55 protein-coding genes and 1 other annotated feature (2 of these 56 only partly in view) are annotated in these 56673 nt (G+C 55.3%); of the genes, 18 read left to right on the forward strand and 37 right to left on the reverse strand.

The genetic code is table 11. The annotated features are described in order from the left end of the window. Positions 1 to 241, reverse strand: partial view of a small heat shock chaperone IbpB gene (ibpB, locus tag IMQ56_RS01000; RefSeq protein WP_017383692.1) — the 5' portion only. It extends 188 nt beyond the left edge of the window; the window shows 241 of its 429 coding nt (coding positions 1-241); it begins with the start codon at positions 239 to 241; its stop codon lies off the left edge, out of view. 136 nt (positions 242 to 377) lie between these two features. Beyond that, positions 378 to 788, reverse strand: a complete 411-nt coding sequence (ibpA, locus tag IMQ56_RS01005) for a small heat shock chaperone IbpA (RefSeq protein ID WP_006177605.1) — start codon at positions 786 to 788, stop codon at positions 378 to 380. Continuing rightward, positions 782 to 856, reverse strand: a sequence feature (ROSE (Repression Of Heat Shock gene Expression) occurs in the 5'-region of heat shock genes and acts as an RNA thermometer to modulate expression.). Its footprint overlaps the gene before it by 7 nt. A gap of 247 nt (positions 857 to 1103) precedes the next feature. Between ibpA and IMQ56_RS01010 the strand changes: the two genes are divergently transcribed. Continuing rightward, positions 1104 to 1436 (forward strand): YceK/YidQ family lipoprotein, encoded by a 333-nt coding sequence (locus IMQ56_RS01010; protein WP_049134774.1) that lies wholly within the window; start codon positions 1104 to 1106, stop codon positions 1434 to 1436. On the opposite strand, the gene IMQ56_RS01015 is transcribed toward IMQ56_RS01010, so the two are convergent. From IMQ56_RS01015 to IMQ56_RS01050, 8 genes are all read right to left on the reverse strand, one after another. Continuing rightward, entirely contained in the window at positions 1433 to 2662 is a 1230-nt protein-coding gene (locus tag IMQ56_RS01015; protein ID WP_072206619.1) for a DUF3748 domain-containing protein, read from the reverse strand. The genes IMQ56_RS01010 and IMQ56_RS01015 overlap by 4 nt on opposite strands. A 51-nt stretch (positions 2663 to 2713) precedes the next feature. Next, positions 2714 to 4051, reverse strand: a complete 1338-nt coding sequence (locus IMQ56_RS01020) for an MFS transporter (RefSeq protein WP_015570129.1) — start codon at positions 4049 to 4051, stop codon at positions 2714 to 2716. Positions 4052 to 4168: 117 nt separating this feature from the next. After that, on the reverse strand, positions 4169 to 5317 hold the full coding sequence (gene dgoD, locus IMQ56_RS01025; RefSeq protein ID WP_003861103.1) for a galactonate dehydratase: 1149 nt from the start codon (positions 5315 to 5317) through the stop codon (positions 4169 to 4171). Beyond that, positions 5314 to 5931 (reverse strand): 2-dehydro-3-deoxy-6-phosphogalactonate aldolase, encoded by a 618-nt coding sequence (locus IMQ56_RS01030; protein ID WP_023295663.1) that lies wholly within the window; start codon positions 5929 to 5931, stop codon positions 5314 to 5316. Before IMQ56_RS01030 ends, dgoD begins: the two co-directional genes overlap by 4 nt. Then, positions 5915 to 6793, reverse strand: coding sequence for a 2-dehydro-3-deoxygalactonokinase (locus tag IMQ56_RS01035; RefSeq protein ID WP_003861107.1), 879 nt, complete (start codon positions 6791 to 6793; stop codon positions 5915 to 5917). The genes IMQ56_RS01030 and IMQ56_RS01035 overlap by 17 nt, the downstream gene beginning before the upstream one ends. After that, positions 6790 to 7479, reverse strand: a complete 690-nt coding sequence (gene dgoR / locus IMQ56_RS01040; protein WP_003861109.1) for a D-galactonate utilization transcriptional regulator DgoR — start codon at positions 7477 to 7479, stop codon at positions 6790 to 6792. Before dgoR ends, IMQ56_RS01035 begins: the two co-directional genes overlap by 4 nt. A gap of 226 nt (positions 7480 to 7705) precedes the next feature. After that, a complete protein-coding gene (gene yidA, locus IMQ56_RS01045; protein WP_023295661.1) occupies positions 7706 to 8518 on the reverse strand; it encodes a sugar-phosphatase in 813 nt (270 codons plus the stop codon). Between the two features lie 113 nt (positions 8519 to 8631). Beyond that, complete coding sequence (locus IMQ56_RS01050; protein WP_196063560.1) at positions 8632 to 9657, reverse strand: NAD(P)-dependent alcohol dehydrogenase; 1026 nt, start codon at positions 9655 to 9657, stop codon at positions 8632 to 8634. 113 nt (positions 9658 to 9770) lie between these two features. On the opposite strand from IMQ56_RS01050, the gene IMQ56_RS01055 reads away from it, so the two are divergent. Then, positions 9771 to 10706 carry a LysR family transcriptional regulator gene (locus IMQ56_RS01055; RefSeq protein WP_017383699.1) on the forward strand — a complete coding sequence of 312 codons (936 nt, stop codon included), beginning with the start codon at positions 9771 to 9773 and terminating at the stop codon, positions 10704 to 10706. Between the two features lie 33 nt (positions 10707 to 10739). On the opposite strand, the gene gyrB is transcribed toward IMQ56_RS01055, so the two are convergent. The 4 genes from gyrB to dnaA are packed head-to-tail and all read right to left on the reverse strand — an operon-like array spanning position 10740 to position 16752. Then, positions 10740 to 13151: a DNA topoisomerase (ATP-hydrolyzing) subunit B gene (gene gyrB / locus IMQ56_RS01060; RefSeq protein WP_003861119.1), complete on the reverse strand. Its 2412-nt coding sequence runs from the start codon at positions 13149 to 13151 to the stop codon at positions 10740 to 10742. A gap of 28 nt (positions 13152 to 13179) precedes the next feature. Then, entirely contained in the window at positions 13180 to 14253 is a 1074-nt protein-coding gene (recF, locus tag IMQ56_RS01065; RefSeq protein ID WP_000060091.1) for a DNA replication/repair protein RecF, read from the reverse strand. After that, positions 14253 to 15353, reverse strand: a complete 1101-nt coding sequence (gene dnaN / locus IMQ56_RS01070) for a DNA polymerase III subunit beta (protein WP_015570134.1) — start codon at positions 15351 to 15353, stop codon at positions 14253 to 14255. Before dnaN ends, recF begins: the two co-directional genes overlap by 1 nt. A 4-nt stretch (positions 15354 to 15357) precedes the next feature. Then, positions 15358 to 16752, reverse strand: a complete 1395-nt coding sequence (gene dnaA, locus IMQ56_RS01075) for a chromosomal replication initiator protein DnaA (RefSeq protein ID WP_017383700.1) — start codon at positions 16750 to 16752, stop codon at positions 15358 to 15360. A 638-nt stretch (positions 16753 to 17390) separates the two neighbouring features. Here dnaA and rpmH point away from each other — a divergent pair. The 9 genes from rpmH to IMQ56_RS01120 all read left to right on the forward strand — a co-directional run bounded on the left by rpmH (position 17391) and on the right by IMQ56_RS01120 (position 24910). After that, a complete protein-coding gene (rpmH, locus tag IMQ56_RS01080) occupies positions 17391 to 17531 on the forward strand; it encodes a 50S ribosomal protein L34 (RefSeq protein ID WP_000831330.1) in 141 nt (46 codons plus the stop codon). Positions 17532 to 17547: 16 nt separating this feature from the next. Continuing rightward, positions 17548 to 17907, forward strand: a complete 360-nt coding sequence (gene rnpA, locus IMQ56_RS01085; RefSeq protein ID WP_006808764.1) for a ribonuclease P protein component — start codon at positions 17548 to 17550, stop codon at positions 17905 to 17907. Continuing rightward, on the forward strand, positions 17871 to 18128 hold the full coding sequence (yidD, locus tag IMQ56_RS01090; RefSeq protein ID WP_001307474.1) for a membrane protein insertion efficiency factor YidD: 258 nt from the start codon (positions 17871 to 17873) through the stop codon (positions 18126 to 18128). The genes rnpA and yidD overlap by 37 nt, the downstream gene beginning before the upstream one ends. 2 nt (positions 18129 to 18130) lie before the next feature. After that, positions 18131 to 19774 carry a membrane protein insertase YidC gene (gene yidC / locus IMQ56_RS01095; RefSeq protein ID WP_003861138.1) on the forward strand — a complete coding sequence of 548 codons (1644 nt, stop codon included), beginning with the start codon at positions 18131 to 18133 and terminating at the stop codon, positions 19772 to 19774. Positions 19775 to 19846: 72 nt separating this feature from the next. Beyond that, entirely contained in the window at positions 19847 to 21211 is a 1365-nt protein-coding gene (gene mnmE / locus IMQ56_RS01100; protein ID WP_015570136.1) for a tRNA uridine-5-carboxymethylaminomethyl(34) synthesis GTPase MnmE, read from the forward strand. A gap of 111 nt (positions 21212 to 21322) precedes the next feature. Next, the gene (locus IMQ56_RS01105; RefSeq protein WP_023302811.1) at positions 21323 to 22498 is read left to right on the forward strand and encodes an MFS transporter; all 1176 of its coding nucleotides are present in this window, start codon (positions 21323 to 21325) and stop codon (positions 22496 to 22498) included. Continuing rightward, positions 22467 to 23438, forward strand: a complete 972-nt coding sequence (yidZ, locus tag IMQ56_RS01110) for an HTH-type transcriptional regulator YidZ (protein WP_048246633.1) — start codon at positions 22467 to 22469, stop codon at positions 23436 to 23438. The genes IMQ56_RS01105 and yidZ overlap by 32 nt, the downstream gene beginning before the upstream one ends. 122 nt (positions 23439 to 23560) lie before the next feature. Beyond that, positions 23561 to 24307, forward strand: coding sequence for a 4'-phosphopantetheinyl transferase (locus IMQ56_RS01115; RefSeq protein ID WP_017694032.1), 747 nt, complete (start codon positions 23561 to 23563; stop codon positions 24305 to 24307). A gap of 36 nt (positions 24308 to 24343) precedes the next feature. Continuing rightward, on the forward strand, positions 24344 to 24910 hold the full coding sequence (locus IMQ56_RS01120; RefSeq protein WP_003861147.1) for an NADPH-dependent FMN reductase: 567 nt from the start codon (positions 24344 to 24346) through the stop codon (positions 24908 to 24910). Between the two features lie 88 nt (positions 24911 to 24998). Here the strand turns inward: IMQ56_RS01120 and adeP are convergent, their stop codons facing one another. After that, the gene (adeP, locus tag IMQ56_RS01125; protein ID WP_017383704.1) at positions 24999 to 26336 is read right to left on the reverse strand and encodes an adenine permease AdeP; all 1338 of its coding nucleotides are present in this window, start codon (positions 26334 to 26336) and stop codon (positions 24999 to 25001) included. Positions 26337 to 26501: 165 nt separating this feature from the next. On the opposite strand from adeP, the gene yieH reads away from it, so the two are divergent. Next, positions 26502 to 27167, forward strand: a complete 666-nt coding sequence (yieH, locus tag IMQ56_RS01130) for a 6-phosphogluconate phosphatase (RefSeq protein ID WP_017383705.1) — start codon at positions 26502 to 26504, stop codon at positions 27165 to 27167. Between the two features lie 44 nt (positions 27168 to 27211). Here yieH and phoU read toward each other — a convergent pair whose 3' ends face one another. The 20 genes from phoU to asnC form a co-directional block, all read right to left on the reverse strand. Further along, positions 27212 to 27937, reverse strand: coding sequence for a phosphate signaling complex protein PhoU (gene phoU, locus IMQ56_RS01135; protein ID WP_003861153.1), 726 nt, complete (start codon positions 27935 to 27937; stop codon positions 27212 to 27214). Between the two features lie 26 nt (positions 27938 to 27963). Beyond that, a complete protein-coding gene (pstB, locus tag IMQ56_RS01140) occupies positions 27964 to 28737 on the reverse strand; it encodes a phosphate ABC transporter ATP-binding protein PstB (protein ID WP_003861154.1) in 774 nt (257 codons plus the stop codon). A 47-nt stretch (positions 28738 to 28784) separates the two neighbouring features. Further along, positions 28785 to 29675 carry a phosphate ABC transporter permease PstA gene (gene pstA, locus IMQ56_RS01145; RefSeq protein ID WP_003861156.1) on the reverse strand — a complete coding sequence of 297 codons (891 nt, stop codon included), beginning with the start codon at positions 29673 to 29675 and terminating at the stop codon, positions 28785 to 28787. Then, on the reverse strand, positions 29675 to 30634 hold the full coding sequence (pstC, locus tag IMQ56_RS01150; protein WP_015570141.1) for a phosphate ABC transporter permease PstC: 960 nt from the start codon (positions 30632 to 30634) through the stop codon (positions 29675 to 29677). Before pstC ends, pstA begins: the two co-directional genes overlap by 1 nt. 128 nt (positions 30635 to 30762) lie before the next feature. After that, positions 30763 to 31803: a phosphate ABC transporter substrate-binding protein PstS gene (gene pstS / locus IMQ56_RS01155; RefSeq protein ID WP_017383706.1), complete on the reverse strand. Its 1041-nt coding sequence runs from the start codon at positions 31801 to 31803 to the stop codon at positions 30763 to 30765. Between the two features lie 277 nt (positions 31804 to 32080). After that, positions 32081 to 33910, reverse strand: a complete 1830-nt coding sequence (glmS, locus tag IMQ56_RS01160) for a glutamine--fructose-6-phosphate transaminase (isomerizing) (RefSeq protein ID WP_196063561.1) — start codon at positions 33908 to 33910, stop codon at positions 32081 to 32083. Between the two features lie 225 nt (positions 33911 to 34135). After that, positions 34136 to 35506, reverse strand: coding sequence for a bifunctional UDP-N-acetylglucosamine diphosphorylase/glucosamine-1-phosphate N-acetyltransferase GlmU (gene glmU / locus IMQ56_RS01165; protein WP_045349583.1), 1371 nt, complete (start codon positions 35504 to 35506; stop codon positions 34136 to 34138). A 138-nt stretch (positions 35507 to 35644) separates the two neighbouring features. After that, positions 35645 to 36064 carry a F0F1 ATP synthase subunit epsilon gene (locus IMQ56_RS01170; protein WP_003862360.1) on the reverse strand — a complete coding sequence of 140 codons (420 nt, stop codon included), beginning with the start codon at positions 36062 to 36064 and terminating at the stop codon, positions 35645 to 35647. A 20-nt stretch (positions 36065 to 36084) separates the two neighbouring features. After that, the gene (gene atpD, locus IMQ56_RS01175) at positions 36085 to 37467 is read right to left on the reverse strand and encodes a F0F1 ATP synthase subunit beta (protein ID WP_015570150.1); all 1383 of its coding nucleotides are present in this window, start codon (positions 37465 to 37467) and stop codon (positions 36085 to 36087) included. A gap of 31 nt (positions 37468 to 37498) precedes the next feature. Further along, the gene (gene atpG, locus IMQ56_RS01180; protein WP_003862364.1) at positions 37499 to 38362 is read right to left on the reverse strand and encodes a F0F1 ATP synthase subunit gamma; all 864 of its coding nucleotides are present in this window, start codon (positions 38360 to 38362) and stop codon (positions 37499 to 37501) included. A 51-nt stretch (positions 38363 to 38413) separates the two neighbouring features. Further along, the gene (gene atpA / locus IMQ56_RS01185; RefSeq protein ID WP_003862367.1) at positions 38414 to 39955 is read right to left on the reverse strand and encodes a F0F1 ATP synthase subunit alpha; all 1542 of its coding nucleotides are present in this window, start codon (positions 39953 to 39955) and stop codon (positions 38414 to 38416) included. A gap of 12 nt (positions 39956 to 39967) precedes the next feature. Next, the gene (gene atpH / locus IMQ56_RS01190) at positions 39968 to 40501 is read right to left on the reverse strand and encodes a F0F1 ATP synthase subunit delta (protein WP_015570151.1); all 534 of its coding nucleotides are present in this window, start codon (positions 40499 to 40501) and stop codon (positions 39968 to 39970) included. 14 nt (positions 40502 to 40515) lie between these two features. Further along, positions 40516 to 40986, reverse strand: a complete 471-nt coding sequence (atpF, locus tag IMQ56_RS01195; protein WP_003862370.1) for a F0F1 ATP synthase subunit B — start codon at positions 40984 to 40986, stop codon at positions 40516 to 40518. 48 nt (positions 40987 to 41034) lie between these two features. Further along, entirely contained in the window at positions 41035 to 41274 is a 240-nt protein-coding gene (atpE, locus tag IMQ56_RS01200; RefSeq protein ID WP_000429386.1) for a F0F1 ATP synthase subunit C, read from the reverse strand. A 49-nt stretch (positions 41275 to 41323) separates the two neighbouring features. Continuing rightward, positions 41324 to 42139 (reverse strand): F0F1 ATP synthase subunit A, encoded by an 816-nt coding sequence (atpB, locus tag IMQ56_RS01205; protein ID WP_003862373.1) that lies wholly within the window; start codon positions 42137 to 42139, stop codon positions 41324 to 41326. Positions 42140 to 42147: 8 nt separating this feature from the next. Beyond that, complete coding sequence (gene atpI / locus IMQ56_RS01210) at positions 42148 to 42528, reverse strand: F0F1 ATP synthase subunit I (RefSeq protein ID WP_003862375.1); 381 nt, start codon at positions 42526 to 42528, stop codon at positions 42148 to 42150. A gap of 615 nt (positions 42529 to 43143) precedes the next feature. Further along, positions 43144 to 43767: a 16S rRNA (guanine(527)-N(7))-methyltransferase RsmG gene (rsmG, locus tag IMQ56_RS01215; RefSeq protein WP_017694037.1), complete on the reverse strand. Its 624-nt coding sequence runs from the start codon at positions 43765 to 43767 to the stop codon at positions 43144 to 43146. A gap of 107 nt (positions 43768 to 43874) precedes the next feature. Then, the gene (mnmG, locus tag IMQ56_RS01220; RefSeq protein WP_017383709.1) at positions 43875 to 45764 is read right to left on the reverse strand and encodes a tRNA uridine-5-carboxymethylaminomethyl(34) synthesis enzyme MnmG; all 1890 of its coding nucleotides are present in this window, start codon (positions 45762 to 45764) and stop codon (positions 43875 to 43877) included. A 374-nt stretch (positions 45765 to 46138) separates the two neighbouring features. Next, a complete protein-coding gene (gene mioC / locus IMQ56_RS01225; protein WP_003862381.1) occupies positions 46139 to 46588 on the reverse strand; it encodes an FMN-binding protein MioC in 450 nt (149 codons plus the stop codon). Between the two features lie 90 nt (positions 46589 to 46678). Next, complete coding sequence (gene asnC, locus IMQ56_RS01230; protein WP_003862383.1) at positions 46679 to 47137, reverse strand: transcriptional regulator AsnC; 459 nt, start codon at positions 47135 to 47137, stop codon at positions 46679 to 46681. Positions 47138 to 47288: 151 nt separating this feature from the next. On the opposite strand from asnC, the gene asnA reads away from it, so the two are divergent. Further along, entirely contained in the window at positions 47289 to 48281 is a 993-nt protein-coding gene (asnA, locus tag IMQ56_RS01235; protein WP_196063562.1) for an aspartate--ammonia ligase, read from the forward strand. Here asnA and viaA read toward each other — a convergent pair whose 3' ends face one another. Then, a complete protein-coding gene (viaA, locus tag IMQ56_RS01240) occupies positions 48282 to 49733 on the reverse strand; it encodes an ATPase RavA stimulator ViaA (protein WP_015570153.1) in 1452 nt (483 codons plus the stop codon). Beyond that, positions 49727 to 51223: an ATPase RavA gene (gene ravA / locus IMQ56_RS01245; protein WP_032646645.1), complete on the reverse strand. Its 1497-nt coding sequence runs from the start codon at positions 51221 to 51223 to the stop codon at positions 49727 to 49729. The genes viaA and ravA overlap by 7 nt, the downstream gene beginning before the upstream one ends. A 222-nt stretch (positions 51224 to 51445) precedes the next feature. On the opposite strand from ravA, the gene kup reads away from it, so the two are divergent. The 5 genes from kup to rbsB form a co-directional block, all read left to right on the forward strand. Further along, a complete protein-coding gene (kup, locus tag IMQ56_RS01250; protein WP_006808744.1) occupies positions 51446 to 53314 on the forward strand; it encodes a low affinity potassium transporter Kup in 1869 nt (622 codons plus the stop codon). 214 nt (positions 53315 to 53528) lie between these two features. Continuing rightward, positions 53529 to 53948 carry a D-ribose pyranase gene (gene rbsD, locus IMQ56_RS01255; RefSeq protein ID WP_003862392.1) on the forward strand — a complete coding sequence of 140 codons (420 nt, stop codon included), beginning with the start codon at positions 53529 to 53531 and terminating at the stop codon, positions 53946 to 53948. 7 nt (positions 53949 to 53955) lie between these two features. Then, on the forward strand, positions 53956 to 55461 hold the full coding sequence (gene rbsA, locus IMQ56_RS01260) for a ribose ABC transporter ATP-binding protein RbsA (protein WP_017383711.1): 1506 nt from the start codon (positions 53956 to 53958) through the stop codon (positions 55459 to 55461). A 4-nt stretch (positions 55462 to 55465) separates the two neighbouring features. Next, the gene (gene rbsC, locus IMQ56_RS01265; protein ID WP_003862395.1) at positions 55466 to 56431 is read left to right on the forward strand and encodes a ribose ABC transporter permease; all 966 of its coding nucleotides are present in this window, start codon (positions 55466 to 55468) and stop codon (positions 56429 to 56431) included. A gap of 27 nt (positions 56432 to 56458) precedes the next feature. Then, a protein-coding gene (gene rbsB / locus IMQ56_RS01270) for a ribose ABC transporter substrate-binding protein RbsB (RefSeq protein ID WP_003862397.1) crosses the window boundary here: on the forward strand, positions 56459 to 56673 show its 5' end (the start). Its footprint extends 676 nt past the window's final position; the window shows 215 of its 891 coding nt (coding positions 1-215); the start codon lies at positions 56459 to 56461; its stop codon lies beyond the right edge, outside the window.

The following is a 56673-nucleotide window of genomic DNA, read 5'->3' on the forward strand; positions in this document are numbered from 1 at the left end:
TCTCGGTGTCTGGTTTTTCCGGTGACCCTTTCACGGTCAGGCGCGTACCCTCAAGCTGGATGTCGAGATCTTCCTGGCGGAACCCGGCCAGCGCAAGCGTGATGCGGTAGTGGTTATCATCGCTTTTTTCGATGTTGTACGGCGGAAAGGTCTGCTGTTCGGTTGCGCTTTGCAGCGCGTTAGCCAGTTTGTCAAAACCTATCCACTGACGCAGCAGGGGGGATAAATCGTAGTTACGCATACTAAATCTCCTTCTGAGAAGCGAGTTCGGCACAGTTTAATTTTGTGCACAGTTGTACCTGCAAACCCTTGCGGATTCGCATATGCTCCCGTTACGGCAAGCAAGTTCGGGTGGGCCGCTCACGCGACCCGCGTAATTAGTTGATTTCGATACGACGCGGTTTTTTCTCTTCCGGAATCACACGTTCCAGTTCGATAAACAGCAGGCCGTTCACCAGGTTCGCGCCCTTGACGTGGATGTTCTCAGCCAGCTGGAACTTGCGCTCAAAGTTGCGCTCTGCGATGCCCTGGTAGAGGTAGGTTCGTTCTTTCTGCTCGGCCGTATGGGAGCCTTTCACCACCAGCAGATTGTCCTGCGCGGTGATCTCCAGTTCGCTCTCTGCGAAACCGGCAACAGCAATCGCAATGCGATAGTGGTTTTCGTCAACCAGTTCAACGTTGTAAGGAGGATAGCCGTTGCTCTGGCTCTGGTTGTTTTCTAAGTGGTTGAACAGACGATCGAAACCAATGGCAGAACGGTATAGCGGAGAGAGATCGAAATTACGCATGGATAAATGCTCCTGAAATCAGCGAGAAAATGTAGCCTTCCACCATGGACAGGCTTCTGCTTCCCCGAACACCCATCAGGCGTGTCCGTTATCGGGTTACATTCTTAAAATGGGTCTGGATACGGCCTTTTCAAGACTGTTGATGTGAGATTTTTTTGCACTTTGCTGGTTGTCGCATAGACTCAGGGGCACAGCACAAAGGGTTAAATTGCGATGACGACCACAGTGCGGGAGTTTTGAGCTATCCATTTTGGACGCGCCTCGCTATAACCCTGAGTTGCAGGTCAATGCCGTGCTACTAATGATGACTGAGTGATGATGAGAAATGTTCTGATTAAGCTGGCGACGTTCAGCGGGGTTGTTTTACTTTGCGGGTGTTCGAGCGTGATGTCGCACACCGGCGGTAAAGAAGGAACATATCCGGGGACGCGCGCCAGTGCCGCAATGATCTCTGATGATGAGACAAACTGGGGTACCAAATCTCTGGCGATTCTTGATATGCCGTTTACGGCGGTTGCCGATACGCTTCTGCTGCCGTGGGATATGTTCCGCACCGACAGCTCAGTGCGTTCGCGCGTTGAGAAAAGCGAGCAGGAAAAGCTGGCGACCAATTCCGTCATCCCGCCCGCAGAGATGCCTCCACGCTAATTCTGTGCGGTTTCCGTTAGCCACAGCTGGCGGAAACCGTCCTTCTCTTCCATCCATGCAATAAATCGTCCGTCCGGGGAAAACACCACAGCGTCAGCAGACGGCGGATTGCCGTGATCGGACGTCAAAAACGTCACCTCTCCGGTCTGCGCATCGCAGCAGGCAATACGGCCTGCAAGCACAAATCCCAGCCCGTTGCCGGAAGGATGCCAGTTAAAGGCCGACTGAATATCACGCTCAGTGTGGGTTAGCTGACGCGGCTCGCCGCCCTCAGGGGAGATAAGCCACAGCTGCACAACGCCGTTATCGTCCCGCATTAAAAACGCAATCTGCGTCCCCTGCGGATTGCTGCGCACCCAGTGGCGCGGTACGTTCACCAGCCCCGGATACGCCTTCTGATGGGTGAAGGTTAAGCGACGTTGCGTTACGCCCGCAGGCGGCGCGGGCATTGTTTCAGGCGTTCCCTGCAACGGCGCATCGCCCGCCCGTTTCCAGCCCTGCTCGTCTTTGGGGAGGTCCACAATAAACAGTTCGGGCACTTTCTCGCCTTTCGCAGACACCGTATCGCCGATAAACGCCAGCCTGTCGTTGCCCACCCAGCCCTCTTCATAGGCGCGGTTTACCTCATCGCTGCCCGGTTTCGGGTTCGGCGTTGTACGGCTTACCAGTACGCTCCAGAAGGTGCCGGCATATTCCCGCGGATGGTTCCCCTGTGGGTTTACTGGGCCAAAAGGCGCCGCCACCCCGACATTACGCAAATCCAGCTGCGGATCGCGCGCGTGCAGCACATGGTCGTTGTAGGTAAAGCTGACGAACTGCCCGTTCGGGCTAAAAACGTGGACGTGGCTGCCGCCACGCAGCGCGCCTGCGGTGTAAGGCGCGGTGATATCCATCGCATCAAGATTGCTCACCTGACCATTGTGCGCAATCACCCCCTGACGATGGTGAAAATCATACTGCCAGTCTGCATCCGGGTTTTTCGGGCCGTGGATAAAAACATATTTGTCCTGCGCCGGATGAACGGTTACCACGCCGACATGCGCGCCGTCAGTCGCACGGTAGATCGCCTCAACCTCGCCCGTACTAACATTGACCCGCTCAATGGTTTCACCGGTAAACGACGCGCCGGACGGGCGGACATCATAGACAAGCCACTGGCTGTCTGGCGTCCAGGTGTTGATGTTGGTGAGCTGGTGGTTGCGGGAAGCGAAGGTGATTTGTTTCATGAAAATACCCTGATGCGCGGTTATCGCATCAGGGTAAAACATCCGAAGGGATTAGCCTACTCGTTTAACGTCGCCGACCAGCAGGATGTAGGAGAGCGCCCCGATCAGCGCCACGGCAGAGATATACACCAGAGCCGGACCAAAGCCGTAGTCCTGCGCCAGGTAACCGATGACCAGCGGTACGGTGATCCCGCCCAGGCCGCCAACGAAGTTAAACACGCCACCAGTCAGGCCGATCAGACGCATCGGCGCCAGGGACGACACCAGCGACCAGGTGATGGAGGCAAAACCGTTTCCGAAGAACGCTACCGCCATCAGGGTCATGATCCACACCGGATCGTTGGTGTAGTTCGCTCCCATGATGCAGGTAGAGATCAGCAGTCCGCAGATAATTGGCGTTTTACGCGCAACGCCCAGTGAGAAGCCTTTTTTCACCAGTTTGTCCGCCAGCCAGCCCGAGAGCAGCACGCCGAAAAACGCCGCAAGGAACGGTACGGTGGTCATAAAGCCCGCCTTCAGCGCGGTAATGCCCTTCTCCTGCGTCAGATAGTTCGGGAACCAGGTGAGGAAGAACCACAGCGTGGAGGTCACTGCGAACTGGCCCAGATATACGCCCACCAGCTTACGGTGGAAGACCAGCTTCCAGTCCGCTCTGGTCAGCGGCTGGCGCGCCTCTTTTTTCACCGGCGCATCGCCGTCCACCAGGCCACCGCCGTCGCGGATGTAGTCCAGTTCGGCTTTGGTGATGCTTTTGGTCAGGCGCGGCGGCTGATAAACCTTAAACCAGATGAGCGACCAGATAATGCCGATCCCGCCGGTGACGATAAACACCCAGTGCCAGCTCAGCAGCTCCTGGATCCAGATTAACAGCGGCGTCAGAAACGCCAGACCAACAAACTGCCCGGAGGTGTAAAAACCAACAGCGGAAGCGCGTTCGTGTTCAGGGAACCAGCTGGTCACCATGCGGTTGTTGGTCGGAAACGCCGGCGCTTCAAACACCCCGGTGATGGCGCGCAGGCCAATCAGCGACATCAGCCCGGTCGCGAAGCCCTGGAACAGGGTCGCCACGGACCAGCCGAAAATAGCGATAAAGTAGGTCAGACGTGAACCCACGCGGTCAAGGAACCAGCCACCAGGGATCTGACAGAGCGTATACAGCCAGGCAAACGCCGAGAAGACGTAGCCCATTTCCGCTTTGGTGATGCCAAACTCTTCCTGAATATGAGCCGATGCCACGGCAAGGTTGGCGCGGTCGACATAACAGATGACCACGGTAATAAAGATCATGATCAGCGTCAGGTAACGACGACGCCCGGTTTTTGCAGCAGTAACTGGAATATCCATCGCAATCTGTCTCCAGATTTTGGGCATAGCGAAGCCGCTCACCATGCCCTGTAATTTACAGAGGGTTATATTTTTTCTATGTACGTTTTTTTTGCCCGGTGGCGCTTCGCTTACCGGGCCTACGAGAGAGTAGGCCGGATAAGCGTAGCGCCATCCGGCGATTTACCACTCGGCTACGGAACCGTCTTCATGACGCCACAGTGGGTTACGCCAGTCCGGCGCACTTTTACTCAGCTCAATGACTTTGGCTTCGTCGATCTCCACGCCAAGGCCCGGCTTCGTTAACGGTTTAAAGAAACCACCTTCCATGCTGAAGTCTTCTTTGTTTTTCACAAAGTCGAGCAGCTCCGCGCCCTTGTTATAGTGAATGCCCATGCTTTGTTCCTGGAACACCGCATTGCGGGAGACGAAGTCGACGTGCAGGCAGGCCGCCAGCGCAATCGGCCCAAGCGGACAGTGCGGCGCCAGCGCCACATCGTAGGCTTCTGCCATTCCGGCAATTTTGTAGCATTCGGTGATGCCGCCCGCGTGGGAGAGGTCCGGTTGCAGGATCGCAATGCCGCCCGCTTCCAGCACGCGTTTAAACTCGAAGCGCGAGAACATGCGTTCCCCCGCCGCGATGGGAATGTGCGTCTGTTCAGCCAGTTTCGGATAGTATTCCGCCTGCTCGGCCAGCACCGGCTCTTCGATAAACAGCGGGCGATACGGCTCCAGCTCTTTAATCAGCACTTTGGCCATTGGCGCGCTGACGCGGCCGTGGAAATCCAGACCAAACTCAATCTCGTTGCCGAAGGCTTCACGGATTTGCGCCACGGTATTCACCGCCCGGTCTACCGCGCGCGAGTTGTCGATAACGCCCATTTCTTCGCAGCCGTTGAGTTTGAAGGTGTCAAAACCGATGTTGCGCAGTTGCCGGATACCGTCGATCACTTCCGCAGGGCGGTCACCGCCCACCCAGCTGTAGGCTTTGATTTTGTCGCGCACCAGGCCGCCCATTAATTGCCAGACCGGGGCATTGAGCACTTTGCCTTTGATATCCCACAGCGCCTGATCAATACCGGCGATGGCGCTCATCAGAATCGGCCCCCCGCGGTAGAAGCCCGCGCGGTACATCACCTGCCACAGGTCGTTGATGCGCGCCGGATCCTGGCCAATCAGGTATTCGCCCAGCTCGTGCACCGCGGCTTCAACGGTGCGCGCACGGCCTTCAATCACCGGCTCGCCCCAGCCAACCACGCCTTCGTCGGTTTCGATTTTCAGGAACATCCAACGCGGGGGTAAACGGTACGTGGTGAGTTTGGTTATTTTCATTGCACTGCCTCTCGATACGCTTTCACAAATGCTGCCGCCTGCTGTGCGGTACGCTCAACGGGCTGACCGGCACGATAGAGATCGCTGCCCAGCCCCGCGCCCACACAGCCCGCGCTCATCCACTGGCCCAGGTTTTCCGGCGTGACGCCGCCCACGGCAAAGACCGGCACGCTGGCGGGTAAGACCGCTTTCAGCGCTTTGATGTAATCCGGACCAAAGGCCGACGACGGGAAAATTTTGAGAGACTGTGCGCCCGCATCGAGGGCGGCAAAGGCTTCTGTGGCCGTGGCGCAACCCGGGCAGACGGTCATGCCGTAATCCACCGCCCGGCGGATCACCTCGGGGTTGATATTCGGTGTGACGATAAGCTTGCAGCCCATCTTCGCCAGTTCATCCACCTGCTCCGGCTGTAATACGGTGCCAGCGCCAATCAGCGCCTTATCACCAAACGCCTTCACAATTGCCGGAATGCTTTTTTCCCACTCCGGGGAGTTGAGCGGGATTTCCACCGCGTCGAACCCGGCGTCGATCACCGCGCCAACGTGCGCTAAGGCCTCACCGGGCGTGATACCGCGCAAAATCGCGATCAGGGGAAGTTCAGTTTGCCACTGCATGAGCGATGCTCCTTATGCCTGCCTGAAATGCCGTGTCGCCTTCCACCGCAGCAACATCCCGTCCGATAGCGTGGAACGCCTGGCGGTAACGAGACGTCAGCGATGAACCCGCGACGAGCGTGATGGCCTGCTGCCCGGCGAACGCGTCGCTCAGAGTGGCGACTTCTGCGCCAATCAGCAGGCCGGACAGAAATTCGCTGACCTGTTCGCGCGGAAGATTTCCCAGCACGTGCGAGGCGCGAACCTCAAAAAGTTGCGGCAAAACGGCAGGGGATGCGATCCCGCGCTCAAGCCCGGCGGCAAACGCTTCCGGCGAAGGGGTCTGCTCCGGCAAACCGGCCCCCACCAGCGAATGCTTAAGCAGCAAGTGGTGCAGTTCGCCGGTCATCACGGTGCGGAAATCATGAATTTGCTCAGCATCCGCCTGGACCCATTTGCAGTGCGTCCCGGGCATGACGTAGACAGAAGAAGGAGAAAGGGTGCGCGCCCCGAGCAGCTGCGTCTCTTCGCCGCGCATCACATTATGGTTATCGTCGCGAGAGACGCATAAACCGGGAATAATCCAGACATTGTCGCCAACGGACGTTAACTGCTCGCCAACGGCGGTGAAATGCACCGGAACTGACAGGTAAGGCGCGACCTTCCACCCCACGTTACTGCCGACCATTCCGGCCATCACCACTGGCGTAGTACCGTCGCGCCAGTTTTGTGTCACTTCTGCTAACACCGCTGCGGGGGATTTACCGTTCAGGCGCGTCACACCTGCTTCTGATTGCCTGCTTTCCAGGCACTGCTCACCCTGGTAGAGCCAGGCGCGCAGATTGGTCGATCCCCAGTCAATTGCGATGTAGCGTGATGTCATGTGATTTCCTTCAGCCTTCGTGTCGAGCTGGCGATCATGGTCAGCGCCGCCTGCTCTGCCGCATCGCCGTCCTGATGCCGTATCGCATCGAACAGCGCTTTATGTTCCTGAAGCGTTTTCGGCATGTTGGCCTCATCGCCCATCCAGGTACGTTCAAATACTGCTCGCTGTAGCGAGCTGATCGCCACGCTAAGCTGCTGTAAAACCGGGTTATGCACCGACTGCAATACCGCTTCGTGGTAACGAATGTCCGCTTCGTTGAACGCCTCCCGATTCTGGTTATTGGCGATCATGTCGTTTAAAGCCGACTCAATCTGTGCCAGGTCACCTGACGTTGCGCGCTCTGCCGCCCAGCGGGCGATGGCCGGTTCCACCAGATTTCGGACTTCGCTCATCGCGCCGATGAGCCGTGGGTCGTAGTCGTTTTCCAGCACCCATTGCAGAACATCGGTATCGAGGTAGTTCCACTGGTTACGCGGCGCCACAAACGCGCCGCGATAGCGCTTCATTTCAATCAGCCGCTTCGCCATCAGCGAGCGGAACACTTCCCGAATGATGTTGCGCGAGGTTTCAAACTCCTCGCACAGTTCCGCCTCTGCTGGCAGCGGCGAACCGGGAACGTATTTGCCACCCACAATCTGAGTGCCCAGCGTGATGACAATGCGATCGGTTTTATTGAGTGTCATGGAGAGTCCTTGTGCTCTGTAAGTCCATCACTACTTTACCGCGACCGCTGAATTTCGCCTCACTTTTGCAGTACAAATGTGAGGCCTTTCGTCTTTGCTGTGGTGACAATGTAGTACAATCAATTAATGTTGTACTACAATCCGGATCACAAAAAGAACAATTCGATAAATTCAGGGCCAAAAAAAGCCCCGGTTAATAACCAGGGCTAATCTTTCAAAGCACTTGTTACGACAGAACGAATTTCTCGATCGCCCAGGCAACGCCGTCTTCCAGGTTAGATTTGGTCACGAAGTTCGCCACTTCTTTTACCGACGGGATCGCGTTATCCATCGCCACGCCCATGCCCGCATATTCGATCATCGCAATATCGTTTTCCTGGTCGCCCAGCGCCATGATCTCCTCAGGCTTGATGCCCAGCGCATCGGCAAGCGATTTGACGCCCGTGCCTTTATTGACGCGTTTATCGAGGATTTCGAGGAAGTACGGCGCACTTTTCAGCACGGTGTATTTCTCTTTTACCTCAGCCGGAATGCGTGAGATGGCTTTGTCGAGAACCGCAGGTTCATCAATCATCATCACTTTCAGGAACTGGGTCGCCGGGTCCATTTTCTCCGCTTCGCAGAACACCAGTGGAATGGTTGCAACGTAGGACTCGTGCACCGTGTAGTAGCTGATATCGCGGTTGGCGGTGTAAAGCGTATTGCGATCGAGCGCGTGGAAGTGAGAGCCCACGTCGCGGGAGAGTTTTTCCAGGAAACGGTAGTCATCATAGCTCAGTGCAGTTTGCGCCACCGTGCTGCCATCGGCTGCCTTTTGCACCAGCGCGCCGTTATAGGTGATGCAGTAATCGCCAGGCTGGTTCATGTGCAGCTCTTTCAGGTAACTGTGCACCCCGGCATACGGGCGTCCGGTGGTGAGCACCACGTTCACGCCTTTTTCGCGTGCGGCGGCGATCGCATTTTTAACGGCAGGAGAGATAGTGTGGTCTGGCAGCAGCAGCGTGCCGTCCATATCGATTGCAATGAGTTTGATAGCCATGAGGTCCCCGGGATAAATGAGTGCTACCTCATGCTAACGCGATTAAGCACACAAAAATAGAGCTACCTTGCGCAACAAAAAGCCCCTTTTACGTTTATCCCGGGAACGGGAACTCACTCGCGGGTGAGAACGATTTTGCCAAACGCACCGCGATCCAGATGTTCAAGCGCCTGTTCCAGCTCGTCAAAGCGGTAGCAATGCTCAATCACCGGTTTTAACTCCGTGACATCAACAGCACGGACAAAATCTTCCAGCGCCCGGCGGTGTCCAACCCCAATCCCCTGAATGACGGGAGATTTCAGCAACAGCTCGCTTGCAGGCAGAGAAATTTCTGTTCCGGCCAGCACGCCAATGACCGATATCCGCCCATGAACGGCAACGGCGCGCAGGGAATGTCTCAGGTTCTCCCCACCCACCGTTTCGATAATATGGTCGATGCCGCGATCCTGCGTCAGTGCCAGCGTATTTTCAGCCCAGTCGCCTTTCAGTCGGTTGATGCCCTGGCTGGCCCCCAGCTTTTTGGCCCGCGCCAGTTTTTCATCACTCCCCGACGTAACAATAACTTCTGCGCCGTGCGCTTTTGCTATCTGCAAAGCGAATAGCGCCACACCGCCCGTCCCTTGTACCAGCACCGATTGCCCGGCGCGTAAATGACCGCGCTCCACCAGCGCGAACCATGCGGTAAGCCCCGCGCAAGGAAGCGTGCTGGCCTCAGCGTCATCCAGGCTTTCCGGGGACGCCACCAGCGCGTTTTCACTCACAATCACATATTCGGCCAGCATGCCCTGGAAGTATCCACCGGACGTTTTATAGGGCAAATCGCGCGCGTCTGCCTGCGGCTTGCCGTCGATCCATTCCGGGAAGAAGGTTGAGATGACGCGTGCGCCGGGCTTGAAACGCGTAACGCCTTCGCCGATGCTGTCCACCACGCCTGCCATGTCAGATGCTGGGGTAAACGGGAAGGAAAGCGGAATCGGCATCGTGCCTTCAATCACCATTTTATCCCGGTAGTTGAGCGCAACGGCATTAACCCTTACGCGAACCTCCCCCGGGCCTGGCTGTGGAACAGGCTCCTGAACGAGCCTGAGGCTTTCACGACCAAGGGCATCCATTGACCAGCGTTGCATTGTTTCAGTCATTTTTTTCTCCTGTCATCAGATGATTTTCAGTTCTGACAGTCTACCGTTGACTCAGCGTCGCCAGTGGCGATAAGTTTTCCCTTCATTGATGACCAAATTGACACAATCCGTCCATGACCGATACGCTGAAAGATATTCCCGTCTTCGTTGCCTCCGTTGAGGCAGGAAGTTTTGCCCAGGCCGCCGTCCGTCTGCATTTGTCGCGCTCGGCGGTAGGAAAAAGCATTGCTCGTCTTGAAGAGAGGCTGGGGGTTCGTCTGTTTCACCGGACCACCCGCAGTCAGAGGCTGACCGATAACGGCGCGCTTTTTTATGAACGCTGCCTGCGCGCGCTGGAGGAGATCCGTGGCGCTGAATCGCAGCTTGAAACCGGAAAACATCAGGTCAGCGGTCGGCTGCGTGTTGCCGTGCCGGTGCTGTTTGGTCGCCAGTGTATCGCCCCGCTGCTAATAGAGCTGGCGCAGGAGCATCCCGGGCTTGAGCTTGAAATGTCCTTCAGCGACCGCGTCGTGGATCTCGTGGAAGAAGGGTTTGATATGGCGGTGCGCAATGGCGCTCTGGCTGACAGCAGCGTGCTGGTCGCCAGAAGGCTGGGGGAGCACCGGATGGTGCTGTGCGCCGCGCCGGATTACCTGTTTAAGAATGGCCAGCCGCAAACCGTTGATGATCTACGCCAGCATACGGCCATTAACTACACGCGTGCGGGCAGAGTCCTACCCTGGCAGCTGATGGATTACGATGGCACGTCGCGCACGTTTATTCCCCGCTCATCGCTCAATATGGATGATTTACAGGCGATCTGCGACGCGGCGCTGGCCGGCCACGGCCTTGCGTGGCTACCCTGCTGGATGGTCATTAAAGAAATTCAGCAGGGAGATCTTGTCCCGCTCTTAAAGCAGGCCCCGGATGTACGCTTCGACGTGCATGCCGTCTGGCAGCAGACGCCACACCTGCCGCTAAGGGTAAGAATTGCCATAGATATGCTGGTCAAACGTTTACCGGCAGTGATGTCGCTGGAGTTTCCTGCGTCCATAAAAAAGCCGCGCTGAAGCGCGGCCAGTTATGCTGTCGTAAAGCGACGATTAAATATCGATATTCGCCGCCTTCAGGGCGTTCTCTTCGATGAAGGCGCGACGTGGTTCAACCGCATCGCCCATCAGGGTCGTGAACAGCTGATCCGCTGCGATTGCGTCTTTAACGGTGACGCGCAACATGCGACGGCTTTCCGGATCCATGGTGGTTTCCCACAGCTGATCCGGGTTCATTTCGCCCAGGCCTTTATAACGCTGAATAGAGAGACCACGACGGGACTCTTTTACCAGCCACTCCAGCGCCTGTTCGAAGCTGGCTACCGGCTGACGACGTTCGCCACGTTCGATAAACGCATCGTCTTCGATCAGACCGCGCAGCTTCTCGCCGAGGGTGCAGATACGGCGGTATTCCGGACCGGTCACAAATTCGTGCTCCAGCGGGTAGTCGGTATCGACGCCGTGGGTACGCACGCGGACGATCGGCTCGAACTGCTGCTCAGCGTTCTGCTGAACGTCGAACTTCCACTGGCTGCCGTGCTGCTCTTTCTCGTTCAGCTCGCTCACCAGGGTGTTCACCCAGCGGGTGACGGTCTGCTCGTTGCTCAGATCGGCTTCGGTCAGGGTCGGCTGGTAAATCAGCTCTTTCAGCAGCGCTTTCGGATAGCGACGCTCCATACGGCCAATCATTTTCTGCGTGGCGTTGAACTCGGAGACCAGACGCTCCAGCGGCTCACCGGCCAGCGCTGGCGCGCTGGAATTTGCGTGCAGGGTCGCACCATCAAGGGCGATCGCGATTTGGTACTGATCCATCGCGTCGTCATCTTTAATGTACTGTTCCTGCTTGCCTTTCTTCACTTTGTACAGCGGCGGCTGGGCAATGTAGACGTGGCCGCGCTCAACGATTTCCGGCATCTGACGATAGAAGAAGGTCAACAGCAGCGTACGAATGTGCGAGCCGTCGACGTCCGCATCGGTCATGATGATGATGCTGTGATAGCGCAGTTTGTCCGGGTTGTACTCGTCGCGACCAATGCCGCAGCCGAGCGCGGTGATGAGCGTCGCCACTTCCTGAGAAGAGAGCATCTTGTCGAAGCGCGCTTTCTCAACGTTAAGGATTTTACCCTTCAGCGGCAGAATCGCCTGGTTCTTGCGGTTACGGCCCTGCTTCGCAGAACCGCCCGCGGAGTCCCCTTCCACAAGGTACAGTTCAGACAGCGCCGGGTCGCGTTCCTGACAGTCAGCCAGTTTGCCCGGCAGGCCTGCCAGGTCCAGCGCGCCTTTACGACGGGTCATTTCACGCGCTTTACGCGCCGCTTCACGGGCACGCGCCGCATCGATAATTTTACCCACCACGATTTTCGCGTCGGACGGGTTTTCCAGCAGGTATTCGCTCAGCAGTTCGTTCATCTGCTGTTCAACCGCCGATTTCACCTCAGAAGAGACCAGCTTGTCTTTGGTCTGTGAGGAGAACTTCGGATCCGGCACCTTCACGGAGACCACGGCAATCAGGCCTTCACGGGCATCGTCACCGGTGGCGCTGACTTTCGCTTTTTTGCTGTAGCCTTCTTTGTCCATGTAGGCGTTCAGGGTTCGGGTCATCGCCGCGCGGAAGCCCGCCAGGTGCGTACCGCCATCGCGTTGTGGAATGTTGTTGGTGAAGCAGTAGATGTTTTCCTGGAAACCGTCGTTCCACTGCAAGGCCACTTCCACGCCGATACCGTCTTTTTCAGTAGAGAAGTAGAAGATATTCGGGTGAATTGGCGTTTTGTTCTTGTTCAGATACTCAACGAACGCCTTGATACCACCTTCGTAATGGAAGTGGTCTTCTTTGTTGTCGCGTTTGTCGCGCAGACGAATCGACACGCCGGAGTTCAGGAACGACAGTTCACGCAGGCGTTTCGCCAGAATGTCGTACTCGAATTCGGTGACGTTGGTGAAGGTTTCGAGGCTCGGCCAGAAACGCACCATGGTACCGGTTTTCTCGGTATCGCCCGTGACGGCCAGCGGCGCTTCAGGCACGCCATGCTGGTAGATCTGACGGTGAATTTTGCCTTCGCGCTGGATAACCAGCTCCAGCTTCTGCGACAGGGCGTTTACTACGGATACGCCTACGCCGTGCAGACCGCCGGAAACTTTATAGGAGTTATCATCGAACTTCCCGCCTGCGTGCAGAACGGTCATGATGACTTCCGCAGCAGATACGCCCTCTTCCGGGTGAATACCGGTTGGGATACCACGACCGTCATCGGTAACGGACACGGAGTTGTCCGCATGGATCGTGACCACGATGTCTTTACAGTGACCCGCGAGCGCTTCGTCGATAGCGTTATCTACCACCTCGAATACCATGTGGTGCAGACCGGTGCCGTCATCCGTGTCGCCGATATACATACCCGGGCGCTTACGCACCGCATCCAGCCCTTTCAGGACTTTGATACTGGAGGAGTCATAAGAATTCGACATCAACGTTTCTCGCTCATTTCAACTTGGGTTAATCCGTTATTTTACCCTTTTCCACGGTAAACATCTTCGAATTTTCGTCCGACATGTCTATAACGTGTTCAGCGCTAATGGCGCTGACGAAAACCTGCGACTGCGTGGCTTTTAAGCGGCTGGCAAGCAGCCCGCGCCGCGCGTCGTCAAGTTCCGAGGCAAAATCATCTATCAGGTACAGGCAGCGTCGCCCGCTCTCTCGAGTGAGGAACTCCCCCTGCGCCAGGCGCAGCGCGCACATCAGGAGCTTCAGCTGCCCGCGCGACAGCGTGTCTTCCACCGGCGCACCGTCGGCACGAATGCGGAAATCCGCCTTGTGCGGGCCGTGCGCGGTGTAGGTCAACATGCGATCGCGCTCGAAGCTTCTCTCTAACACCTCGGCATAATCCGTCTCTTTTTCCCAGCCACGCTGGAAAGAGAAGGTGAGAGAGAACTCGGGTAAAAACTGTTTGCAGGTGTCGGCCATGTCTTCGGCGATACCTGCGCTGTATTCGGCACGCCAGCGGCTGATTTGTTCCGCAAGAGGGATGAGTTCCATGTCCCACGGACGCAGCTGAGCGTAGCGCGTGACCTGGCGCAATGCGGCGTTACGCTGTTTAAGCAGACGCTTGAGGTTGCTCCAGGCGTTAAAGAAACCGGCTTCATTGTGAAAGCATCCCCAATCGAGGAACGCTCTTCTGTATTTGGGGCCGCCGTTGAGTAAAGTAAACCCCTCGGGCGTAATCAGCTGCATCGGCATCAGCAGCGCCAGCTCCGCCACCTTGTGGCCATCGGTGCCGTCAATGCGCACCTTGCTGTCGCCCTGCTTGTCTTTGGTCAGGCCGATGGCGGTTTCCCGCTCTGCGCCCTGCAAACGCCCGTGCAGAACAAAAGATTCCTGCTCGTGGCGAATCACGCGACCAATCTGCAAACTGCGAAACGCCCGGCCGTGGCCGAGCGTATAGATGGCTTCCAGCACGCTGGTTTTGCCGCTGCCGTTCGCGCCAACCAGGAAGTTAAAGCCAGGGGATAAAGCGAGATCCGCGCTTTCGATATTGCGAAAGTCGCGGATCAACAGACGGGTGAGCGACATTACAGTCTCATTGGCATGACAACATAAGCAGCCGACTGTGATGCGGCATCTTCAATCTGTACGCTCGAAACGGAGTCAGTCAGCAGGATGCGAACGTTCTCGCATTTCAGTGCATTCAGCACATCCAGCACATAGCTGACGTTGAAGCCGATTTCCATCTCAGCCCCGGCGTAGGTGACGTCCAGAATCTCTTCTGCCTCTTCCTGCTCCGGGTTGTTGGCGGTGATTTTGATCTGGTTTTCACTCACGTAAAGACGTACGCCGCGGAATTTCTCGTTGGAGAGAATAGCGGCACGCGCGAACGCCTGCTTGAGGATGTCGCAACCCGCCTCCAGCGTTTTATCCGGGTTCTTCGGCAATACGCGGCGATAATCCGGGAAACGACCGTCTACCAGCTTCGATGTGAAGACAAAATCGCCCACGTGGGCACGAATATTGTTGCTGCCAATCTGCACGCGCAGCGGCGTTTCACCGCCGTCGAGCATACGCATCAGTTCAATTACGCCTTTACGCGGTACGATCACCGAATGGTTTGGCAGTGAATCGCCAATCGGCATGGAACAAACCGCCAGACGGTGACCGTCGGTCGCCACGGTACGCAGCTCTTCACCTTCGGTTTCGAACAGCATGCCGTTTAAGTAGTAACGAACGTCCTGATGCGCCATGGAGAACTGCGTGGCTTCAATCAGACGCTTCATCGTCGCCTGCGGCAGGGTAAATTCAACTTCGCTCTGCCAGTCATCCAGGTTCGGGAAGTCCGCAGCGGGCAGCGTGGAGAGGGAGAAACGGCTGCGGCCAGAGCGCACCAGCATGCGGTCGCCCTCCAGCTGCACGGCGATTTCAGCGCCTTCCGGCAGCCCACGGCAAATATCAAAGAATTTACGTGCCGGAACCGTGGTCGCGCCCGCGTCGTGCGGCTGAGTCAGCGTAACGCGCGCGATCATTTCCATTTCCAGATCTGTGCCGGTCAGCGACAGCGTACCGTCCGCGACCTGAAGCAGCAGGTTTCCAAGAATAGGCAGCGTAGGGCGGCCGCCTAATGGGCCACTCACCTGTTGCAGCGGTTTTAATAAATGTTCACGTTCAACGGTAAATTTCATAGCGTCACGATGATAATGTTCTGATTAAATTGGAAAAATCTTCTTTTATGTCGTGGCTTTCTTCGCGTAACTGCTCGATCTTGCGACAGGCGTGCAGCACGGTCGTATGGTCACGGCCACCAAACGCATCCCCGATTTCCGGCAGACTGTGGTTGGTTAACTCCTTTGCCAGCGCCATCGCCATCTGACGCGGACGCGCCACCGAGCGGGAACGACGTTTAGACAGTAAATCTGCCACTTTGATCTTGTAGTACTCAGCCACCGTCTTCTGAATATTGTCGATAGTGACCAGTTTTTCCTGCAAAGCCAATAAATCGCGCAGCGCTTCACGCACAAAATCGATGGTGATCGCCCGACCGGTGAAGTTGGCGTTGGCGATAACGCGGTTCAGCGCCCCTTCCAGCTCACGCACGTTGGAACGCAGGCGCTTGGCAATGAAGAACGCCACTTCACCCGGCAGGCGAATGTCGTTCTCGTCGGCTTTTTTCATCAGGATCGCGACGCGGGTTTCCAGCTCCGGCGGCTCGATCGCCACGGTCAGGCCCCAGCCGAAGCGGGATTTGAGACGATCTTCAACGCCGTTGATCTCTTTTGGATAACGATCCGAGGTCAGAATGATCTGCTGATTGCCTTCCAGCAGGGCGTTAAAGGTATGGAAAAACTCTTCCTGCGATCGTTCTTTATTGGCAAAGAACTGAATGTCATCGATCAGCAGCGCATCAACGGAACGGTAGTAGCGTTTAAACTCTTCGATCGCATTGTTTTGCAGGGCTTTTACCATGTCCTGAACGAAGCGTTCGGAGTGCATATACACTACTTTGGCATTGGGCTTACGCGCCATAATGCCGTTGCCCACCGCATGCAGCAGGTGCGTTTTACCGAGACCCGTGCCGCCATACAGGAACAGCGGGTTGTAAGCGCCACCGGGGTTATCGGCAACCTGACGAGCCGCCGCGCGTGCCAGCTGGTTCGACTTACCTTCAACGAAGTTATCGAACGTGTGTTTCACGTTAACGTTAGAGCGGTAGGTAGGCTCAGCGGGGGCCGGAACGTTATCCCAGCCCTGACGAACCGGTGCAACGCGAGGCGCTGGAGCGGGCGCCGCCTGTGCAGGGGCTGCCACATTGACAACTTCACGAACGGTTTGGGTGACCGGCTTTGTGCCCACTTCAAAACGCAGCTGTGGGGCATCTGACCCGCAGAAATCGTTCAGCAGTCCATTAATGTTATTAAGGTATTTATCCCTTACCCAATCGAGCACGAAACGGTTTGGCGCATACAAAGCCAGCGTGTTATCGCTCAGTTCCGCCTGCAACGGGCGGATCCACATACTGAATTCTGTGGCTGGTAACTCATCCTGCAATCGGGCAAGACACTGCTGCCAAAGCGAAAGTGACACGGCGGACTCCACTCGAACAATAAAAGAAAACTATTGAATATTCATGATTGTTGGCGCACATCGACATGACCCCATCAGGGTGATGTGCGAACCGCTATCTGCGGTTATACACGCTATCGTTGATACAACCTGAACGATGTTGTGTTTATGCCCGACCAGGATCGCTGGATCCCGATCGGGACCGCGGATCATAGCCTAAACTGAGCCAGAGATCTTCTGTTTCTCACAGATTCTTCCCGATTTATCCACAGGAAGATCCAGAATCGGGTAAGTGTAAACGATCCTGACGCGAGTGCCTCGCGATTTAGGCCGCATATTGGAAAATTTAATGAGCACAGACAATTTTTGGCTTAAATGATCTAACGAAGATCCGGGACGATCCTTGCGCTTTATCGTTGAGCCCGTATAATCCTCGACCCGGCGCGTGATGCTCATCTTCCTGCGTCGTCCGCTGCTCATTTTCCACGCGAAAACGTGCGGAAATACACAGGGATTTAAGGAAAGAGAATTGACTCCGGAGTGTACAATTATTACAATCCGGCCTCTTTAATCACCCACGGCTTCGGCGTCCGTCATTCGAAACTCGGTCGGGCATCCGCAAAAGTCATGAATTTTTTCAAGTTTAGGTAGAAATCGCCATGAAACGCACTTTTCAACCGTCTGTACTGAAGCGCAACCGTTCTCACGGCTTCCGTGCTCGTATGGCTACTAAAAATGGTCGTCAGGTTCTGGCACGTCGTCGTGCTAAAGGCCGCGCTCGTCTGACCGTTTCCAAGTAATAAAGCTAACCCCTGAGTGGTTAAGCTCGCATTTCCCAGGGAGTTACGTTTGTTAACTCCCACTCATTTCACTTTCGTCTTCCAGCAGCCATTACGGGCTGGCACGCCGCAAATCACCATCCTCGGCCGCCAAAATTCGCTGGGGCATCCCCGCATCGGTCTCACAGTCGCCAAGAAAAACGTTAAGCGTGCGCATGAACGCAACCGGATTAAACGTCTGACGCGTGAAAGCTTCCGTTTACGTCAGCACGAACTGCCTTCAATGGATTTCGTGGTGGTGGCTAAAAAAGGGGTTGCCGACCTCGATAACCGTGCTCTCTCGGAAGCGTTGGAAAAATTATGGCGCCGCCACTGTCGCCTGGCTCGCGGGTCCTGATAGCCCTCATTCGGGTCTATCAACGCCTGATTAGTCCGCTACTCGGGCCACACTGCCGTTTCACGCCAACATGCTCAAGCTACGGAATTGAGGCATTGCGCAGGTTTGGAGTGATAAAAGGCAGTTGGTTGACGGTGAAACGCGTATTAAAATGCCACCCTTTACACCCAGGTGGAGACGACCCCGTCCCTCCAGGACCTTTTGATACCAGAGAACACTAACGATGGATTCGCAACGCAATCTTCTTATCATCGCTTTGTTGTTCGTGTCTTTCATGATCTGGCAGGCATGGGAGCAGGATAAAAATCCTCAACCCCAGCAGCAGACCACGCAGACCACGACCACCGCAGCGGGTAGCGCCGCCGACCAGGGCGTACCGGCCAGTGGCCAGGGGAAACAGATTACGGTTAAGACCGATGTGCTTGAGCTGACTATCAACACCCGTGGTGGTGATGTTGAGCAGGCGCTGCTGTTGACCTACCCGAAAGAGCTGAAGTCTACCGAACCGTTCCAGTTACTGGAAACCACGCCTGAATTTATCTACCAGGCGCAGAGCGGCCTGACCGGTCGTGATGGCCCGGATAACCCGGCTAACGGTGCGCGTCCACTGTATAACGTCGAGAATGACACGTTTGTGCTGGCTGATGGTCAGAACGAACTGGTTATCCCGATGACCTACACCGACGCGGCAGGCAACACCTTCACCAAAACCTTCACCCTGAAACGCGGTGAGTATGCGGTGAACGTGGGCTACAGCGTACAGAACGCCGGTGCGAAACCACTGGAAATCTCTACCTTTGGTCAGCTGAAGCAGTCCATCAATCTGCCGTCTCACCGTGATACCGGAAGCAGCAACTTTGCGCTGCATACCTTCCGTGGCGCGGCTTACTCCACGCCAGATACCAAGTACGAGAAATACAAATTCGACACCATTGCCGATAACGAAAACCTGAACGTCAGCTCTAAAGGCGGTTGGGTCGCAATGCTGCAACAGTATTTCGCGACGGCGTGGGTACCGAATAACGACGGTACGAACAACTTCTACACCGCGAACCTCGGCAACGGTATTGCAGCCATCGGCTACAAATCTCAGCCAGTTCTGGTGCAGCCGGGTCAAACCGGTAAACTGGCAAGCACCCTGTGGGTCGGCCCGGAAATCCAGGACAAAATGGCTGCCGTTGCGCCGCACCTGGATCTGACCGTCGATTACGGTTGGTTGTGGTTCATCTCTCAGCCGCTGTTTAAGCTGCTGAAGTTCATCCACAGCTTCCTGGGTAACTGGGGCTTCTCCATCATCGTTATCACCTTTATCGTTCGTGGCATCATGTACCCGCTGACTAAAGCGCAGTACACCTCCATGGCGAAGATGCGTATGCTACAGCCGAAGATTCAGGCTATGCGTGAGCGTCTGGGCGATGACAAACAGCGTCAGAGCCAGGAGATGATGGCCCTGTATAAAGCAGAGAAAGTAAACCCACTGGGTGGTTGCTTCCCGCTGCTGATTCAGATGCCAATCTTCCTTGCGCTGTACTACATGCTGATGGGTTCCGTTGAGCTGCGCCACGCGCCGTTCGCTCTGTGGATCCATGACCTGTCCGCACAGGACCCGTACTACATCCTGCCGATCCTGATGGGCGTGACGATGTTCTTCATTCAGAAGATGTCTCCGACCACCGTGACCGACCCGATGCAGCAGAAGATCATGACCTTTATGCCGGTCATCTTCACCGTGTTCTTCCTGTGGTTCCCGTCAGGTCTGGTGCTGTACTATATCGTCAGCAACCTGGTGACCATCATCCAGCAGCAGCTGATTTACCGTGGTCTGGAAAAACGTGGCCTGCATAGCCGCGAAAAGAAAAAGTCCTGATTCGGTAACTTAACGCTAAAATAAGGGCGGTCGATTGACCGCCTTTTTTATTTGTATTGAACGAGAGCAACCATGAGCCATAACGACACTATCGTCGCCCAGGCAACCCCACCGGGACGCGGTGGTGTAGGCATTCTGCGCATCTCCGGCCTGAAGGCGCGTGAGGTGGCCGAAGCGGTGCTGGGTAAACTGCCAAAGCCGCGCTACGCTGATTATCTGCCGTTTAAGGATGCCGACGGCACACCGCTGGACCAGGGCATCGCGCTGTGGTTCCCCGGCCCAAACTCCTTTACCGGCGAAGACGTGCTGGAGCTTCAGGGTCACGGCGGCCCGGTGATCCTCGACCTGCTGTTAAAGCGTATTCTGACCCTGCCAGGCCTGCGCATTGCAAAGCCGGGTGAGTTCTCCGAGCGTGCCTTCCTGAACGATAAGCTCGACCTGGCGCAGGCCGAGGCGATTGCCGACCTAATCGACGCCAGTTCCGAACAGGCAGCCCGCTCCGCGCTGAACTCGTTGCAGGGGGCATTTTCCGCACGCGTGAATCACCTTGTGGAAGCACTTACTCACCTGCGAATCTATGTCGAAGCGGCTATCGACTTCCCGGACGAGGAGATCGACTTCCTCTCAGACGGTAAAATTGAAGCTCAGCTCAACCAGGTGATGAACGATCTCGATGCCGTTCGCGCCGAAGCGCGCCAGGGCAGCCTGCTGCGTGAAGGAATGAAGGTGGTGATTGCTGGTCGCCCCAATGCCGGAAAATCGAGCCTGCTGAACGCCCTGGCGGGCCGTGAAGCGGCGATCGTGACCGACATAGCCGGCACCACCCGCGATGTCCTGCGCGAGCATATCCATATCGACGGCATGCCGCTGCACATCATCGACACCGCTGGCCTGCGCGATGCGAGCGATGAAGTCGAGCGTATCGGTATCGAACGCGCCTGGCAGGAGATCGAGCAGGCCGACCGCGTGCTGTTTATGGTGGACGGCACGACAACCGACGCCGTTGACCCGGCTGAAATCTGGCCAGACTTTATCGCCCGTCTCCCGGCTAAACTGCCGATCACCGTGGTGCGCAACAAGGCCGACGTTACCGGCGAAACGCTGGGCATCAGCGATGTGAATGGTCACTCACTTATTCGCCTGTCGGCCCGTACCGGTGAAGGCGTGGAAGCCCTGCGTAGCCATCTCAAACAGAGCATGGGCTTCGACACCAGTATGGAGGGCGGCTTCCTGGCACGTCGTCGTCACTTGCAGGCGCTGGAAGAGGCGGCTCGCCACCTTGAGCAGGGTAAAGCCCAGCTGATCGGCGCGTGGGCCGGTGAACTGCTGGCGGAAGAGCTGCGTCTGGCGCAGCAGAACCTGAGCGAGATCACCGGGGAGTTTACGTCGGACGATCTGCTGGGACGGATTTTCTCGAGCTTCTGCATTGGTAAGTAATTCCCGTTAATACAGGGTGATTTCCTCCAGGGAAATCACCATTGTCCAAATGGCAACTCGCTTAATCCCTCCACGCCCCCTATCCTGCTTGCCTGCATCTATGGGGGATTTATGGCTCGTTTTCTGTTCTGTAGTTTTGCGCTGGTTCTGCTGTATCCGTCCGGCATTGATATGTATCTGGTAGGGCTACCGCATATTGCCCGCGATCTGGGCGCCAGCGAGGCGCAGCTGCACATCGCGTTTTCGGCCTACCTCGCGGGAATGGCGTCGTCGATGGTATTTGCCGGGAAAATCGCGGATAAAGCAGGCCGTCAGCCCGTCGCCATTACGGGTGCAGTTATCTTTGCGCTGGCATCAGTACTGTCTTCAGTAGCTCAGGAAAGCACAATGTTCCTGTCAGGCCGTTTTATCCAGGGCATTGGCGCGGGTGGCTGTTACGTGGTGGCGTTTGCTATTCTTCGCGATACCTTAAGCGCCCAGCGCCGCGCTAAAGTGCTGTCGATGCTGAACGGCATTACCTGCATCATCCCGGTGCTGGCACCGGTTGTAGGCTACCTGATTATGCTTAAATTTCCGTGGCAGAGTCTTTTCTGGACCATGGCCGCAATGGGCGCCATCGTCTTTATCCTGTCCGTGACGGTGCTGAAAGAGACCCATCCCGGTTCGCAACAGCCATATCACACCGCAACCCTCCATCCGGCTGAAAAGCTGATGAATCGCTTTTTCCTGAGTCGGCTGGCAATCACCACGCTTAGCGTGGCGGTGATCCTCACCTATGTAAACGTTTCCCCGGTGTTACTGATGGAGACGATGGGCTTCGATCGCGGTGAGTATTCGACGGTGATGGCGCTAACCGCGATGGTGAGCATGGCGGTTTCATTCTCCACGCCCTTTGCGCTCAACATCTTCCGCCAGCGCACGCTGATGCTCACCTCACAGACGCTGTTCCTCGCCGCAGGCGTGATCCTGGCGACCGCCACCTCACACGCTGTAATGCTGGTGGGCATTACTCTGATCTGCGCCGGATTCTCCGTCGGCTTTGGTGTAGCGATGAGTCAGGCACTTGGCCCGTTTTCATTGCGGGCAGGCGTGGCAAGCTCGGTGCTGGGCATTGCGCAGGTCTGCGGTTCGTCACTGTGGATTTGGCTGGCGGCGGTGATCGGCCTTAACGCGCTGAATATGCTGATCGGGGTTCTGATTGGCTGTAGCATACTCTGCATTACCTTACTTATGGTCATCCAGCCCGCGGCGCACTATGAAGAAGCCCATCAGCAGTCTCGATCTTAATCTTTTACTTTGCCTGCAACTTTTGTTGCAGGAGCGCAGCGTCACCAAAGCCGCGAAGCGGATGAACGTGACGCCGTCCGCGGTGAGTAAATCGCTGGCGAAGCTGCGCGACTGGTTCGACGATCCGCTGTTTGTGAAAACGCCTTTAGGGCTATTGCCCACACCGCTGACGGTGAGTCTGGAACAGGATTTGGCCGACTGGATGCAGATTGGCAACCAGATCCTCGATAAATTCCACCATAGCTCTCCAGGCGGGCTTAAGTTTGTGCTCGCCGCCGAAACACCGCTGATGCTGATCCGCTTTAATGCCCTGCTGGAGCAGGTGAATGAACGCTACCCACAGGCGACGGTGAAGCTGCGCCAATGGGATTACGATTCGCTGGACGCCATTACGCGCGGAGAAGTGGATCTAGGCTTCACCGGGCGTGAAACGCACCCTCGCTCGCGCGAACTGCTAAAGCTGATGCCGTGGTTTATCGACTACGAAATCCTGTTCAGTGACCGTCCGTGCGTGTATTTGCGCGAGGATCATCCCGCGCTCCAGGAAGCATGGGATCTGGAGACGTTTCTGCGCTACCCGCATATCAGCATCTTCTGGGAACGCAGCGACACCTGGGCGCTCGACGAGGTGCTAAGAGAGATGGGTCGGGAGCGTAACATCGCCATGAGTTTGCCCGGTTTTGAACAGTCGATGTTTATGGCGGCCCAGCCGGATCACAACTACATTGCCACTGCGCCGCACTACTGCCATCACTACAATCAACTCCACCAGCGTAATCTGGTCTGTCTGCCCATTCCCATCGATGAGGCGCAGGCAGAAAAGCTCACCGTCCCCTTCACGCTGATCTGGCATAAACGGAACAGCCATAATCCGAAAATCCTCTGGCTGCGCGAGACGATCAAAGCGCTGTATACCGCACCAGGTCAGGTTTTTGCCTAAGATAATGTAAAGTTCGGTGCTCAGGCTTCTCTTATTTCCATTTACTGATTAAAACAGAAGCTGAGTTAAGCGATAATCATGTAACCGTTTAACCGACTACGACCATTATCAAGGAGCGAAAAATGGCTACGCACTTTGCACGAGGAACATTAACGGAAGGGCATCTCGTATCGGCCAGACTTTCTTCAGCCTGTCACAGTGAGGCGCTCAAACTACCTGAACACCGCAGGACGCGGTTTTTAGCTTCCCGAGCGCTCCTCGCAGAACTGCTTTTTATGCTCTACGGCACCAGCGAATTACCGGACATACTCACCCAGCCAGAAGGTCGCCCGGTTTTTGCGGACCCGGCACTCCCCCATTTTTCCATTGCGTACACCGGCAACATTGTTGGCGTCGCGCTGACGACGGAAGGTGATTGCGGCCTGGATATGGAGCTACAACGCGTCACGCGCAGCTTCCATGGTGCTAACGCGCTCGATGAATACCCGCTCTCCAGCAATGAAAAGCTGTGGATACGTAACCAGAACGACCCCGTTGAAGCCAGAGCGCAGCTCATCACCCTTCGCCAGAGCATCCGCAAACTGAGCGGCGCGGCGTCAGACGACGCCAGCCTGTTGCAGCTGCTCCCCGGCTCCGGACGCCTGCGCGCGACAAAAGCCTCGCTGGTAGAGGCACTCTGCGACGCTGAGGACGTACTGATCTGGTCCGTTGCGGTGACCCCCGCCATCGAACGGCTGAAAATCTGGGAGTTTGACAGCACTCGCGGTTGGCGTAGTCTTCCGGATGTACCTGAGCGCGCCAACGAGCCCGCCGCGCGCCTGATGCGATTAACCAGTTTACCGGCAGAAAAAGCATACACCCATAGCTGATCCGTCCAGGATCATCATGATGAAACAGGAGTAATCATGTCTGATACGTTGAAAGTTGTTACGTTACTGGGAAGCCTGCGCAAAGGTTCTTTTAACGGGATGGTTGCCCGTACGCTGCCGCAGCTGGCGCCTGCGGGAATGGAGATCAGTGCCCTGCCGTCCATTGGCGACATCCCGCTTTATGATGCTGACGTTCAGCAGGAAGAAGGGTTCCCGCAGAGTGTGGAAGCGATAGCCGAGCAAATCCGTCAGGCTGACGGCGTGGTGATTGTGACGCCTGAGTATAACTACTCGGTGCCGGGTGGTCTGAAGAACGCCATTGACTGGCTGTCCCGTTTACCGGAGCAGCCGCTGTCTGGTAAACCTGTGCTGATCCAGACCAGCTCAATGGGCGCCATCGGCGGCGCGCGCTGCCAGTATCACCTGCGTCAGATCCTGGTGTTCCTGGATGCGATGGTGATGAACAAGCCGGAATTTATGGGCGGCGTGATTCAGAACAAGGTCGACCCGCAGACGGGTGAAGTGGTGGATCAGAGTACGCGTGACCATCTCTCTGGCCAGCTGACCGCGTTTGGGGATTATATTAAGCGGGTGAAGGCCTGATAAAAAAGCCCGGTGGCGCTAGCGCTTACCGGGCCTACATTCGTCAGTAGGTCAGGTAAGCGAAGCGCCACCTGACACCACCAGCATCTTAGTGTGCATCAATAAACACAATCTTCAGCACAAACAGCAGCGCCACAATAATCACGCACGGGCTAAGTTCGCGGAAGCGGCCGGTACCGATCTTCATCACGCAGTAAGAGATAAAGCCCAGCGCGATACCTTCGGTGATCGAGAAGCTGAACGGCATCATCACCGCGGTAATAAATGCCGGAACGGCTTCCGTCAGATCTTCCCACTTCACGCGCGCCAGGCTTGAGGTCATCAGCACGCCGACGTAGATCAGCGCGCCGGCTGCCGCGTATGGTGGCACCATCCCCGCCAGCGGAGAGAGGAAGATCACCAGCAGGAACAGCAGACCCACAACTACCGCCGTCAGGCCGGTACGACCGCCCACGGACACACCGGAAGAGGATTCAATGTAAGCGGTAACAGACGAGGTACCGATGAAAGAGCCAGCAACGGAAGAGATGCTATCCACATACAGCGCCTGCTTCATGCGCGGGAATTTGCCTTTTTCATCTGCCAGACCCGCTTTGTCGGTCACGCCAATCAGCGTACCGGAGGAGTCAAACAGGTTGACCAGCATGAAGGAGAAAATCACCCCGGCCAGTCCCAGGTTCAGCGAGCCCGCCAGATCAACGTGGCCAATCACGGTAGAGACGCTCGGTGGCGCAGAGACGATACCGTTGTAATGCACGTCACCCAGCATCCAGCCCAGCAGCGTGGTCACAATGATAGAGACCAGCACCGCAGCATGGATATTGCGCGATGCCAGGATCGCGATGATAAAGAAGCCCAGCACGCCCAGCAGCACGCTGTGAGAGGTCAGGTTACCAATGCTCACCAGCGTTTCCGGGTTCGCCACGATAACGCCAGCGTTTTTCAGCCCCATCATGCCGATGAACAGACCGATACCGCTGGTGATGCCCACGCGCAGGCTCACGGGAATGTTCGCAATCATCCAGTAGCGCACGCGGAAGATGGTCAGCAGCAGCAGGCCGACCGCGCCCCAGAAAATAGCGCCCATCCCAACCTGCCACGGCAGGCCCATCGCCTGAACCACCACGAACGCAAAGAACGCATTCAGACCCATTGCCGGGGCCAGCGCCACGGGCAGATTAGCGAAAACGCCCATCAGGATGCTGCCAAGGGCCGCGATCAGACAGGTGGTTACAAAGACGGCGCTGGTGTCCATGCCAGCCACGCCCAGAATTTGCGGGTTAACGAAAACGATATAGACCATCGTCAGGAAGGTAGTAAAACCGGCGATCACTTCGGTGCGTGCCGTTGTGCCGTGCTCGCGCAGTTTGAACACGCGCTCAAGCAGCCCCTGACCAGATGTCTGGGTAGTGTGTTGTTGACTCATCATCAATTTCCGAACAAGGAGGGAAAATTCGTCGCTATCCTATACCAAAATGCGACAATAGTGGCGGTTACGGGATACTTTTTTCATTGATTTTGCTTATACGGCAACGATTGCGTCCCGGTGAACTGCCGTACGAAAACGTTAAACTTGTTAAAAGGGAAAGGCATGTCCGGAATTGAAGCGGTATTTTTCGACTGTGACGGTACGCTGGTCGACAGTGAGGTCATTTGTTCCCGCGCGTATGTCGCCATGTTCCAGGAATTTGGTATTACGCTCGATCTCGAAGAGGTGTTTAAACGCTTTAAGGGCGTGAAGCTGTACGAGATCATCGACATCATTAACGAAGAGCACGGGGTGGATCTGGTGAAAGCGGATCTGGAACCGGTGTACCGCGCCGAGGTCGCACGCCTCTTCGACGCCGAGCTGGAAGTTATCGCCGGCGCTAACGCGCTGCTGGATGCGATGACGGTGCCGATCTGCGTAGTCTCTAACGGCCCGGTCAGCAAAATGCAGCACTCGCTCGGCAAGCTGGAGATGTTGCACCACTTCCCGGAAAAACTGTTCAGCGGCTACGATATCCAGCGCTGGAAGCCCGATCCGGCGCTGATGTTCCACGCGGCGAAGGCGATGAACGTCAACGTGGAGAACTGCATTCTGGTGGATGACTCATCTGCCGGCGCGCAGTCAGGGATTGATGCGGGGATGGAGGTGTTTTACTTCTGCGCCGATCCGCACAACAAGCCGATCGACCATCCAAAAGTGACAACCTTTACCGATCTGGCGCAACTGCCAGCGTTGTGGAAGGCGCGCGGGTGGGATATTACGCGTTGAATTAACGTAGGGCGGGTAAGCGTTAGCGCCACCCGCCACACATATCACTCTTTCGGATCTTTACCCGCCAGCAGCTTGTCCAGCTCGTCGCCGCCCACGTGTCGGAAATCCTGCCCCTTCACGAAATAGAAAATGTATTCACAAATGTTCTGGCAACGGTCACCGATACGCTCGATGGAGCGCGCGCAGAACAGCGCGGTCAGTACGCTTGGAATGGTACGTGAATCTTCCATCATGTAGGTCATCAGCTGACGCACAATGCCTTCGTATTCCTGGTCAACTTTCTTGTCTTCACGGTAGATACGGACCGCTTCGTCCAGATCCATGCGCGCGAAAGCGTCCAGCACGTCGTGCAGCATCTGCACGGTGTGGCGACCGAGAGACTCCAGGCTCACCAGCAGCGGCTGGTGCTGCTGGGAGAATTTCTCCAGCGCGGTACGGCAGATTTTATCCGCCACGTCACCGATACGCTCCAGCTCGGCGATGGTTTTGATGATCGCCATCACCAGACGCAGGTCGCTCGCCGTCGGCTGACGCTTCGCAATGATGCGCACGCAGGCTTCGTCGATGGCGACTTCCATCATATTGACGTTGTGGTCGCCTTCAATAACGCGCTTAGCCAGCTCGCTGTCCTGGTTGTGCATCGCCGTGATCGCGTCAGAAAGCTGCTGCTCGACCATGCCGCCCATGGTCATCACCTGGGTGCGAATGCTTTCCAGTTCTGCGTTAAACTGGCCGGAAATGTGTTTATTAAGATTGAGGTTGTCCATGGTTTCTCCACATGCACTAAGGCAAATCAACCGTAGCGGCCAGTAATATAATCTTCGGTTTGTTTCTTCGCCGGACGAGTGAACAGCGCGTCCGTATCGCTGAACTCAATCAACTCGCCCAGATACATAAACGCCGTGTGGTCAGAACAACGTGCAGCCTGCTGCATGTTGTGGGTCACGATCACCACGGTGTAATCCTGCTTCAGCTCGGTGATCAGCTCTTCGATACGTCCGGTCGAGATCGGGTCCAGGGCTGAGCACGGCTCATCCAGCAGCAAGACTTCCGGGCGAATGGCGATACCGCGCGCAATGCACAGACGCTGCTGCTGACCACCGGAGAGAGAGTACCCACTCTGGTGAAGTTTATCTTTGGTTTCGTTCCATAATGCGGCCTTGGTCAATGCCCACTGCACGCGCTCGTCCATATCCGCACGGGAGAGCTTCTCAAACAGACGCACACCAAAGGCGATGTTGTCATAGATCGACATCGGGAACGGCGTGGGTTTCTGGAATACCATCCCCACTTTCGCACGCAGCAGGGCGATATCCTGGGTATTGGTCAGGATGTTGTCACCGTCCAGCAGAATTTCACCTTCTGCGCGCTGCTCCGGATAGAGCGAATACATTTTGTTAAAGGTGCGCAGCAGCGTGGATTTGCCACAGCCGGACGGACCGATGAATGCCGTTACCTGGTTCTTTGCGATATCCAGGTTGATATTCTTCAGGGCATGGAATTTGCCGTAGTAGAAGTTCAAATCACGAACCTGAATCTTACCCGGGGCAGTATCAACCATACTCATTGACTCATTTCCTCATTCGGCGCCGCGATGTGCCGCGCCGTAAAAATTTAACCGTGTTTCTTCTTCGCGAAAATGACGCGCGCCAGAATGTTCAGCAACAGTACGCAAAGGGTGATGATCAGCACCCCGGCCCAGGCCAGCTGCTGCCATTCCGCGAATGGGCTCATCGCAAATTTAAAGATCGTCACCGGCAGGTTGGCGATCGGCTGCATCATGTCCGTGCTCCAGAACTGATTGGAGAGGGCGGTAAACAGCAGCGGTGCGGTTTCACCGGCGATACGGGCGATAGCCAGCAGGATACCGGTCATGATCCCCGAGACGGACGCTTTCAGGGTGATCGCCGAAATCATCTTCCATTTAGGCGTACCCAGCGCGTAAGCCGCTTCACGCAGGCTGTCCGGCACCAGTTTCAGCATGTTTTCAGTGGTACGAATAACGATAGGCACCTGCAACAGCGCCAGCGCAATCACACCCGCCCAGCCGGAGAAGTGTTCCATTTGCGCCACCACGATGGTGTAAACAAACAGACCCACGACAATCGACGGGGCAGAAAGCAGAATGTCGTTAATGAAGCGGATGACTTCAGCGATCCAGGACTTGCGGCCATATTCCGCCAGATAGATACCCGCCATGATGCCCAACGGCGTACCGAAAACGGTCGCCCACAGGATCAGCAGGCCGCTGCCCGCCAGGGCGTTTGCCAGACCACCACCCGCCGTGTTCGGCGGCGGCGTCATCTCGGTGAACAGCGCCAGGGACATTCCATCAATACCCCGGGTGATGGTGGACATCAGGATCCAGATCAGCCAGAACAGGCCGAACGCCATCGTCGCCATGGAAAGCGTCAACGCAATGCGGTTTTTAATCCGGCGCTTTGACTGCATTTTGCGACGGGATTCCGCAAGCTGAGCGGTGTTTTGCATGTCGAGAGTCGCCATTAGCGTGCCCCCTCGTTTTTAGCCAGACGCATAATCATCAGCTTGGAGATAGCCAGCACAATAAAGGTGATAACAAACAGGATCAGACCCAGTTCCATCAGCGCGGCGACGTGCAGCCCGGATTCCGCTTCGGCAAATTCGTTCGCCAGCGCAGAGGTAATACTGTTCCCCGGCATATAAAGCGAGGCGCTGTCGAGCTGGTAGGTGTTGCCGATGATAAAGGTGACCGCCATGGTTTCACCCAGCGCGCGGCCTAAGCCCAGCATAATGCCGCCAATCACCCCGTTTTTGGTGAACGGAAGGACGATGCGCCAGATAACTTCCCAGGTGGTGCAGCCGATGCCGTAGGCGGACTCTTTCATCATCACCGGGGTTTGTTCGAAGACATCGCGCATGACCGCCGCAATGTACGGAATAATCATGATGGCGAGGATCACACCTGCCGCCAGAATGCCGATACCGAATGCCGGGCCGGAGAACAGCGCCCCCACAAACGGAATGGCTGAGAGAACGTTACCGACCGGCTCCTGGAAGTACGTCGCAAACAGCGGCGCGAAGATAAACAGGCCCCACATGCCGTAAACGATACTTGGGATGGCCGCCAGCAGTTCAATGGCGATACCCAGCGGACGTCGCAGCCAGCCTGGCGCCAGTTCCGTCAGGAACAGGGCAATACCAAAGCTTACCGGAACCGCAATCAGCAGGGCGATAAAAGAGGTCACCAGCGTGCCGTAAATCGGCACCAGCGCACCGTAAATATCGTTCGGCGCATCCCACTCTTTGGTCCACAGGAAGGCGAAACCAAATTTTTGAATGCTCGGCCAGGAGGAGAAAATCAGGGACACGATAATGCCGCCCAGCAGCAATAGCACAATCAGCGCAGCCAGTTTCACCAGCGCGCTGAAAATCATGTCACCTTTTTTACCCGGAGGGTTAAATGCAGGCTTGGTTGCAGCCATAAATTACTCTTCTGTTTGAGACGTTTTTACGAATATGCCCGGTGGCGCTGACGCTTACCGGGCCTACAGAGTAAACCGTAGGGCGGGATCGCTGCGCGCCACCCGCCATCTTCGTTAAATATATCCTGTTAGTACAGTGCTTTACCGCTGCTGTCTTTCACGTTGGTTTTCCATGCAGCACGGATCTGCTCAACCACGCTGTCTGGCAGGCTGGCGTAATCCAGATCGTTAGCCTGTTTGCCGCCATTTTTGTATGCCCAGTCGAAGAACTTCAGCACTTCAGCACCCTGCTCAGGCTTCTTCTGCTCTTTGTGGACCAGAATGAAGGTGGTAGACGTGATAGGCCATGCATCGTCGCCTTTCTGGTTGGTCAGGTCCTGCGCGAAGGATTTGCTCCAGTCAGCGCCTTTCGCGGCGTTGGCGAAGTTCTCTTCGGTCGGGCTAACCGGTTTGCCGTCGGCAGAAACCAGTTTGGTGTAAGCCAGGTTGTTCTGCTTAGCGTAGGCATACTCTACGTAGCCGATAGAGCCAGGCAGACGCTGTACGAAGGCTGCGATACCGTCGTTGCCTTTACCGCCCAGACCGGTTGGCCAGTTAACGGTAGAGCCGGAACCGACTTTAGATTTCCACTCTTCGTTCACTTTCGCCAGGTAGCTGGTGAACACGAAAGAGGTACCAGAGCCGTCAGCACGACGAACCACCGCGATATTCTGCGAAGGCAGCTTAACGCCCGGGTTCAGCTTAGTGATGGCTTCGTCATCCCATTTTTTGATTTTACCCAGGTAGATGTCACCCAGGGTTTTGCCGTCCAGCACCAGCTCGCCTGATTTCAGGCCAGGGATGTTAACAGCCAGCACAACGCCGCCGATCACGGTCGGGAACTGGAACAGGCCTTCCTGATTCAGTTTCTCATCAGACAGCGGAGCGTCGGATGCGCCGAAATCAACGGTATTCGCGGTAATTTGTTTTACGCCACCGGAGGAGCCGATACCCTGATAGTTGACCTTGTTACCGGTCTCTTTCTGGTAGGTATCCGCCCATTTGGCATACACCGGCGCAGGGAAGGTTGCACCAGCGCCAGTCAGGCTTGCTGCTGCAAAGGCAGAGAAAGCGCTCATTGATAAGGTCGCGGCGACAACAGTTGCGACAGTGGTACGCATAACTTTCATAATGTCTCCTGCAAGGATTTCGTAAATCATTGTTTAAGTGGCTACGATGAGCAAAATAGGACAAACAGGTGACAGATAAATGTACGAAATATGACAGTTTTATGACAAAGAAAGTTTCACTTAAAGAAAACCAAAAAGATCTTTAATTCTCATCCACTTAAATGGGAACGTGACGGCAGGATTTCAGTAATATTTTCTTTATGTGACACTGAAAAAATAGCTGAAAATGACAGGTTGTCATAAAAAAAACTCCACCCGAAGGTGGAGTCTGAAGGAGTTATTCTACGGTAACAGACTTCGCCAGATTTCGCGGCTGGTCAACGTCGGTGCCTTTGATCAGCGCGACGTGATAAGCCAGCAGTTGCAGCGGAACGGTATAGAAGATCGGCGCAATCACCTCTTCCACATGCGGCATCTCAATGATGTGCATGTTATCGCTGCTGGCGAAACCGGCATCTTTATCCGCAAAGACGTACAGAACACCACCACGGGCGCGCACTTCTTCGATGTTAGATTTCAGTTTTTCCAGCAGTTCGTTGTTCGGTGCCACCACAATAACCGGCATATCCGCGTCGATCAGCGCCAGCGGGCCATGTTTCAGTTCACCTGCCGCGTAAGCTTCAGCATGAATGTAAGAGATCTCTTTCAGTTTCAGTGCGCCTTCCAGCGCAATCGGATACTGATCGCCACGCCCCAGGAACAGGGAGTGATGTTTGTCAGAGAAATCTTCCGCCAGCGCCTCAATGCGTTTGTCCTGAGACAGCATCTGCTCGATACGGCTCGGCAGCGCCTGAAGGCCATGCACAATGTCGTGTTCAACGGAGGCATCCAGACCTTTCAGACGCGCCAGTTTCGCCACCAGCATCAGCAGAACGGTTAACTGAGTGGTAAACGCCTTGGTGGAAGCCACGCCAATTTCAGTACCGGCTTTGGTCATCAGCGCCAGATCGGATTCACGTACCAGCGAAGAGCCCGGCACGTTACAGATGGCCAGCGAGCCCAGGTAACCCAACTCTTTAGACAGACGCAGCGCCGCCAGGGTATCAGCCGTTTCGCCAGACTGAGAAAGGGTGATCATCAGGCTGTTACGACGCACCGCAGATTTGCGGTAGCGGAACTCAGACGCGATTTCCACATCACACGGCACGCCCGCCAGGGATTCAAACCAGTAGCGCGAGACCATACCGGAGTTATAAGAGGTACCGCAGGCCACGATCTGAATGTGCTCGACTTTGCCCAGTAGTTCGTTGGCATTGGCGCCCAGCTCACTTAGATCCACTTCGCCGTGGCTGATGCGCCCGGTCAGGGTGTTTTTAATGGCGTTTGGCTGTTCGTAGATCTCTTTCTGCATGTAGTGACAGTAAGCACCTTTGTCGCCCGCGTCGTATTGCAGGTTTGATTCGATCTCCTGACGCTTAACCTGCTCGCCTTTCGTGTCGAATACGGTCACGCTGCGACGTGTCACCTCGGCAATGTCTCCCTCTTCCAGGAAGATAAAGCGACGGGTAACCGGCAGCAGCGCCAGCTGGTCGGAAGCGATAAAGTTTTCACCCATGCCCAGACCAATCACCATCGGACTACCGGAACGCGCGGCCAGCAGCGTGGACGGGTCGCGGGAATCCATGATCACCGTACCGTAAGCACCACGCAGCTGAGGGATAGCGCGCAGCACCGCATCACGCAGTGTACCGCCCTTTGCCAGCTCCCAGTGCACCAGGTGAGCAATCACTTCGGTGTCGGTTTCAGAGACGAAGGTATAGCCGCGCGCTTTCAGTTCTTCACGCAGCGGTTCGTGGTTTTCGATAATGCCGTTATGCACCACCACAATGTGTTCAGACACATGCGGGTGTGCGTTGCCTTCAGATGGCTCACCGTGGGTCGCCCAGCGGGTATGTGCAATACCGGTGCCACCGTGCAGCGGATGTTCTTCCGCAGCCTGGGCCAGCATCTGCACTTTACCGAGACGACGCAGACGGGTCATATGACCTTCTGCATCGACCACAGCCAGACCGGCTGAGTCGTAACCACGGTATTCCAGACGACGTAAACCTTCGAGAAGGATTTCAGCAATATCACGCTGCGCAACTGCGCCAACAATTCCACACATAGTTAGATTTCCTGATTATGGCGTTATGCCATGCGTTGTCGCTGACCTGTATTTGCCCTTTCCGGGCGCCCCGAGCCTTGTAGAGAGTGGGGTTATTTTTATGGGTACTGCTTGTGGGGGGAGATATATATTTATCTCCTCTCCCGGGTTTGCCTGATGTCGGCTACGCCTTATCAGGCCTACTCAATCGTAGGGCGGGTTAGCATAGCGCCACCCGCCTTGTTGTTACTTCTTCTTCACCGGGCGTTTCCAGCCCTGCTTGCTGACCTGCGGCACACGGCTTAACACCAGCTCGTTCTCGGCCACATCGCGCGTAACGGTTGTCCCGGCGGCAATGGTCACGCCTTTGCCCACGGTGACGGGCGCCACCAGCTGGGTATCGGAGCCTACAAACACATCATCACCGATGATGGTTTTAAACTTATTGGCACCGTCATAGTTACAGGTGATGGTTCCAGCACCGATGTTTACGTTGTCGCCAATTTCCGCATCGCCCAGATAGGTCAGATGACCGGCTTTCGAGCCCTTACCCAGACGCGCTTTTTTCATTTCCACAAAGTTACCTACGTGAGCGCCTTCCAGCAGCTCAGCGCCCGGGCGCAGACGCGCAAACGGGCCGATGGTACATGCCGCCTCAAGATGGGCATCTTCCACCACGCTGTACGGGCTGATTTCGCAGTCGTCACCGATCACGCTGTTTTTAATCACGCAGCCAGTGCCGATTTTGACGCGGTTGCCCAACGTGACGTTACCTTCCAGGATAACGTTAGTATCTATTTCAACGTCGCGCCCGTGGGTCAGCGTGCCACGCAGATCGAAACGCGCCGGATCGCGCAGCATAACGCCCGCGAGCAACAGCTTTTCTGCCTGCTCGGACTGGTAAATACGCTCCAGGCGAGAAAGCTGGAGACGGTTGTTTACCCCGTCCGTTTCGCTGATGCGAGCCGGGTGAACGGCGGCAATCTCACGCCCTTCCTGGTACGCCATCGCAATGATGTCGGTGATGTAGTATTCACCCTGCGCGTTGTTATTGTTGAGTCTGGACAGCCAGCGCTTCATATCCGCACCGTTCGCAATCAGGATGCCGGTGTTGATCTCCTGAATCTGGCGCTGTTCGTCAGTGGCATCTTTATGCTCAACAATCCCGGTTACCTTGCCGTTTTCACGCGTAATGCGGCCATAGCCGGTTGGATCGTCCAGCACGACGGTCAACAAACCGATGCCGCCCTGCGGTTTGGCTTCACGCAGGCGAGTGAGGGTTTCAACGGAGATCAGCGGGACGTCGCCGTAGAGCATCAGGATATCTTCATCATCAGCGAAGAAGGGTGCAGCCTGCTGCATCGCATGGCCTGTACCCAACTGTTCTGCCTGTAGCACCCAGTTGAGATTGTCATCACGCAGCGTTTTTTTCAGCAGGTCGCCGCCATGTCCATAAACCAGATGCACCTGGCTGGCGCCTAATTCATTCGCTGCATCAATAACATGCTGAACCATTGGCTTTCCTGCCAGCGTGTGGAGCACCTTAGGCAGATCGGAATACATGCGGGTACCTTTGCCTGCGGCAAGGATCACCACGCTCATCGCACTGTTTAACATACGCATCCTGACGGTAGTTTGTGTGAGAAGTAAAAACGTTTGATGCTTAAAATTCTACATCTTTTTCATCATGAATTAAGGCCGAAAAAAAAAGCCAGTCTGGGATCCAGACTGGCTTTTGTGCTTTTCAAGCCGGTGTTACATCGCTTTTTTGGTCAACTCGATAACGCGCAGTTTCGCGATCGCTTTGGCCAGCTCCGCAGACGCCTGAGCGTAATCCACGTCACCATGAGAGCTGTTAATGTGCTCTTCAGCCTTACGCTTCGATTCCAGGGCTCGCGCTTCGTCGAGATCCTGGCCACGAATAGCGGTATCGGCCAGAACGGTCACACTGCCTGGCTGCACTTCAAGAATGCCGCCGGACAGATAGATAAACTCTTCATGACCGAACTGTTTAACGATGCGGATCATACCAGGCTTAATGGCGGTGAGCAGCGGTGCGTGACCCGGGAAAATACCCAGTTCACCTTCACTACCCGTTACCTGGATTTTCTCGACCAGACCAGAGAACATTTGTTGCTCTGCGCTGACGACGTCCAGGTGGTAAGTCATTGCCATATCACCCTCCGATTAAGGCGTTAAAGTTTTTTGGCTTTTTCCACGGCTTCTTCGATGGAACCAACCATGTAGAACGCCTGCTCTGGCAGGTGATCGTATTCGCCTTCCATGATGCCTTTAAAGCCACGGATGGTGTCTTTCAGGGAAACGTATTTACCAGGTGCACCGGTGAATACTTCCGCAACGAAGAACGGCTGGGACAGGAAGCGCTGGATCTTACGCGCACGTGCTACCACCAGTTTGTCTTCTTCAGACAGTTCATCCATACCCAGGATGGCGATGATGTCTTTCAGTTCCTGATAACGTTGCAGCAGGGACTGTACGCCACGCGCGGTGTCGTAGTGCTCCTGGCCAACAACCAGTGGATCCAGCTGACGGCTGGTGGAGTCCAGCGGGTCAACGGCCGGGTAGATACCCAGAGACGCGATCTGACGGCTCAGTACCACGGTTGCATCTAAGTGAGCAAAGGTGGTGGCTGGGGATGGGTCAGTCAAGTCATCCGCAGGTACGTATACCGCCTGAACGGAGGTGATAGAACCGGTTTTGGTAGAGGTGATACGTTCCTGAAGAACACCCATCTCTTCCGCAAGCGTAGGCTGATAACCTACCGCTGAAGGCATACGACCCAGCAGTGCAGATACTTCAGTACCGGCCAGGGTGTAACGGTAGATGTTATCAACGAACAGCAGAACGTCACGACCTTCGTCACGGAACTTCTCAGCCATGGTCAGGCCGGTCAGCGCAACGCGCAGACGGTTTCCTGGTGGCTCGTTCATCTGGCCGTAAACCAGGGATACTTTATCCAGAACGTTGGAGTCGGTCATTTCGTGGTAGAAGTCGTTACCCTCACGAGTACGTTCACCCACGCCCGCAAACACGGAGTAACCGGAGTGCTCGATCGCGATGTTACGGATCAGCTCCATCATGTTTACGGTTTTACCTACACCCGCACCACCGAACAGACCGACTTTACCGCCCTTCGCGAACGGACACATCAGGTCGATAACTTTGATGCCGGTTTCCAGCAGTTCCTGAGAGCTGGACAGCTCTTCGTAGGAAGGTGCCGCGCGGTGGATAGCCCAACGCTCTTCTTCACCGATGTCGCCTTTCATGTCGATTGGCTGACCCAATACGTTCATGATACGACCCAGTGTTGCTTTACCTACCGGGACTTCGATCGGGTGCTCAAGGTCTTTTACTTCCAGACCACGACGCAGACCGTCGGAAGAACCCATGGCGATGGTACGCACGATACCGCCGCCGAGCTGCTGCTGAACTTCCAGCACCAGGCTCTCGTTACCATTCTGTACCTCAAGCGCGTCGTACACGCGTGGTACGGCGTCCTGAGGGAACTCGACGTCCACCACGGCGCCGATTACCTGGACAATCTTTCCAGTAGCCATCTTGAATCCTCTACGTAATTCGTAAACCTGGTTAAACCGCGGCGGCCCCCGAGACGATCTCGGTGAGTTCCTGAGTAATGCTGGCCTGACGAGCTTTGTTGTAAACCAACTGCAGCTCTTTAATCAGGCTGCCGCCATTATCGGTCGCGGCTTTCATCGCCACCATTCGTGCGGCCTGCTCGCTGGCCAGGTTTTCTACAACGCCCTGATAAACCTGAGATTCAACGTAACGACGCAGCAGGGTATCCAGCAGCGGTTTCGGATCGGGTTCATACAGGTAATCCCAGGCTTTCTGTTTCAGCTCGTCATCTTCTGATGCCGGTAACGGCAGCATCTGAGTGAGCGTAGGCACCTGAGACATGGTGTTAATAAATTTGTTGCTGACAACGTACAGTCTGTCCAGACGGCCTTCATCGTAGGCCTGCAACATCACTTTAACCGGGCCGATCAGTTCGGACAGGGACGGGTTATCACCCATACCGGTCACCTGAGCGACAATGTTGCCGCCAACGGAGTTAAAGAAAGAGACGCCTTTAGAGCCAATCAGTGCCAGATCGCACTGAACGCCTTTATCGGACCAGCCTTTCATATCCGCCAGCAGTTTTTTGAACAGGTTAATGTTCAAGCCGCCACACAGACCACGGTCAGTCGACACCACCAAGTAGCCCACGCGCTTAACGTCGCGTTCTTCCAGGTAAGGGTGCTTATATTCCAGATTACCGTTCGCAAGGTGACCAATCACTTTGCGCATGGTCTCTGCATAAGGACGGCTGGCCGCCATGCGATCCTGCGATTTACGCATTTTGGAAGCGGCGACCATCTCCATCGCTTTAGTGATCTTTTGCGTGTTCTGGACGCTTGCGATCTTACTACGTATCTCTTTTGCGCCGGCCATGAGCTTCTCCTCAATGCCAGACGGCTTGTCCTGAGACAAGCCGCCGGACGATTACCAGGATTGGGTTGCTTTGAAGGAATCGAGGATAGCTTTCAGCTTGCCTTCGATTTCGTCGTTATAGCCACCGGTCTGGTTGATCTCTTGCATCAGCGGAGCGTGATCACGGTCGACGTAAGCCAGCAGAGCGGCTTCGAAGCTACCGATTTTCGCCAGTTCCACATCTTCGAGGTAACCGCGTTCAGCCGCGAACAGTACCAGGCCCTGCTGAGCAACAGACATTGGCGCGTACTGTTTCTGCTTCAGCAGCTCGGTCACTTTCTGACCGTGGCTCAGCTGTTTACGGGTTGCTTCGTCCAGATCGGATGCGAACTGAGAGAACGCAGCCAGTTCACGATACTGTGCCAGCGCGGTACGGATACCACCGGACAGTTTCTTGATGATCTTGGTCTGAGCAGCACCACCCACACGGGATACGGAGATACCCGGGTTAACCGCCGGACGAATACCGGAGTTAAACAGGTTGGTTTCCAGGAAGATCTGACCATCGGTAATGGAGATTACGTTGGTCGGAACGAACGCAGAAACGTCACCCGCCTGGGTTTCAATGATCGGCAGAGCGGTCAGAGAACCTGTTTTACCCTTCACTTCACCTTTGGTGAAGTTCTCGACGTATTCCGCGTTAACGCGGGAAGCACGCTCCAGCAGACGAGAGTGGAGGTAGAATACGTCGCCCGGGAATGCTTCACGTCCTGGTGGACGACGGAGCAGCAGGGAAACCTGACGATAAGCAACGGCCTGTTTAGACAGGTCATCGTATACGATCAGCGCATCTTCACCGCGGTCACGGAAGTATTCGCCCATTGCGCAACCGGCGTATGGCGCCAGGTATTGCAGTGCAGCAGATTCAGACGCGGTTGCTACCACAACGATGGTGTTAGACAGTGCGCCGTGCTCTTCCAGTTTACGAACCACGTTGGAAATGGTGGACGCTTTCTGGCCGATAGCCACGTACACACATTTGATGCCGGAATCACGCTGGTTGATGATGGCGTCGATTGCCATCGCGGTTTTACCGGTCTGACGGTCACCGATGATCAGTTCACGCTGACCACGACCGATTGGGATCATGGCGTCAACGGACTTATAACCCGTCTGCACTGGCTGATCAACGGACTGACGGTCGATAACGCCTGGTGCGATAACTTCGATTGGGGAGAAGCCATCGTGCTCAACCGGACCTTTACCGTCGATTGGCGCACCCAGGGTGTTAACAACGCGCCCCAGCAGGCCACGGCCAACCGGTACTTCCAGAATACGGCCAGTACACTTAACCTTCATGCCTTCGGCAAGGTCAGCGTATGGACCCATCACAACGGCACCTACGGAGTCGCGCTCCAGGTTCAGTGCGATAGCGTAACGGTTACCCGGCAGGGAAATCATCTCACCCTGCATACAATCGGCCAGGCCGTGGATGCGGATAACACCGTCACTTACAGAAACAATAGTACCTTCGTTGTGAGCTTCACTCACAACATTGAACTGAGCAATGCGCTGCTTGATCAGTTCGCTGATTTCGGTGGAATTCAGTTGCATGCTCCAGTCCCCTTAAGACTGCAAGACGTCTGCAAGGCGCTCAAGACGGCCGCGTACGCTGCCATCAATGACCATATCACCCGAGCGGATGATTACGCCTGCCATTACAGACTTATCGATTTTGCAATTCAGCTTAACTTTGCGTGACAGACGTTTTTCCATCGCGGCGGTGATTTTCGCAAGCTGTTCGTTACTCAGTTCAGTCGCAGAAGTTACTTCAACTTCAGCGGTAGCTTCACTAAGGGCACGTAAGTGCTCAAACTGCTCGAGAACATCCGGGAGCACACGGAGACGACCATTTTCCGCCATCACCTTAATCAGGTTCTGGCCGTTGGCATCCAGTTGCTCTCCGCACACGGCGATAAACGACGCGGCGAGAGTTTCAGGCGCTAACGCACCAGAAAGCAACTCGGCCATTTGTTCGTTTTTCGTCACCTCAGCGGCAAACGCCAGCATATTCTGCCAGCGATCGACATTTTGGTGTTCGACAGCAAAGTCAAAAGCTGCTTTGGCGTAGGGGCGAGCTACCGTAACAAATTCAGACATCAGCCCCTCCCTCCTTACAGTTCAGCGACAAGTTTGTCCACGATGTCGCTGTTAGCAGCTTCATCCACGGAACGTTCGATGATCTTCTCGGCGCCAGCAACAGCCAGAATCGCAACCTGCTTACGCAGTTCTTCACGAGCACGTTTACGCTCAGCTTCAATTTCAGCCTGAGCCTGTGTCACGATCTTAGTACGTTCCTGTTCTGCTTCAGCTTTGGCTTCGTCCAGGATCTGAGAACGGCGTTTGTTAGCCTGTTCAATGATTACCTGAGCTTCAGCTTTCGCTTTTTTCAGCTGGTCTGTCGCGTTGGCCTGTGCAAGGTCCAAATCTTTCTTAGCGCGTTCTGCGGAAGCCAGACCGTCAGCAATTTCTTTCTGACGTTTTTCAATGGCAGCCATTAAAGGCGGCCATACATACTTCATGCAGAACCAGACAAAGAGAATAAACGCGATGGCCTGGCCGAGGATTGTTGCGTTCATGTTCACAGCACAATACCTCTTAAATTTCTGTGGCTTGGGGTTTTAAAACAACTACTACGCGACAGCAAACATCACGTACAGACCCAGACCTACAGCGATCATTGGGATTGCATCCACCAGACCCATAACGATAAAGAACTGAGTACGCAGCAGAGGAATCAGATCAGGTTGACGCGCTGCGCCTTCCAGGAATTTGCCCCCGAGGATGCCGATACCGATCGCAGCACCGATAGCCGCCAGACCCATCATCACAGCGGCAGCCATGTACAGCAGATCCATATTCAGGTTTTCCATGACAGTCTCCAGTTTGTTTCAATTAAAACGTAGTAGTGTTGGTAAAAAATCAGTGCTCTTCAGACGCCATCGACAGATAGACGATCGTCAGAACCATGAAGATAAAGGCTTGCAGCGTAATGATCAGGATGTGGAAAATGGCCCATGGCACATTCAGAATCCACTGTGACCACCACGGCAGAAGACCCGCGATCAGAATGAAAATCAGCTCACCCGCATACATGTTGCCGAACAGTCGCAGACCCAGTGAAACAGGTTTGGACAGCAGGCTAACGCCTTCCAGGATCAGGTTGACCGGAATAAACGCCCAGTGGTTGAACGGCTGCAAGGTAAGCTCTTTCACAAAGCCGCTTACGCCTTTCATTTTGATGCTGTAGAACAGAATGAGGATAAATACGCCCAGCGCCATCGACAGGGTGATGTTCACGTCGGCAGACGGAACCACGCGCAGTGCAGGCAGGCCGAGTACGTGCTCACCGATCCAAGGTAAGAAATCGATAGGCAGGAGGTCCATCAGGTTCATCAGGAAGACCCAAACGAACACGGTCAGGGCCAGCGGAGCAATCAGTTTGCTCTTACCATGGTACATGTCTTTCACGCTGCCATGGACGAAGCCGATGATCATCTCGATGAACGTCTGGAATTTCCCTGGAACACCGCTGGTCGCCTTTTTAGCAACGCTGCGGAACATGGCCAGGAACAGAAGACCCAAAACCACCGAGAAGAACATGGAGTCGATGTTGATCGTCCAGAAGGTGGCCGGGGGGTTATGTGGATCCACCAGCGAGAATGTACGCAGGTCCAGCTGAAGGTTATTCAGATGGTGACCTATGTAATCCTGCGGCGTCATATTTTCTGAAGCCATGATGCCTTTTACCCTTTGTTATTGATTACAGCTGGAGCCAGAACTTGTACCACCAGCACCAAAACCCACGTTGCTATCAGCGGCATGAATACCACTTTCAAAACCGCCAGCGCCATCACCAGTAGAGCAAAGGTCAGCAACACCTTACACACTTCGCCGAGAGCGAAGGACCAGGCCACGCGGCCTTTGGCGGGTGTATGCGCCTGATGACGCCAGGCAAAAATCATAAACAACACGTTTGGCAGAACCACCGCCAAACCTCCGCACGCGGCGGAGATGCCCCAGAAGGGGTCTTTGAGGCTAAACAGCAGTCCACTTGCTATCACAGCCAGAAACTGAATGAACAGAAGCTTACGAGCAACGTTTCTACTCAAGAGCGACACAGACATCACGTTTTTACTCCTGCTCCCTTCGAGGTATGCCGCGTGTCGTATAAAACGTCCTTTAAGGCTCAGAGTCAAGCATCAAAAAGCGGTCAAATTATACGGTGCGTACCCGTGATTTCAAACATTAAGTAGCGAAAAGGTGAATAAATGTTTAAATATTTTTCCCCAGTCCTATTTTTCAACTTTTGACCTAAGTGCCGACCTTCAGGCAAAACTGCAAACAGCGCGGAAACGTTGGTGATAAAGCGTGCACGAGATCACAAAATACACATTTGCGATAAAGTGGTATTTATCAAAGACGTAAAACGATTTATTTCATCTGTATGAAATTAAAGCAAAAAAATCGCAACTATTTTTAAAACAGAGCCGTATACAACAAAAACCTTTTATTGACATTCTTAATAAATATTTAACATTCCATTCTTGTTGCCTTTACCCACTTTTAGCAGGCTGATATTTTCATGGTTGATTATCCTCAGAGTGAACAACTCACTTCAGGTTAACCATAAGAAAACCCATGGTAACAACAAGGTTAAATTAACAACGGCCAAAACAGACGGGATGTGCTGCTTTTTAACACGATCAGAACAGCACAAATTCCACATTTTTTATTAATTTTTAAAAAGTGTTTGGCTTAATTATCACCAGATGACGCTCACCTTCGAGCTGAGGGATCTGAAGTTTCTCAATGGATTCGACAGCAAAACCGTCCGGAAGCTGCTCGATTTCGTCCCCCGGAAGTTGCCCTTTCAGCGCATAAAAACGCCCCTTCTCCGCCGGCAGGTGTTTGCACCAGCTCACCATGTCATTGAGTGACGCAAATGCGCGGCTGATAACGCCGTCAAACGGTGGCTCAGCCGGGAACTCCTCTACCCTGCTCTGCACGGGCGTGATGTTTTCCAGCTTCAGCTCATGCTGGACCTGGCGTAAAAAGCGTACGCGCTTACCCAGGCTGTCCAGCAGCGTGAATTGACTCTCCGGTCGAACAATAGACAACGGAACGCCCGGCAAGCCCGGGCCGGTGCCCACGTCGATAAAACGTTCCCCGTTCAGATATGGCGCCACGACGATGCTATCGAGAATATGACGAATCAGCATCTCGTTGGGATCGCGTACGGAGGTGAGGTTGTACGCTTTATTCCATTTGTTCAGCATATCGACATAGGCCACCAGCTGATTTTTCTGGTGATCGGTGAGCGAAATACCTGCCTGTTCCAGCAGACGAGAGAGTTTATTGAGCACGGTGGATACCTGTTGAGAAACTTAAGTGGCGGGTGGCGCTTCGCTAACCCGCCCTACGGGTTCAGTAGGCCCGGTAAGCGCAGCGCCACCGGGCAATTTTCAGAGCATTACGCGCTGCGGCGCAGCATACCCTGCTTTTTCAGCCACACCAGCAGAATCGAAATCGCGGCAGGTGTGACGCCGGAGATACGTGAGGCCTGGCCAATCGACACAGGTTTGTGATCGTTCAGCTTAGCGATCACTTCGTTGGAAAGGCCCGTCACCTGACGATAGTCCAGCATTTCCGGCAGCAGCGTGTTTTCGTTGCGCTGCTGTTTTTCGATCTCATCCTGCTGACGCGCGATGTAGCCTTCGTATTTCACCTGGATTTCGACCTGCTCGGCCGCTTCCGCGTCTTCAAGGCCCGGCGCGAACGCGGTCAGTTTGACCAGATTCTCGTAGGTGACTTCAGGACGGCGCAGCAGATCTTCCCCGCTGGCTTCGCGCGACAGCGGTGCTGTTAAGTGAGCGTTTACTTCGGCAGCGGTTTCCGCCTGCGGATTCACCCAGGTGGTTTTCAGGCGCTGACGTTCCTGTTCGATACGCTCCAGCTTCTCGTTGAAGCGCGCCCAGCGTTCGTCATCCACCAGACCCAATTCACGGCCCACCTCAGTCAGACGCAGATCGGCATTGTCTTCGCGCAGCATCAGGCGATATTCCGCACGAGAAGTAAACATGCGGTACGGTTCTTTGGTCCCCAGCGTGCAGAGATCGTCGACCAGAACGCCCAGGTAAGCCTGAGAACGCGCCGGTGCCCAGCCCTCTTTCTCGGCAGAGAAGCGAGCGGCGTTCAGACCGGCCAGCAGACCTTGCGCTGCGGCTTCTTCGTAGCCGGTAGTACCGTTAATCTGGCCCGCGAAGAACAGACCCTGGATGAATTTGCTTTCCAGGGTTGGCTTCAGGTCACGCGGATCGAAGAAATCGTACTCAATAGCGTAGCCAGGACGAACGATCTTCGCGTTTTCCATGCCCTGCATTGAACGCACAATCTGCATCTGCACGTCGAACGGCAGGCTGGTGGAGATGCCGTTCGGGTAAATTTCATTTGAGGTCAGCCCTTCAGGTTCGAGGAAGATCTGGTGCTGGTTACGATCGGCAAAGCGCATCACCTTGTCTTCGATCGACGGGCAGTAGCGCGGGCCGATCCCTTCGATCACGCCAGCATACATTGGGCTGCGATCGAGGTTATTGCGGATCACGTCATGGGTTTTCTCGTTGGTATGCGTGATGTAGCACGGTACCTGCTGCGGATGCTGAGCCGCATTGCCCATGAACGAGAACACCGGCATCGGATTATCACCGTGCTGTTGCGCCAGCACGCTGAAATCAATGGTGCGCGCGTCAATACGCGGCGGTGTACCGGTTTTCAGGCGGCTGACGCGCAGCGGCAGTTCACGCAGACGACGAGATAACGGAATCGACGGCGGATCGCCAGCACGGCCACCGCTGTAGTTGTCCAGACCAATATGGATTTTACCGTCCAGGAATGTCCCGACGGTCAGCACCACCGCTTTTGCGCGGAACTTGAGCCCCATCTGGGTTACGGCACCCACGACGCGATCGTTCTCGACGATAAGATCTTCAACTGCCTGCTGGAAGATCATCAGGTTCGGCTGGTTCTCCAGCGCGGTGCGCACAGCCTGACGGTAAAGCACGCGGTCTGCCTGTGCGCGGGTCGCACGAACAGCAGGCCCTTTACTCGCGTTTAGTATCCTAAACTGGATGCCTGCACGATCGATCGCTTTCGCCATCAGGCCGCCAAGTGCATCCACTTCTTTTACCAGGTGTCCTTTCCCAATGCCGCCAATCGCCGGATTACAGGACATTTGTCCCAGCGTGTCGATATTGTGTGTCAAAAGCAGGGTCTGCTGACCCATTCGCGCTGCGGCCATTGCGGCCTCAGTGCCTGCGTGACCCCCGCCAATGATGATGACGTCAAAAGGATCCTGATAAAACATGGTGGTCTGCCTCGCGTAAAGCGGTATGAAAATGGATTGAAGCCCGGGCCGTGGATTCTACTCAACTTTAGTCTTTCGAGAAAGCATTGGGATCCTGGGCTATTAAAAAGAAGATCTTTTTATTTAGAGATCTGTTCTATTGTGATCTCTTATTAGGATCGCAGACCTTTGTGGATAAGTCCGATCCCATAAATAAGATCATGCAGTTAGGAAGGATCGTTTGCTGTGAATGATCGGTGATCCTGGACCGTATAAGCTGGGATCAGATCGCCACTTTATACACAGGTCAAAAACTAAACCAACGTTGTTCTTTGGATAACTACGGCTTAATACGAGCTTTTAACCAGAGTTATCCACATCTGATCGCACGATCTTTAATCGTTTTTGAGTAAATTTTTCCATTCCGCGAGCCAGATCTCGGCTGGATCTTCGGGAATGTCATGATCGAGGATGTTGATCTTCAGCGTTTCACCCAGCTGTTTTGCTCCGCAGGCGGTCACCGCAGCTTCTACTTTCTCTATGGCGCCACAGAAAGTGTCATATTCACGGCTGCCGATCCCCACAGCGCCAAACCGGACGTTTGACAGATCGGGCTGTTGTTCCAGCAGTTCGTCATATAAAGGTTGCAGGTTATCCGGCAGATCGCCCGCGCCGTGCGTGGAGGTGATCAGCAGCCAGACCCCGTCAGTCGGGAGATCTTCCAGCAGCGGTCCGTGCAGCGTTTGTGTAGAAAAGCCCGCATCTTCCAGCTTCTCAGCCAGATGTTCCGCTACATATTCCGCACCGCCCAGGGTGCTGCCGCTGATAAGAGTAATGTCCGCCATTGATCGCTCGCTCAGATAAAGAGGCGGCCATTGTACGCTGTGAACGAGCTGGGATCTACCTGTGGAAAATGTGGGAATGAAATTGCCCGATCACGGGCGGATAGTACGCATGATCGGGTTTTGCAGGGAGATCAGGGTTTCAGTGGACTGAATTTCATCGATTGTTTGGATCTTGTTGATAAGTACCTGCTGGAGGGCGTCAATGGATCGGCACATCACCTTTATAAAGATGCTGTAGTGCCCGGTGGTGTAGTACGCCTCGGTGACTTCATCCAGCGCGTTCAGTTTCTCCAGCGCGGAGGGGTAATCTTTGGCGCTTTTCAGAATAATGCCAATGAAGCAGCAGACGTCGTAGCCAAGTTGCTTCGGGCTGACATCAATGCGTGCGCCGGTGATGATCCCGGCCTGCTTCATTTTCTCGACGCGAACGTGAATGGTCCCCGGGCTGACGCCAAATTGTTTCGCCAGTTCGGCATACGCGGTGCGTGCGTTGGCCATTAGCGCTTCCAGAATGCCGCGGTCCAGATTGTCGATCTGATAATTTTCCATAGGTTTTTCTTATGAAGATTAATGATTCCCTCTATTCTAGCGTCTTATTTTAACGAATCAAAAGTGAAGGCGGCTTTTTGTTGATGGGTTATTGAATTAAGCGCCTGTTCTGTTGCTTAATCAGTATCAACAGGACGCAGGAGTATAAATAATGAAAACCGCTTACATCGCAAAACAACGCCAGATCAGTTTCGTAAAATCCCATTTTTCCCGCCAGCTGGAAGAGAAGCTTGGCCTTATTGAAGTTCAGGCGCCGATTCTGAGCCGCGTGGGTGACGGGACGCAGGATAACTTGTCTGGTTGCGAAAAAGCGGTACAGGTAAAAGTGAAAACACTGCCAGACGCCCAGTTCGAAGTGGTTCATTCCCTGGCGAAGTGGAAGCGTCAAACCCTGGGACAACACGACTTCAGCGCGGGCGAAGGGCTTTACACGCACATGAGAGCCCTTCGCCCCGATGAAGACCGCCTTTCCCCGATTCACTCTGTCTACGTTGACCAGTGGGACTGGGAGCGCGTAATGGGAGATGGCGAGCGTCACGTCGGTACGCTGAAATCCACCGTTGAGGCGATCTACGCCGGGATCAAAGCAACCGAAGCGGCCGTGAGCAAAGAGTTTGGTCTGGCACCGTTCCTGCCGGAAACGATCCACTTTGTTCACAGTCAGGAATTGCTGAGCCGTTTCCCGGATCTGGATGCCAAAGGCCGTGAACGCGCGATCGCCAAAGAGCTGGGCGCGGTATTCCTTATCGGCATTGGCGGGAAATTGTCTGATGGTAAACGTCACGACGTCCGTGCGCCGGATTACGATGACTGGAGCACCGTGGGCGAAAGCGAATATGCCGGTCTGAACGGCGATATTCTGGTCTGGAACCCGGTTCTGGAAGATGCGTTTGAACTCTCTTCGATGGGGATCCGCGTGGATGCTGAAGCACTGAAGCGTCAGCTGGCCGTGACCGGTGATGAAGATCGTCTGCAACTGGAGTGGCACCAGGCACTGCTGCGCGGTGAAATGCCGCAGACCATCGGCGGTGGGATTGGCCAGTCTCGTCTGACCATGCTGCTGCTGCAACTCTCTCACATTGGTCAGGTACAGTGTGGGGTCTGGCCGCAGCAGGTACGTGAGAGCGTCGGTTCTCTTCTTTAATTAACGTCGCCAGCGTCTGAGCAGGCGGCTACGCAACCCGGTATCAAAGCGCCAGATGTGATCGAAGATGCGCATGATGCCGGGTTTTCCATGTGCAGACATCGCCACGGCATGGAAACGGTGCTGGTGCACGCGCTGCATCTCCTTCACTTTATTCACGACGTCGTCCGGCAGCCGCTGGGCGATAAAATCGGAAATCACCACCGCATCCGCGTCGTACCAGTCTCCGCCCTGCATGCGCTCAATGATGCTGCGAAAACAGCTGGCCAGATCGGTGCCGCCGCGAAAGCGCTGGCTTAAAAAGCGGATCGCCTGCTCCAGCCCCTGTGGGCTGGTCAGTTCATACCCAACAACTTCGCTGGAAAAGAGCATGATGTAGCAGCGACGACGATCGGCAAGCGCCACGCGCATCAGAGCCAGGCAGAACGCTTTTGCACACTGTTCATTAAAGCCCCCCATCGATCCAGACGTATCGACGCAAACAATGAATGGGCCGCGCGGTTGCTCATCAAAATCCTGGTGTACCACCGGACGCTGGCTGATCTTCTCGCGCCAGGCTTCGCCATGCAGTCGATAGGTAATGAGCTGTTTTTCCACCAGCCGACGATAAAACTCATACTCCAGTTCGGTCATGCCCAGCGTGCTGAGTTCCGTAGGCAGCAGGCGCAGGATGTCATCGCTTTGCTGTAGCCCGTCCACCTGCTCCGGTACGGTGGAGGGTTCACGTACCAGCGTACGGAAGGTTTCCATCGGCGCATCTTTCTTTGGGACCGACCGGGCCTCCCGGGAACGGCCGAGCTGTTCTGCGAGCTTCATCAGCTCCGGCTGTTGTGCCAGAAAGTCGCCGTACTTCACGATCAGCTGATAATCGCCCCGTTTTAACTGGCCGGCACTCATATCCCAGAGTCGACCGGCGGCGTTTTCATTCTCCACCAGCACCTGTTCTAACTGGCCGCTCAGGGTCATTCGCTCCTGGACTTCACTGAGCAACTGTTCGCGCTCTTCGTCCAGCAACTGCTGATTAAGGGCCGTGGCCTGGACCACAAGGCTCAGACGCCAGCGCTGTAAAAACAGCGTATGCAGGGCGGGAGTAAAGCTGGGGTTGTCCGTGACCAGCGCTCTGGCCTGGCTGGCAAACGGGGAGTGAACGTTATCAAGCAGCGTCAGGGTTTGCTGTAGCTGGGCAATAAACTGCGGCGTTGAAAGCCGCTGGCACTGCTGGTAACCAGCCACTTCCTCTGTCAGTTCCGGCGGGACTTCCGTCTCCTTAAACCGCTGGCGCAGGTTATCGCGCCAGCGGGGCAGATCGTCCGTCATTGCCTTTCGGAGCTTCGGGAATTTTTCAAAGAAGGCCGCCAGCTGCGGTGAAGCGAGCAGGGTAATGACGACCTCTTCGATCAACCCTTCCTCGCTAACCGCCAGCATGACGTTAAGCGTGTCCAGCGTTAGCATTGACGCGCCTGTTTGATCTGCGCGCTGACATCCTGCAAGCTGGCTTCAATGCGACCTAACCAGTCGCTATGGATAAAGAGGCATTTCTGCTGCTCGCTGAAGCGCGTGTGCTGCTGATGCCATTCGTTATCCAGCGCGTCGAGCTGTTGTTTGATCTCCTCCGGAACAGTATCGGAGGCCGTGCCCGGCAGCGCCAGGCGCGATCCCTGAAGGCTGACGTCGCGGATCACAAGGTGCTGGCTGCTGTCGACTTCCATTGACAGCGGCTGTGCAAAGCCGATACCGTTGAGTTTACCGCGGATCTCACCGCCTTTATCCAGCCACTGAGCCAGCGCAACGCGTTCGATCGTCACGTGCACAACCTGCATATCATGCAGCTTCAGCGGTTGCTGAAGAAGAAGCGTGAGCGAGGCGTCAGTCAGCCCGGCGGGCAGTTCGTAGTGCGGTTTACGGGCAAACATCCCGCCAAGACGGTTCACCTTCAGCGCGGTTTTGTCACTTTGCTGCTGCTGGAGCTGAAGGCGACGTTGGGCAATCGCGCCCAGCTGATTGAGCATCGACTGCTGACCCCACGCGTGTCCGGTCATCAAAACGTCCAACTGCTGTTGCATCAGGTTCATCCCTTCTGCGTCATGCCACAGGCAGTCTTTCAGCAGGATCAGATCGATTGGGGCGACAGCATCGCGGCCGCTAAACAGCGCGCTTGCCTGGAGCAGGCGAATGGCTTTTTTCCAGCGACGATCGGAGACGTACGGCGCGGAAGGCAGCAAATCAAGCTGCTGGCGCAGCATGAAGATCAGCTCAAAAACGGGATCGGGCAGTTTTATCTTGCCGATCTCCTCCTGCCACTGGTGGTATTCCTCGTCCGTGACCTGCAATGACGCTGCCACCGGGTTTTCGTTTTCATCCTGCTGGCTTACCAGCATAGAACGGAAGTTTGATTTATCCTGGACTTTATCCAGCCACAGGCGGATCAGCATACGGTCATACAGCGCTTCCAGGCTGCTGTCGGCTTCGGGCAATTCGTTAGACGCGGCCACCAGCAGGCGCATGGGGATCTTCTCTTCGCTGGCGCCGTTGCGGAAGCGGCGTTCGTTAATTGCCGTCAACAGGGTATTCAGTATGGCCGGGCCGGCTTTCCAGATCTCATCAAGAAAGACGATTTCCGCTTCCGGAAGATAGCCCGCCGTCAGACGTTCATAGCGTCCCTCATCTTTTAACGCCTGAATGGAGAGTGGGCCGAAAACTTCTTCCGGCGTGGAGAAGCGCGTCATCAAATACTCGAATGCGCGCGCGTTCTGGAAAGCGAATTTGAGGCGGCGTGCGATCAGACTTTTGGCAATGCCCGGCGGGCCCAGCAGAAACACGCTTTCCCCGCTCAGCGCCGCCAGTAAACAGAGGCGAATGGCGTGGCTACGCTCGTAAAGGCCTTTCTCCAGCGCACTGCTGAGGCGGGAAATTCTTTCTGCTAATAAATGTGAGTGAGCCATAATAGTTTTGCATCCTTTCGCCGTCGTGGCGGCTAATTGAAGCGAGTATAGACGTTTCGGTCTGGCCTGGTAATAGGCTGAAGTGCGGCGCTATTTTCTTTGCGCTACATTAATGCGGCTGCATTTAGGGGTACGATTTTGCATTGAATCGTGCATACTGTGCGCTTTTTGTGGGCCAAGGGACTAAGCACACATTTGTTATTCAAACGAAAAGACTAGTCTATGAGCACTGATAATAAGCAATCATTACCCGCTGTAACGCTTGCGGCGATCGGGGTTGTCTACGGTGATATCGGCACCAGCCCGCTTTATACGCTTCGTGAATGTCTGTCCGGTCAGTTTGGTTTTGGTGTAGAGCGTGACGCCGTATTTGGTTTCCTCTCGCTCATCTTCTGGCTGCTGATCCTGGTGGTCTCCCTTAAGTATCTCTCTTTCGTAATGCGGGCTGATAACGCGGGCGAGGGCGGTATTCTGACCCTGATGTCCCTTGCCGGGCGCAATACGTCCGCAAGAATGACCTCCGTGCTGGTCATCATCGGCCTGATTGGCGGCAGCTTCTTCTATGGAGAAGTCGTGATTACGCCGGCGATTTCTGTAATGTCGGCCATAGAGGGGCTGGAGATTGTCGCGCCACAGCTTGATACGTGGGTGGTGCCACTCGCTATTATCGTGCTGACGTTGCTGTTTGCCATACAAAAACACGGTACCGGGCTGGTGGGTAAGCTGTTCGCGCCTATTATGCTGGCCTGGTTCCTGATCCTGGCGGCGCTGGGCTTACGCAGTATTATCGCCAACCCGGATGTCCTGCACGCGCTGAACCCAATGTGGGCGGTGCATTTCTTCCTTGAATATAAAGTGGTGTCGTTTGTGGCGCTGGGCGCGGTGGTGCTGTCCATTACCGGTGTTGAAGCGCTGTATGCGGATATGGGCCACTTCGGGAAACTCCCTATTCGCGTCGCCTGGTTTAGCGTGGTCTTGCCATCACTGGTGCTGAATTACTTCGGTCAGGGCGCTCTGCTGCTTGCACACCCTGAAGCGATTAAAAACCCGTTCTTCCTGCTGGCGCCGGACTGGGCGCTGGTTCCGATGCTGATCCTGGCGACGCTGGCGACGGTCATTGCCTCTCAGGCTGTCATTTCCGGCGTATTCTCCCTGACGCGTCAGGCCGTGCGTTTGGGTTATCTCTCCCCAATGCGCATTATCCATACCTCGGAGATGGAGTCCGGCCAGATCTACATTCCCTTCGTCAACTGGCTGCTCTATTTCGCGGTAGTGATTGTTATCGTCAGCTTTGAGCACTCCAGTAATCTGGCGGCGGCGTACGGTATCGCGGTAACCGGAACGATGGTGTTGACCTCTATTCTCTCCACTACCGTGGCGTACCGTAACTGGCACTGGAATAAGTTCCTCGTGGGGCTGATCCTGGTTGGCTTCCTCTGCATCGACGTGCCGCTGTTCTCTGCGAACCTCGACAAGATTGTCTCCGGCGGCTGGCTGCCGCTGACGCTGGGTCTGGTGATGTTTATTGTGATGACGACGTGGAAGAGCGAACGTTTCCGCCTGCTGCGTCGTATGCACGAGCACGGTAACTCTCTTGAGGCGATGATCGCCTCGCTGGAGAAATCCCCACCGGTGCGCGTGCCGGGCACAGCGGTGTATATGTCTCGCGCGCTGAACGTGATCCCGTTTGCGCTGATGCATAACCTCAAGCACAACAAAGTGCTGCACGAACGCGTGATCCTGCTGACGCTGCGTACCGAAGATGCGCCGTACGTTCACAACGTGCGTCGCGTACAGATTGAACAGCTGTCCCCAACCTTCTGGCGCGTGGTGGCAAGCTACGGCTGGCGCGAAACGCCGAACGTGGAAGAGGTGTTCCACCGCTGCGGTCTGGAAGGCCTGAGTTGCCGCATGATGGAGACGTCGTTCTTTATGTCCCATGAGTCGCTGATCATCGGCAAGCGCCCATGGTATCTGCGCCTGCGCGGCAAGCTGTATCTCATTCTGCAACGTAACGCCCTGCGTGCGCCTGACCAGTTTGAGATCCCGCCTAACCGCGTGATTGAGCTGGGGACGCAGGTCGAGATTTAACCCTTCTGAATATGCCGGGTGGCGCTGCGCTTACCCGGCCTACCAGACCCGTAGGCCCGCGCAAGCGTAGCGCCGCCGGGCAATTTTCCTCTATTGCATTTCACTTAGCGAAACGTTTCGACGTTGATCACAAATCCGTTACGTCATGATGGTTTTCTGAACACTTCTGCGGCTACACTGTTTTTAGCGAAACGTTTCGCTAGTGGAGCAAAAAATGAAGAAAGGCACAGTACTCAACTCAGAAATCTCATCGGTGATTTCCCGTCTTGGGCATACCGATACGCTGGTGGTTTGCGATGCAGGCTTACCGGTTCCGCGCAGCACAACCCGTATCGATATGGCGTTAACGCAGGGCGTACCCTCGTTCATGCAGGTACTGGAAGTGGTCACCGCGGAGATGCAGGTTGAGGCGGCCATTCTCGCGGCGGAAATCAAACAACATAATCCGCAACTCCACGAAACGTTGCTCAGCCACATTGAGCAACTGCAACAGCACCAGGGAAACACCATAGAAATTCGTTACACAACGCACGAGCAGTTCAAACAACAAACCGCAGACAGTCAGGCGGTGATTCGCAGCGGGGAGTGCTCCCCGTATGCGAATATCATTCTCTGTGCTGGCGTCACCTTCTGAGGCCATCATGGACGTATTACTGCAACTCAAAGGGATCGATAAGTCGTTCCCGGGCGTAAAAGCCCTCTCCGGCGCGGCGCTGAACGTCTATTCCGGGCGCGTCATGGCGCTGGTGGGCGAAAACGGCGCCGGCAAATCCACCATGATGAAAGTGCTGACCGGTATCTACCAACGCGATGCCGGTTCGCTGCTGTGGCTGGGTAAAGAGACCACCTTTAACGGCCCGAAATCCTCTCAGGAAGCGGGCATCGGCATCATCCACCAGGAGTTGAACCTGATCCCGCAGCTCACCATTGCGGAGAACATCTTCCTCGGCCGTGAGTTCGTGAACCGGTTTGGCAAAATCGACTGGAAAACCATGTATGCCGAAGCGGACAAACTGCTGGCGAAGCTGAATCTGCGCTTTAAGAGCGACCGACTGGTGGGCGACCTTTCCATCGGCGATCAGCAGATGGTGGAAATCGCGAAGGTGCTGAGCTTCGAGTCGAAGGTCATCATTATGGATGAACCGACCGACGCCCTGACCGATACCGAAACCGAATCCCTGTTCCGCGTGATCCGTGAGCTGAAATCCCAGGGCCGCGGCATTGTCTATATCTCACACCGCATGAAAGAGATCTTCGAGATCTGCGACGACGTCACCGTCTTTCGCGACGGGCAGTTTATTGCCGAGCGCGAAGTGGCAACCCTGACCGAAGATACCCTGATTGAAATGATGGTGGGACGTAAGCTCGAAGATCAGTATCCGCATCTGGAGAAAGCGCCGGGAGAAATCCGCCTGAAGGTGGATAACCTCTGCGGGCCGGGCGTGAATGACGTCTCCTTTACTCTGCGCAAGGGCGAGATCCTTGGCGTCGCGGGCCTGATGGGCGCGGGGCGCACCGAACTGATGAAAGTGCTCTATGGCGCACTGCCGCGCACCAGCGGCTACGTTACCCTTGACGGCCATGAGGTGGTCACCCGCTCGCCGCAGGATGGCCTGGCGAACGGCATTGTCTATATTTCCGAAGACCGTAAGCGCGACGGCTTAGTGCTGGGCATGTCGGTGAAAGAGAACATGTCCCTGACGGCGCTAGGCTATTTCAGCCGCAGCGGCGGCAGCCTGAAACACAAAGATGAGCAGCAGGCGGTCAGCGATTTTATCCGTCTCTTTAACGTTAAAACCCCATCGATGGAGCAGGCGATTGGCCTGTTGTCCGGCGGGAATCAGCAGAAAGTGGCGATTGCCCGCGGGCTGATGACGCGCCCAAAAGTGTTGATCCTTGATGAACCTACCCGCGGCGTGGACGTGGGCGCGAAGAAAGAGATATATCAGCTGATTAACCAGTTCAAGGCCGACGGTCTGAGCATCATTCTGGTCTCTTCCGAGATGCCAGAGGTATTAGGCATGAGCGATCGCATTATCGTCATGCATGAAGGGCATCTCGGCGGTGAATTCACTCGCGAGCAGGCCACCCAGGAAGTTCTGATGGCTGCCGCTGTGGGCAAGCTTAATCGCGTGAATCAGGAGTAAGAAGATGACTACCCAGGCTGTTTCTGGTCGCCGCTATTTCACAAAGGCATGGCTGATGGAACAAAAATCGCTGATTGCCCTGCTGGTGCTGATCGCGATTGTCTCGACCATGAGCCCGAACTTTTTTACCGTCAATAACCTGTTCAACATTCTTCAGCAGACCTCCGTCAACGCCATTATGGCGGTGGGGATGACGCTGGTGATTTTGACCTCGGGTATCGATCTGTCCGTCGGTTCCCTGCTGGCCCTCACCGGCGCGATCGCCGCGTCGATTGTTGGTATTGAGGTCAACGCGCTGGTGGCCGTTGCCGCTGCCCTGGCGGCAGGTGCGGCAATTGGCGCCGTAACCGGCGTGATTGTGGCGAAAGGTCGCGTTCAGGCGTTCATCGCCACGCTGGTGATGATGCTGCTGCTGCGCGGTGTGACCATGGTGTACACCAACGGCAGCCCGATTAATACCGGTTTTACCGATAACGCCGATCTGTTTGGCTGGTTCGGTATCGGTCGCCCGCTGGGTGTCCCGACCCCGGTCTGGATCATGGCTATCGTCTTCCTGGCGGCATGGTACATGCTGCACCATACCCGTCTGGGTCGTTATATCTATGCGCTGGGCGGTAACGAAGCGGCAACGCGCCTGTCCGGTATCAGCGTTAATAAAGTCAAAATTATCGTTTACTCCCTGTGCGGCCTGCTGGCGTCTCTGGCGGGCATCATCGAAGTGGCGCGCCTCTCTTCCGCGCAGCCAACGGCGGGTACGGGCTATGAGCTGGATGCCATCGCGGCAGTGGTTCTGGGCGGTACGAGCCTTGCGGGTGGTAAAGGTCGCATTGTTGGGACATTGATCGGCGCACTGATCCTCGGTTTCCTGAATAATGGTTTGAATTTGTTAGGTGTTTCCTCCTATTACCAGATGATCGTTAAGGCAGTGGTGATTTTGCTGGCGGTACTGGTAGACAACAAAAAACAGTAACTGACGACACTACAGGACATCTTAGATATGAACATGAAAAAACTGGCTACCCTGGTTTCTGCTGTCGCGCTGAGCGCAACCGTAAGTGCTAACGCCATGGCGAAGGACACCATCGCGCTGGTTGTCTCTACCCTGAACAACCCGTTCTTCGTCTCCCTGAAGGATGGCGCGCAGAAAGAAGCAGATAAACTGGGCTACAACCTGGTGGTGCTGGATTCTCAGAACAACCCGGCGAAAGAGCT

The organism is Enterobacter sp. Res13-Sevr-PEC09-46, assembly GCF_015672585.1.
Classification (GTDB): domain Bacteria; phylum Pseudomonadota; class Gammaproteobacteria; order Enterobacterales; family Enterobacteriaceae; genus Enterobacter; species Enterobacter hormaechei_C.

What these genes read in the sequence shown, in the direction of transcription:
- ibpA (WP_006177605.1), bottom strand. Translation starts at nt 788, where the DNA reads ATGCGTAATTTCGATCTCTCTCCGCTATACCGTTCTGCCATTGGTTTC.
- IMQ56_RS01010 (WP_049134774.1), top strand. Translation starts at nt 1,104, where the DNA reads ATGATGAGAAATGTTCTGATTAAGCTGGCGACGTTCAGCGGGGTTGTT.
- IMQ56_RS01015 (WP_072206619.1), bottom strand. Translation starts at nt 2,662, where the DNA reads ATGAAACAAATCACCTTCGCTTCCCGCAACCACCAGCTCACCAACATC.
- IMQ56_RS01020 (WP_015570129.1), bottom strand. Translation starts at nt 4,051, where the DNA reads ATGGTGAGCGGCTTCGCTATGCCCAAAATCTGGAGACAGATTGCGATG.
- dgoD (WP_003861103.1), bottom strand. Translation starts at nt 5,317, where the DNA reads ATGAAAATAACCAAACTCACCACGTACCGTTTACCCCCGCGTTGGATG.
- IMQ56_RS01030 (WP_023295663.1), bottom strand. Translation starts at nt 5,931, where the DNA reads ATGCAGTGGCAAACTGAACTTCCCCTGATCGCGATTTTGCGCGGTATC.
- IMQ56_RS01035 (WP_003861107.1), bottom strand. Translation starts at nt 6,793, where the DNA reads ATGACATCACGCTACATCGCAATTGACTGGGGATCGACCAATCTGCGC.
- dgoR (WP_003861109.1), bottom strand. Translation starts at nt 7,479, where the DNA reads ATGACACTCAATAAAACCGATCGCATTGTCATCACGCTGGGCACTCAG.
- yidA (WP_023295661.1), bottom strand. Translation starts at nt 8,518, where the DNA reads ATGGCTATCAAACTCATTGCAATCGATATGGACGGCACGCTGCTGCTG.
- IMQ56_RS01050 (WP_196063560.1), bottom strand. Translation starts at nt 9,657, where the DNA reads ATGACTGAAACAATGCAACGCTGGTCAATGGATGCCCTTGGTCGTGAA.
- IMQ56_RS01055 (WP_017383699.1), top strand. Translation starts at nt 9,771, where the DNA reads ATGACCGATACGCTGAAAGATATTCCCGTCTTCGTTGCCTCCGTTGAG.
- gyrB (WP_003861119.1), bottom strand. Translation starts at nt 13,151, where the DNA reads ATGTCGAATTCTTATGACTCCTCCAGTATCAAAGTCCTGAAAGGGCTG.
- recF (WP_000060091.1), bottom strand. Translation starts at nt 14,253, where the DNA reads ATGTCGCTCACCCGTCTGTTGATCCGCGACTTTCGCAATATCGAAAGC.
- dnaN (WP_015570134.1), bottom strand. Translation starts at nt 15,353, where the DNA reads ATGAAATTTACCGTTGAACGTGAACATTTATTAAAACCGCTGCAACAG.
- rpmH (WP_000831330.1), top strand. Translation starts at nt 17,391, where the DNA reads ATGAAACGCACTTTTCAACCGTCTGTACTGAAGCGCAACCGTTCTCAC.
- yidD (WP_001307474.1), top strand. Translation starts at nt 17,871, where the DNA reads ATGGCGCCGCCACTGTCGCCTGGCTCGCGGGTCCTGATAGCCCTCATT.
- yidC (WP_003861138.1), top strand. Translation starts at nt 18,131, where the DNA reads ATGGATTCGCAACGCAATCTTCTTATCATCGCTTTGTTGTTCGTGTCT.
- mnmE (WP_015570136.1), top strand. Translation starts at nt 19,847, where the DNA reads ATGAGCCATAACGACACTATCGTCGCCCAGGCAACCCCACCGGGACGC.
- IMQ56_RS01105 (WP_023302811.1), top strand. Translation starts at nt 21,323, where the DNA reads ATGGCTCGTTTTCTGTTCTGTAGTTTTGCGCTGGTTCTGCTGTATCCG.
- yidZ (WP_048246633.1), top strand. Translation starts at nt 22,467, where the DNA reads ATGAAGAAGCCCATCAGCAGTCTCGATCTTAATCTTTTACTTTGCCTG.
- IMQ56_RS01115 (WP_017694032.1), top strand. Translation starts at nt 23,561, where the DNA reads ATGGCTACGCACTTTGCACGAGGAACATTAACGGAAGGGCATCTCGTA.
- IMQ56_RS01120 (WP_003861147.1), top strand. Translation starts at nt 24,344, where the DNA reads ATGTCTGATACGTTGAAAGTTGTTACGTTACTGGGAAGCCTGCGCAAA.
- adeP (WP_017383704.1), bottom strand. Translation starts at nt 26,336, where the DNA reads ATGAGTCAACAACACACTACCCAGACATCTGGTCAGGGGCTGCTTGAG.
- yieH (WP_017383705.1), top strand. Translation starts at nt 26,502, where the DNA reads ATGTCCGGAATTGAAGCGGTATTTTTCGACTGTGACGGTACGCTGGTC.
- phoU (WP_003861153.1), bottom strand. Translation starts at nt 27,937, where the DNA reads ATGGACAACCTCAATCTTAATAAACACATTTCCGGCCAGTTTAACGCA.
- pstB (WP_003861154.1), bottom strand. Translation starts at nt 28,737, where the DNA reads ATGAGTATGGTTGATACTGCCCCGGGTAAGATTCAGGTTCGTGATTTG.
- pstA (WP_003861156.1), bottom strand. Translation starts at nt 29,675, where the DNA reads ATGGCGACTCTCGACATGCAAAACACCGCTCAGCTTGCGGAATCCCGT.
- pstC (WP_015570141.1), bottom strand. Translation starts at nt 30,634, where the DNA reads ATGGCTGCAACCAAGCCTGCATTTAACCCTCCGGGTAAAAAAGGTGAC.
- pstS (WP_017383706.1), bottom strand. Translation starts at nt 31,803, where the DNA reads ATGAAAGTTATGCGTACCACTGTCGCAACTGTTGTCGCCGCGACCTTA.
- glmS (WP_196063561.1), bottom strand. Translation starts at nt 33,910, where the DNA reads ATGTGTGGAATTGTTGGCGCAGTTGCGCAGCGTGATATTGCTGAAATC.
- glmU (WP_045349583.1), bottom strand. Translation starts at nt 35,506, where the DNA reads ATGTTAAACAGTGCGATGAGCGTGGTGATCCTTGCCGCAGGCAAAGGT.
- IMQ56_RS01170 (WP_003862360.1), bottom strand. Translation starts at nt 36,064, where the DNA reads ATGGCAATGACTTACCACCTGGACGTCGTCAGCGCAGAGCAACAAATG.
- atpD (WP_015570150.1), bottom strand. Translation starts at nt 37,467, where the DNA reads ATGGCTACTGGAAAGATTGTCCAGGTAATCGGCGCCGTGGTGGACGTC.
- atpG (WP_003862364.1), bottom strand. Translation starts at nt 38,362, where the DNA reads ATGGCCGGCGCAAAAGAGATACGTAGTAAGATCGCAAGCGTCCAGAAC.
- atpA (WP_003862367.1), bottom strand. Translation starts at nt 39,955, where the DNA reads ATGCAACTGAATTCCACCGAAATCAGCGAACTGATCAAGCAGCGCATT.
- atpH (WP_015570151.1), bottom strand. Translation starts at nt 40,501, where the DNA reads ATGTCTGAATTTGTTACGGTAGCTCGCCCCTACGCCAAAGCAGCTTTT.
- atpE (WP_000429386.1), bottom strand. Translation starts at nt 41,274, where the DNA reads ATGGAAAACCTGAATATGGATCTGCTGTACATGGCTGCCGCTGTGATG.
- atpB (WP_003862373.1), bottom strand. Translation starts at nt 42,139, where the DNA reads ATGGCTTCAGAAAATATGACGCCGCAGGATTACATAGGTCACCATCTG.
- atpI (WP_003862375.1), bottom strand. Translation starts at nt 42,528, where the DNA reads ATGTCTGTGTCGCTCTTGAGTAGAAACGTTGCTCGTAAGCTTCTGTTC.
- mnmG (WP_017383709.1), bottom strand. Translation starts at nt 45,764, where the DNA reads ATGTTTTATCAGGATCCTTTTGACGTCATCATCATTGGCGGGGGTCAC.
- mioC (WP_003862381.1), bottom strand. Translation starts at nt 46,588, where the DNA reads ATGGCGGACATTACTCTTATCAGCGGCAGCACCCTGGGCGGTGCGGAA.
- asnC (WP_003862383.1), bottom strand. Translation starts at nt 47,137, where the DNA reads ATGGAAAATTATCAGATCGACAATCTGGACCGCGGCATTCTGGAAGCG.
- asnA (WP_196063562.1), top strand. Translation starts at nt 47,289, where the DNA reads ATGAAAACCGCTTACATCGCAAAACAACGCCAGATCAGTTTCGTAAAA.
- viaA (WP_015570153.1), bottom strand. Translation starts at nt 49,733, where the DNA reads ATGCTAACGCTGGACACGCTTAACGTCATGCTGGCGGTTAGCGAGGAA.
- ravA (WP_032646645.1), bottom strand. Translation starts at nt 51,223, where the DNA reads ATGGCTCACTCACATTTATTAGCAGAAAGAATTTCCCGCCTCAGCAGT.
- kup (WP_006808744.1), top strand. Translation starts at nt 51,446, where the DNA reads ATGAGCACTGATAATAAGCAATCATTACCCGCTGTAACGCTTGCGGCG.
- rbsD (WP_003862392.1), top strand. Translation starts at nt 53,529, where the DNA reads ATGAAGAAAGGCACAGTACTCAACTCAGAAATCTCATCGGTGATTTCC.
- rbsA (WP_017383711.1), top strand. Translation starts at nt 53,956, where the DNA reads ATGGACGTATTACTGCAACTCAAAGGGATCGATAAGTCGTTCCCGGGC.
- rbsC (WP_003862395.1), top strand. Translation starts at nt 55,466, where the DNA reads ATGACTACCCAGGCTGTTTCTGGTCGCCGCTATTTCACAAAGGCATGG.